Origin of the sequence: Oscillatoria sp. CS-180, from assembly GCF_028330965.1 — a bacterium.
In the GTDB taxonomy this organism is placed as follows: Bacteria; Cyanobacteriota; Cyanobacteriia; order Phormidesmidales; family Phormidesmidaceae; genus Halomicronema.
Map to the genome: position 1 here is coordinate 1 of NZ_JAQMUB010000086.1, position 51,843 is coordinate 51,843.

The 51,843-nt window shown below is 50.3% G+C and carries 47 protein-coding genes and 1 pseudogene; 22 read left to right on the forward strand and 26 right to left on the reverse strand.

Annotation, left to right across the window (positions count from 1 at the left end):
- From PN498_RS21120 to PN498_RS21150, 7 genes are all read right to left on the reverse strand, one after another.
- Window positions 1-2,639, reverse strand: a 2,639-nt coding sequence (locus PN498_RS21120; protein ID WP_272065391.1) for an NACHT domain-containing protein, incomplete at its 3' end; no start/stop codon positions are given.
- A gap of 141 nt (window positions 2,640-2,780) precedes the next feature.
- A complete protein-coding gene (locus tag PN498_RS21125; protein ID WP_272065392.1) occupies window positions 2,781-3,401 on the reverse strand; it encodes a cytochrome c oxidase subunit 3 in 621 nt (206 codons plus the stop codon).
- A gap of 185 nt (window positions 3,402-3,586) precedes the next feature.
- On the reverse strand, window positions 3,587-5,227 hold the full coding sequence (ctaD, locus tag PN498_RS21130; protein ID WP_442951437.1) for a cytochrome c oxidase subunit I: 1,641 nt from the start codon (window positions 5,225-5,227) through the stop codon (window positions 3,587-3,589).
- 53 nt (window positions 5,228-5,280) lie between these two features.
- Window positions 5,281-6,264: a cytochrome c oxidase subunit II gene (locus PN498_RS21135; protein WP_272065393.1), complete on the reverse strand. Its 984-nt coding sequence runs from the start codon at window positions 6,262-6,264 to the stop codon at window positions 5,281-5,283.
- A gap of 175 nt (window positions 6,265-6,439) precedes the next feature.
- Entirely contained in the window at window positions 6,440-7,327 is an 888-nt protein-coding gene (locus PN498_RS21140) for a DMT family transporter (protein ID WP_272065394.1), read from the reverse strand.
- 221 nt (window positions 7,328-7,548) lie between these two features.
- A complete protein-coding gene (locus PN498_RS21145; RefSeq protein WP_272065395.1) occupies window positions 7,549-8,097 on the reverse strand; it encodes a methylated-DNA--[protein]-cysteine S-methyltransferase in 549 nt (182 codons plus the stop codon).
- Window positions 8,094-9,539 (reverse strand): DNA-3-methyladenine glycosylase 2 family protein, encoded by a 1,446-nt coding sequence (locus PN498_RS21150; protein WP_272065396.1) that lies wholly within the window; start codon window positions 9,537-9,539, stop codon window positions 8,094-8,096. Before PN498_RS21150 ends, PN498_RS21145 begins: the two co-directional genes overlap by 4 nt.
- 948 nt (window positions 9,540-10,487) lie before the next feature.
- On the opposite strand from PN498_RS21150, the gene murC reads away from it, so the two are divergent.
- The 5 genes from murC (at window position 10,488) to PN498_RS21175 (ending at window position 16,129) form a co-directional block, all read left to right on the forward strand.
- A complete protein-coding gene (gene murC / locus PN498_RS21155; RefSeq protein WP_272065436.1) occupies window positions 10,488-11,990 on the forward strand; it encodes a UDP-N-acetylmuramate--L-alanine ligase in 1,503 nt (500 codons plus the stop codon).
- A gap of 11 nt (window positions 11,991-12,001) precedes the next feature.
- Complete coding sequence (murB, locus tag PN498_RS21160; protein WP_272065397.1) at window positions 12,002-12,946, forward strand: UDP-N-acetylmuramate dehydrogenase; 945 nt, start codon at window positions 12,002-12,004, stop codon at window positions 12,944-12,946.
- A 138-nt stretch (window positions 12,947-13,084) separates the two neighbouring features.
- Entirely contained in the window at window positions 13,085-13,432 is a 348-nt protein-coding gene (locus PN498_RS21165) for a YbaB/EbfC family nucleoid-associated protein (RefSeq protein ID WP_272065398.1), read from the forward strand.
- A gap of 192 nt (window positions 13,433-13,624) precedes the next feature.
- Window positions 13,625-14,113: a low molecular weight protein-tyrosine-phosphatase gene (locus PN498_RS21170; RefSeq protein WP_272065399.1), complete on the forward strand. Its 489-nt coding sequence runs from the start codon at window positions 13,625-13,627 to the stop codon at window positions 14,111-14,113.
- Between the two features lie 300 nt (window positions 14,114-14,413).
- On the forward strand, window positions 14,414-16,129 hold the full coding sequence (locus tag PN498_RS21175; protein WP_272065400.1) for an alpha/beta hydrolase: 1,716 nt from the start codon (window positions 14,414-14,416) through the stop codon (window positions 16,127-16,129).
- Between the two features lie 28 nt (window positions 16,130-16,157).
- Here the strand turns inward: PN498_RS21175 and PN498_RS21180 are convergent, their stop codons facing one another.
- A complete protein-coding gene (locus PN498_RS21180) occupies window positions 16,158-17,015 on the reverse strand; it encodes a universal stress protein (protein ID WP_272065401.1) in 858 nt (285 codons plus the stop codon).
- Between the two features lie 400 nt (window positions 17,016-17,415).
- Between PN498_RS21180 and PN498_RS21185 the strand changes: the two genes are divergently transcribed.
- Window positions 17,416-17,859, forward strand: coding sequence for an acyl-CoA thioesterase (locus tag PN498_RS21185; protein WP_272065402.1), 444 nt, complete (start codon window positions 17,416-17,418; stop codon window positions 17,857-17,859).
- Window positions 17,860-18,056: 197 nt separating this feature from the next.
- Here the strand turns inward: PN498_RS21185 and PN498_RS21190 are convergent, their stop codons facing one another.
- Window positions 18,057-18,419 (reverse strand): DUF4864 domain-containing protein, encoded by a 363-nt coding sequence (locus PN498_RS21190; protein WP_272065403.1) that lies wholly within the window; start codon window positions 18,417-18,419, stop codon window positions 18,057-18,059.
- A 121-nt stretch (window positions 18,420-18,540) separates the two neighbouring features.
- On the opposite strand from PN498_RS21190, the gene PN498_RS21195 reads away from it, so the two are divergent.
- Complete coding sequence (locus PN498_RS21195) at window positions 18,541-19,524, forward strand: ABC transporter ATP-binding protein (protein ID WP_272065404.1); 984 nt, start codon at window positions 18,541-18,543, stop codon at window positions 19,522-19,524.
- A gap of 78 nt (window positions 19,525-19,602) precedes the next feature.
- Entirely contained in the window at window positions 19,603-20,163 is a 561-nt protein-coding gene (locus PN498_RS21200; protein WP_272065405.1) for a Uma2 family endonuclease, read from the forward strand.
- Between the two features lie 320 nt (window positions 20,164-20,483).
- Here the strand turns inward: PN498_RS21200 and pstB are convergent, their stop codons facing one another.
- From pstB to PN498_RS21225, 5 genes are read right to left on the reverse strand one after another with little or no spacing between them, the layout of a single operon-like run.
- Window positions 20,484-21,299 carry a phosphate ABC transporter ATP-binding protein PstB gene (gene pstB / locus PN498_RS21205; RefSeq protein WP_272065406.1) on the reverse strand — a complete coding sequence of 272 codons (816 nt, stop codon included), beginning with the start codon at window positions 21,297-21,299 and terminating at the stop codon, window positions 20,484-20,486.
- A 39-nt stretch (window positions 21,300-21,338) separates the two neighbouring features.
- A complete protein-coding gene (gene pstA / locus PN498_RS21210) occupies window positions 21,339-22,262 on the reverse strand; it encodes a phosphate ABC transporter permease PstA (protein WP_272065407.1) in 924 nt (307 codons plus the stop codon).
- On the reverse strand, window positions 22,259-23,212 hold the full coding sequence (gene pstC, locus PN498_RS21215; protein WP_272065408.1) for a phosphate ABC transporter permease subunit PstC: 954 nt from the start codon (window positions 23,210-23,212) through the stop codon (window positions 22,259-22,261). Before pstC ends, pstA begins: the two co-directional genes overlap by 4 nt.
- 33 nt (window positions 23,213-23,245) lie before the next feature.
- On the reverse strand, window positions 23,246-23,434 hold the full coding sequence (locus PN498_RS21220; protein ID WP_272065409.1) for a hypothetical protein: 189 nt from the start codon (window positions 23,432-23,434) through the stop codon (window positions 23,246-23,248).
- Between the two features lie 35 nt (window positions 23,435-23,469).
- Window positions 23,470-24,486 (reverse strand): PstS family phosphate ABC transporter substrate-binding protein, encoded by a 1,017-nt coding sequence (locus PN498_RS21225; protein WP_272065410.1) that lies wholly within the window; start codon window positions 24,484-24,486, stop codon window positions 23,470-23,472.
- Between the two features lie 660 nt (window positions 24,487-25,146).
- Between PN498_RS21225 and PN498_RS21230 the strand changes: the two genes are divergently transcribed.
- Complete coding sequence (locus tag PN498_RS21230) at window positions 25,147-25,281, forward strand: hypothetical protein (protein ID WP_272065411.1); 135 nt, start codon at window positions 25,147-25,149, stop codon at window positions 25,279-25,281.
- Here PN498_RS21230 and PN498_RS21235 read toward each other — a convergent pair.
- From PN498_RS21235 to PN498_RS21260, 6 genes are all read right to left on the reverse strand, one after another.
- On the reverse strand, window positions 25,270-25,746 hold the full coding sequence (locus PN498_RS21235; RefSeq protein WP_272065412.1) for a nuclear transport factor 2 family protein: 477 nt from the start codon (window positions 25,744-25,746) through the stop codon (window positions 25,270-25,272). The two genes, PN498_RS21230 and PN498_RS21235, sit on opposite strands and share 12 nt — an antisense overlap.
- Before the next feature lie 108 nt (window positions 25,747-25,854).
- Window positions 25,855-26,298, reverse strand: coding sequence for a cyanase (gene cynS / locus PN498_RS21240; RefSeq protein ID WP_272065413.1), 444 nt, complete (start codon window positions 26,296-26,298; stop codon window positions 25,855-25,857).
- A 61-nt stretch (window positions 26,299-26,359) separates the two neighbouring features.
- Window positions 26,360-27,247, reverse strand: coding sequence for an ABC transporter ATP-binding protein (locus tag PN498_RS21245; RefSeq protein ID WP_272065414.1), 888 nt, complete (start codon window positions 27,245-27,247; stop codon window positions 26,360-26,362).
- Window positions 27,244-28,083, reverse strand: a complete 840-nt coding sequence (gene ntrB / locus PN498_RS21250) for a nitrate ABC transporter permease (RefSeq protein ID WP_272065415.1) — start codon at window positions 28,081-28,083, stop codon at window positions 27,244-27,246. The genes PN498_RS21245 and ntrB overlap by 4 nt, the downstream gene beginning before the upstream one ends.
- A gap of 23 nt (window positions 28,084-28,106) precedes the next feature.
- Window positions 28,107-29,636 (reverse strand): ABC transporter substrate-binding protein, encoded by a 1,530-nt coding sequence (locus PN498_RS21255; RefSeq protein WP_272065416.1) that lies wholly within the window; start codon window positions 29,634-29,636, stop codon window positions 28,107-28,109.
- A gap of 362 nt (window positions 29,637-29,998) precedes the next feature.
- Complete coding sequence (locus PN498_RS21260; RefSeq protein WP_272065417.1) at window positions 29,999-30,787, reverse strand: response regulator transcription factor; 789 nt, start codon at window positions 30,785-30,787, stop codon at window positions 29,999-30,001.
- 347 nt (window positions 30,788-31,134) lie between these two features.
- Between PN498_RS21260 and PN498_RS21265 the strand changes: the two genes are divergently transcribed.
- The 6 genes from PN498_RS21265 to PN498_RS21290 all read left to right on the forward strand — a co-directional run bounded on the left by PN498_RS21265 (window position 31,135) and on the right by PN498_RS21290 (window position 36,565).
- Window positions 31,135-32,382, forward strand: coding sequence for a PAS domain-containing sensor histidine kinase (locus PN498_RS21265; protein WP_272065418.1), 1,248 nt, complete (start codon window positions 31,135-31,137; stop codon window positions 32,380-32,382).
- Window positions 32,383-33,031: 649 nt separating this feature from the next.
- The gene (locus PN498_RS21270; protein WP_272065419.1) at window positions 33,032-34,462 is read left to right on the forward strand and encodes a form I ribulose bisphosphate carboxylase large subunit; all 1,431 of its coding nucleotides are present in this window, start codon (window positions 33,032-33,034) and stop codon (window positions 34,460-34,462) included.
- Window positions 34,463-34,628: 166 nt separating this feature from the next.
- Complete coding sequence (gene rcbX, locus PN498_RS21275; RefSeq protein WP_272065420.1) at window positions 34,629-35,036, forward strand: RuBisCO chaperone RbcX; 408 nt, start codon at window positions 34,629-34,631, stop codon at window positions 35,034-35,036.
- 83 nt (window positions 35,037-35,119) lie between these two features.
- Window positions 35,120-35,461, forward strand: coding sequence for a ribulose bisphosphate carboxylase small subunit (locus PN498_RS21280; protein WP_272065421.1), 342 nt, complete (start codon window positions 35,120-35,122; stop codon window positions 35,459-35,461).
- Between the two features lie 154 nt (window positions 35,462-35,615).
- Window positions 35,616-36,017, forward strand: coding sequence for a tetratricopeptide repeat protein (locus PN498_RS21285; RefSeq protein ID WP_272065422.1), 402 nt, complete (start codon window positions 35,616-35,618; stop codon window positions 36,015-36,017).
- An 86-nt stretch (window positions 36,018-36,103) separates the two neighbouring features.
- Window positions 36,104-36,565: a VOC family protein gene (locus PN498_RS21290; RefSeq protein ID WP_272065423.1), complete on the forward strand. Its 462-nt coding sequence runs from the start codon at window positions 36,104-36,106 to the stop codon at window positions 36,563-36,565.
- 735 nt (window positions 36,566-37,300) lie between these two features.
- On the opposite strand, the gene PN498_RS21295 is transcribed toward PN498_RS21290, so the two are convergent.
- Window positions 37,301-37,648, reverse strand: coding sequence for a hypothetical protein (locus PN498_RS21295; RefSeq protein ID WP_272065424.1), 348 nt, complete (start codon window positions 37,646-37,648; stop codon window positions 37,301-37,303).
- Between the two features lie 380 nt (window positions 37,649-38,028).
- On the opposite strand from PN498_RS21295, the gene PN498_RS21300 reads away from it, so the two are divergent.
- Window positions 38,029-38,331 (forward strand): hypothetical protein, encoded by a 303-nt coding sequence (locus PN498_RS21300; RefSeq protein ID WP_272065425.1) that lies wholly within the window; start codon window positions 38,029-38,031, stop codon window positions 38,329-38,331.
- Between the two features lie 633 nt (window positions 38,332-38,964).
- Window positions 38,965-39,144 (forward strand): DUF4278 domain-containing protein, encoded by a 180-nt coding sequence (locus tag PN498_RS21305; protein ID WP_272065426.1) that lies wholly within the window; start codon window positions 38,965-38,967, stop codon window positions 39,142-39,144.
- An 80-nt stretch (window positions 39,145-39,224) separates the two neighbouring features.
- Here the strand turns inward: PN498_RS21305 and polA are convergent, their stop codons facing one another.
- Window positions 39,225-42,101, reverse strand: coding sequence for a DNA polymerase I (polA, locus tag PN498_RS21310; protein WP_272065437.1), 2,877 nt, complete (start codon window positions 42,099-42,101; stop codon window positions 39,225-39,227).
- A 362-nt stretch (window positions 42,102-42,463) separates the two neighbouring features.
- Here polA and PN498_RS21315 point away from each other — a divergent pair, with 362 nt between their 5' ends.
- Entirely contained in the window at window positions 42,464-43,030 is a 567-nt protein-coding gene (locus PN498_RS21315) for a Uma2 family endonuclease (protein WP_272065427.1), read from the forward strand.
- A 58-nt stretch (window positions 43,031-43,088) separates the two neighbouring features.
- Here the strand turns inward: PN498_RS21315 and PN498_RS21320 are convergent, their stop codons facing one another.
- The 3 genes from PN498_RS21320 to PN498_RS21330 form a co-directional block, all read right to left on the reverse strand.
- Window positions 43,089-43,868 carry a Uma2 family endonuclease gene (locus tag PN498_RS21320; RefSeq protein ID WP_272065428.1) on the reverse strand — a complete coding sequence of 260 codons (780 nt, stop codon included), beginning with the start codon at window positions 43,866-43,868 and terminating at the stop codon, window positions 43,089-43,091.
- 66 nt (window positions 43,869-43,934) lie between these two features.
- Window positions 43,935-45,338, reverse strand: a complete 1,404-nt coding sequence (locus PN498_RS21325; RefSeq protein WP_272065429.1) for a GTP-binding protein — start codon at window positions 45,336-45,338, stop codon at window positions 43,935-43,937.
- Between the two features lie 41 nt (window positions 45,339-45,379).
- Window positions 45,380-46,951 carry a DUF697 domain-containing protein gene (locus PN498_RS21330; RefSeq protein WP_272065430.1) on the reverse strand — a complete coding sequence of 524 codons (1,572 nt, stop codon included), beginning with the start codon at window positions 46,949-46,951 and terminating at the stop codon, window positions 45,380-45,382.
- 305 nt (window positions 46,952-47,256) lie between these two features.
- Here PN498_RS21330 and PN498_RS21335 point away from each other — a divergent pair, with 305 nt between their 5' ends.
- The 4 genes from PN498_RS21335 (at window position 47,257) to PN498_RS21350 (ending at window position 51,479) form a co-directional block, all read left to right on the forward strand.
- Window positions 47,257-49,221, forward strand: coding sequence for a serine/threonine-protein kinase (locus PN498_RS21335; protein WP_272065431.1), 1,965 nt, complete (start codon window positions 47,257-47,259; stop codon window positions 49,219-49,221).
- Window positions 49,222-49,223: 2 nt separating this feature from the next.
- Entirely contained in the window at window positions 49,224-49,910 is a 687-nt protein-coding gene (gene bioD / locus PN498_RS21340; RefSeq protein WP_272065432.1) for a dethiobiotin synthase, read from the forward strand.
- Between the two features lie 67 nt (window positions 49,911-49,977).
- Entirely contained in the window at window positions 49,978-50,112 is a 135-nt protein-coding gene (locus tag PN498_RS21345; protein WP_272065433.1) for a hypothetical protein, read from the forward strand.
- Between the two features lie 176 nt (window positions 50,113-50,288).
- Window positions 50,289-51,479: a sensor histidine kinase gene (locus tag PN498_RS21350; protein WP_272065434.1), complete on the forward strand. Its 1,191-nt coding sequence runs from the start codon at window positions 50,289-50,291 to the stop codon at window positions 51,477-51,479.
- A 94-nt stretch (window positions 51,480-51,573) separates the two neighbouring features.
- Here PN498_RS21350 and PN498_RS21355 read toward each other — a convergent pair.
- Window positions 51,574-51,843 (reverse strand): annotated as a pseudogene (locus PN498_RS21355) (photosystem II q(b) protein); the annotation flags it as partial.

Below are 51,843 nucleotides of genomic sequence, written 5' to 3' on the forward strand. Positions count from 1 at the left end.
GCGCTGGAGAGGTTGGCGCGGTAGAGGTAGGCGCTGGAGAGGTAGGCGCTGGAGAGGTTGGCGCGGTCGAGGTAGGCGCTGTAGAGGTTGGCGCGGTAGAGGTTGGCGCTGTCGAGGTTGGCGCGGTCGAGGTGGGGTCCGACCGTTTGGGCAAAGGTTGCTGTACCAAGCGCATCGGCGTAGTGAATGATTTTGAGCAGTTGGTCTGCGTCAAAAGTCTCTGTCTCCGGTTCACCACAGGGATGAAACTCGATGTCAGGGCGGGGCGCATCTGCAGGTAGGTTGGGGTAGCCTTCGGGTTGAGCCGCAGCGTGGAGTTTGAACAGAATAATCATTACGTTGAGTCCCGCAAAGACATCTACCTTCTTTAGCCCTGACGGAATATCCTGATCGAGTAGCTGCAACAGTTTTTTCTGGGGCAAATTCTCATTGGGGGGCGCGTCCAAAAAGTCGCTCTGGCACCAGCACCGATAAAACCCGTGGAGCCGCTTGAATAGCCGCGCCCGATCAATCTCACTTTCGTCCAGTAGCTCCCACAGATAGGCGACAATCTCTTGGGTTAGGCCGCCATAGCCAAACACATCGTAAATCTGTTCATTGAGCGCCCGTTCATCCAGCCGAGGTTTTTCCCTCCCTCTTTCTTTATCAACCTTGGTCCAAATTTCAAAGGCCGCAATCAGTCGCTCGGCAAATAAATATTCGCCAAAGCTCTTGTGGGCAAATTCCACCGACCCGCGCTTATCCCCTTCTCCTGGTTTCAGGTAAAAGGTGGTGAGCAAATTATTCAGCGCCTTGTCTTCCGACTGTCCGGTGGCTCTCTGAGCCTGCTTCATCAGCTCAGCAATGGGGTTACTGCTGGTCGTAAACCGCTGCTTCACCATGTCCAGCCGCGCCGTTTCATTGCCCGACTGCACCACACAGAGCGCCGCTTCTTGCAACACTTCCCGCAGATCTTCCAAGTCGTTTAATCCGGATAGCCGCAGGTTTTCATCCTGCCGCTGTTTCTCCAGCACCCAGTTCACCGATGCTTGATAAATCCGCAGCTTGGCCTGCGTTTCTTGATTGGCCCCCGTTGGGGTATCCGCAAACATATCCTCGGTGAGATGACCTTCCCGATTCAGCCGCGCCAGCAAATACAGCAGCAGCGGCTCCCGGGCCAAGCTGTCGGTAATATCGTTAGGACAAGCCTTGAGAAACTGACGAAATGCGGTAACCGTCTCCTCCCCAAAAAGCGTTTGCCAGTTGGACAGCCATCGCTCCCGCAGTTCATCCTTCATGGGTTCCAGCCGCACCCGCTCCAGGTCTTTGTTCTGGGTAATCAGCCGATCAATACCCTGTAAAGCCAACGGCCTGCCTGTCACCAACAGCTGATGATGGCTGCGCCGCTGAAAATCTGTCACCTGCTGCAAAAACTCCTTTAATCCCCCCGTGGCCCGCCCCTCTAGTAGCAATTCGTCAAAGCCATCCAAAACAATCAAAAAGCGCGTGTTTTTATCAGTTAGCCAGTCCGCTTCTCCCCGCACAAATCGGACCTGCTCTAAATCCGGGCAATCTTCCAAGGTCTCGGTTAGGTTATTCGCCAGTTTTCGCACATTCCGCAGTGGAATCCGTAGGGGGATGAAGGCATCACCAAACTCTTCCATCGTGCAGTTGGCAATCATGCGGCAAAACACCGATTTTCCCCGTCCCGCTTCTCCTTCAATGAACATCACCTTGCGGATTGAGTCCATTGGCTGCTCTAAAATCTGCCGCGTCCAGTCGTGGCTACAAACGGGTTCGGCATACTCTCTGACCTCACCATCCTGGGTTAAGGACTGCACCTCTAGCCGCACATAGATATCTTTGAAGCACACCTTGGGATTTTCTTCATCGAACACCTGCTCCAGCGGTAGCGGCGCAATCTGCGTTTTCAAATAGTCATCAATACTAGCGTAGCGTTCTTGCTCCTGCTGGCCTCCCGTACGGTAAAACTCCGCTAGCGGGACCACGCTTTCCCCAGCGTCCGCGATCGCCTGATGAAAATAGCGATGGCTGCCCCATATCACCTGCTCCACCAGCCGTTGCGTTTGACGCTTTGCCAAACCAACCTGCTGCAGCTGCTTCTTCAGAGCGGCACCAAACTCCTGGGCCAACACCGATTCTCGAAACTGGGTCGTGACGTTCTTGGCCTGAGCCGTGGTCAGTTCTGTCGTGTCCAGTTGGGTCAGCTGTCGCTCCACCACGTCCCTGAGCGATAGCCGCTTCAGTTTTGCTTTAATAGCTTCATCTTGGAGCCGCTCCAGCACTGTTTCTAAACTCTGGAGATAGGCCAGCTGAGCAACAATCGCGACTGAACTTTCAAAGGTGGGGTCTACTTTGGCCAGTGTCAGCCCCAGTTTGAGCACGCTGATGCCAATGGAGACGAAGGGCAATCCGGCGAAGGCTAGCTCGGCCACTGGCTGATCCAGCGTTTTGATCAGCGGTTCTGCCTTTTGCACGTAGGGAGCCAGCTGTTGGATTTGGTCGGCGTTGTCCTGCCACGCTTTCGAGGCGTCTGGGAGAGTGGTGATGGCTGAGATACCCTGATCAGCCACCTCTCCCCAGGGGATATCTTTTACATCAGTGTTAAGCAGCTGCCAAAATCCCTTGAGCGCTTTCATGGCTGATCCAGATGGTCAAAAGTCTACACAATCATAGCCGCCGGAACTGGCGACGGCTATACGATCCCCAAAACGCAAAATTGCGTAGGGACATGACGTGTTGAGTCCCTACGCAATTAATTGTTGTTATGGGAGCGATCGCTACAGCAGCGTCAGCAAGTAGATCAGCGCAAACAGAACGATCCACACGATATCGACGAAGTGCCAGTAGATTTCAGCCATCTCGACACCCGTGTGCTTCTCAGCGCCATAGTGACCTTCACGGCGCGATCGCCACAACACGCCCAAGATCAACAGCAAGCCGATAAATACGTGAAGACCGTGAAAGCCCGTCATCAAGTAGAAACAGTTGCTGAACAGGTTGGTGGTGAGACCATATCCCAAGTTCAAATACTCATAGATCTGACCGACCAGGAATACGGCTCCCATCGCAGCGGTAATGGCATACCACTTACGGAGACCCTTAACGTCTCCTTGTTTAATTGCGGTATCGCCATAGTGAATGACAAAACTGCTAGAAACCAGAATGACCGTGTTGATCGCAGGCAACAGCAGCTCAATTTCAGTTTCCTCTGGGGGCCACTCCGCCGCCGCCGAGCGATAAACCAAAAAGAGGACGAAAAAGCCCGCAAACATCAAAAATTCTGAGGCCAGAAAAGTCATCAAACCAATGACTCGCAAATCTTGATGTTCGCCATGACCCGCTTCTACAGCATGGCCGTCAGCCGTGGTTGTCTGAGTAGATTCGATTGCGCCTTGCATAACTTTAGGGATAAGGATGAGGGACAGTTGAAGGGACTAGTACCGCTACGCGGAATTCAAAATTCGAAATTCAAAACTAAGGCAAACAAGCTTTTCCAGGATTTTGAAGGGTGAGCCTATGTCTGCCGTAGCGTAGAGGTATTGCCTAGTCCCCATGAGCCGTGGGACTGCGATCGCGATCGCACTTAAGAAGACACCTCAGCAGGTTCAGGTTCCTCGCCATAGGCATAAGGCCCTTCAGTCATCACGGGCAGAACCTCCCAGTTTTCAATAATGGGCGGGGAATCCGTAGTCCATTCCAGAGTCTTGGCATCCCAAGGATTACCAGACGCCTTAGGTCCGTTGCTCCAGCTCCAAATGGCGTTAACCAAAAACGGCAGAATGGAAATTCCCAGCAAAAATGCACCAATCGTACAAATCACATTGATGTACTGAAACTGAGGATCATACATGGCAACCCGTCTTGGCATCCCTTTCAGACCCAGTTCATGCATGGGCAGGAAGGTCAGGTTAGTGCCAATGAAGGTCAGGATAAAGTGCACTTTACCCAATGGCTCATTCAGCATCCGACCTGTGATTTTGGGGAACCAGTGATACAGACCGGCATAGATACCAAAGACAGACCCCCCAAATAGGACGTAGTGGAAGTGAGCCACAACGTAATAGGTATCATGGACATGAATATCTACAGGCGCTGTTCCCAAAGTTACGCCACTGAGACCCCCCAATACAAACATCGCCAGCAGTCCGATGGCAAACAACATGGCGCTGGTGTAGCGAATCTTTCCGCCCCATAGCGTGGCAACCCAGCTGAAAATTTTCACGCCTGTAGGCACCGCCACAATCAGCGTAGACACCGTGAAAAACATCCGCATCCACGGTGGTGTGCCACTGGTGAACATGTGGTGGACCCAGACAAACAGACCGACAAGGCAGATCGTGAGGGAGGAATAGGCGATCGCCTTATAGCCGAAAATGGGCTTCCGAGCGTGAACCGGAATCACTTCCGACATGATGCCGAAAATGGGCAGGATCATCAGATATACAGCCGGGTGGGAATAGAACCAGAACAAATGCTGGTACATCACCACATCGCCCCCCGCTTCTGGACGGAAGAACGATGTCCCAAAATTGATATCAAAGAGCAGCAAAATCAGACCGGCAGCCAATACCGGAGTGGAAAACAGCGCTAGGACAGACGTGGCCATGATGGCCCAGCAAAACAAGGGCATATCGTTCCAGCCCATGCTGGGGACTCGCATCTTCCAGATGGTGATGATGAAGTTCACCGCGCCCAAAATGGAAGACGTTCCTGCGAGCACAATCGCTAAAATCCACATCGACTGAGCCGTGTTCGCAGTAATCAAGCTCAAGGGCGGATAGGATGTCCAACCGGCCTGAGCCCCCCCAAAGAAAAAGCTACCCACGATGAGGAATCCCGCAGGAACCGTCACCCAGAAAGCTAATGCATTGAGTTTTGGAAAGGCCATATCTCTTGCCCCAATCATGAGGGGAACAAGATAATTGCCAAATCCCCCAATGGCCCCCGGCACGATCCACAAAAAGATCATGATGGTGCCGTGGTTAGTCAAAAGAGCGTTGTAAAAATTGGGGTCTAGAAGATCAGCATCAGGAGTCGCCAATTCTGCTCGCATAGTCAGTGCCATGGCACCGCCGATGAGATAGAAGATGAACGAAGTCACCAAATACTGAATTCCAATGACTTTGTGGTCAACGTTGAACGTGAAGTAGTGATACCACTTCCATTTGTCAGGATGGGGAAAAGTGCTCCCCACCATATCACCTGTGATATTTGCTTGTGCCATACGAAATTTAAGAGAGCTTATTCGATGAGGAAAATCAGCTTGAAGTGAAAAGGCTATTCAGAAAGATGAGCTATCAGATTGGGCTCAATACCGATGTCATTGCTGTAAGGGGCCAAATACTCTTCATCCGAGAGATCGGCAGGGTTTGCAGCGATCGCCTCGTGAGCGCCAGTGTCAGCTTGAGCCGTTCGCTGCTCTAGCCAATTATTGAAATCTGATGGATTGTGCACAATCACTTGCGTTCTCATAGCACCGTGATAGCCCCCACACAATTCAGCGCAGACCACTGGATAAGTTCCGACTTTGGTAGCAACAAATCGAAGTTCAGTGTTTTTGCCAGGAATGGCGTCTTGCTTCAGGCGAAACTGCGGTACCCAGAAAGAATGGATCACATCGTTAGCTGAAATATTGAGCTTAACGTCAGCATTGACAGGAACATGCAGCTCACCATCCACGATTCCCGTTTCAGGATAGGTAAAAATCCAGGCGTACTGCATACCCGCTACGTTCACTTCAAAGTCAGCCGATTGACCTTCCTTTTCTAAGGGTGCTCCAATGCCATAGACCGCTTTCGCCAAAAGCGTTTCATCCCCTTCTTCGGCCTGTGTAAAATCTCCCACAGTGACCTCGGATGAGTGAGCCAGCCTGGTGCCGTGATCATAAACAGCATCACCAGGCGTAAAGCCTCCCATATCCTGAAATATCTGAACACTGTAGATGCCCAGGCCAATGACGATAACCGCAGGAATTGCTGTCCAAAAAGCCTCCAAGGGCAAATTACCCTCAATCGGCAGTCCATCAGTATCATCCCCTTTACGACGGCGAAACTGAATCATGCAGTACACAATCGTTCCTTCTACGACTAGAAAGAGCGCAGTACCAATGACCACCATCACGTTGAAGAAGTTATCTACCAGAACGGATTGGGCAGACGCCTGTTCGGGCAGCCAATCGTTGTTGAAGCCAAGCCAGAGGCTAATTAGGGTGACTACAACCCCAATCGTCAACGTCCATAAAGGTGCGGGAATTTGTTTCATAGCGATCGCTCCCATCGGGAGTCAGATTCATAAGTACCAACTATTGCCTTGACACAATGTTGTCGATAACCATCCTAAGCAGCTCAGCCCCAAGCGTGGGGTAAACTTTTGATTTGCTTCAACTGAGGGAAAAGCAAGCGGCGAAAGCGTTACATAACTCAATATGAAGCGGATGTCAGGACTTAGGGTGGGGCTGGAAGGGAAGTTTGAGAACTTGATTGGCGATCGCCGTTCCCAACAAGACTAGCGCTCCACCAATAATCATCGGTAACGTAATGGCTTCCTTCAAAATCAAAGTTCCCCACAGCATGGCAAACAGCGGGATTAGATAGGTCACGGTTAGAGCACGAGTTGAACCAACCGCATGGATCAGTCGAAAGTAAAGAATATAGGCCAGGGACGTACACAGGATTGCCAGCCCCACAACGGCCAATACAGCCTTGAAGGAGGGTGGGTGTTCGGGTTGGGTGAACGGCATCAGCGGTAGGAGTACTAAGGCAGCACTGAGCTGACTGCCTGTGGCGATGACCAGAGAAGGCGCTTCCTGCAAGTTCAAGCGAATAAAGGGAGCACAAATGGCATACATGAGGGCCGCACAAAGTCCGGCGGCGATCGCTAGCAGGATAGCCGGCGTCAGGGCTGTTTCGCGCAAGCCCACCAACACAACAACGCCTGCAAATCCCAACAGCAAACCGATAATACGACTGAGGAACAGTCTTTCATGAAGCCAAACATAGGCCACTAGAACGCCAAAAAAGGGCACCGTACCGTTCAAAATGGACGTTGTGCCAGCGGGTAGTGACAAGGTGGTAAATGCCAGCAGTGAAAAAGGAATGGCTGAGTTGAGAATACCGACAACCATGACGGGCATACGATAGGTCCAGAGCTGTTGTCTCAGACCTCGCATCAGCAGCAGTGGCAGTAGCGTTAGACCAGCCAGCAAAACCCTGAACTCAATGAGCCAAATCGGACCTAATTCAGGAGCTGCTATTCGCATGAAGAGAAACGAAGCTCCCCAGACAGCTGCAAGGGTGAGCAATTCGACAATTTGCAAAGGTTGCATAGAAGCTCCATGTGGGTTTCAAAAAGCAGAATTAACGGTCACGCGATCGTTGTGAACACAGTAGACTCTTGCAAATACGCTATTTTGCCCGCCCAATGCAATTGGCCTACATCCAATTTGTTTGGGTTGCAGTTAACAGCACAAAAATTAGTACTTTTCGGTCTCTGGATTTGGCCTGGAGCTTATAGTGCTTTACCTAAAATCGCAATTCTACGCCAGCTCTAGAGAGGAAGCACTGTCTGTTGAAAACGCTCAGCCTCTTTAACATTGGGCCCTTCAACATTAAAATTACTGCGACCTTGCTCATGTTTCAGTAACCAGCGCTTTCGATCCAGTCCCCCGGCATAGCCCGTCAAGCTCTGGTTGGCTGCAATGACCCGATGACATGGCACGACGATCGAAATAGGGTTACGACCATTAGCGGCTCCGACCGCACGGGAAGCGGAAGGCATGCCAATCACCTGAGCCAGCGTACCGTAACTGATGGTGGTGCCAAATGTAATGTCAGACAGGGCCTGCCAAACACGCTGTTGAAAATCTGTGCCCGTGGGTGCCAGCGGCAAATCGAAGGTTTGACGCTGATGGGCAAAATACTCCTCAAGCTGCGTTTGAGCGTGGGACAGCACATCTAAGTGACGATCTGCGAGCCAAGTCTGAGTCATCTGAGGGTAATACTTTTGCCCTTCCAGATAAAGACCCGTCAGCGATCGCCCATCCGACGTGAGTAACAGTTGCCCCAATGGACTTTCGAGATGGTGGTAGTAGATCATGGTGTTGACTCCAACGAAGACCAAAGACACATCGCGGCGTAAGCTCGCCACGGTCGCCAGCGTTCAGCCGCCTGCAGCACATCCGTAGGTTTATCAATCTGTAGCGCCCTACGAAGAGCTAAATCGCCATGGGGGAAAGCATCAGGATAGGCTAGGACGCGCAGCGCAATATAGTGTGCGGTCCAGTCGCCAATGCCGGGCAGTGCTGTGAGCTGAGCGATTGTGACCGCAGTGTTGGAGTAGGGAACAAGCTGGAGTTCTCTATTTTCTACGGCTTGAGCGAGCGCGATAATCGAGCGAGCACGCCGCTTGATAATGCCCAACGACGCTAGCTGCTCCGGTGAGGCTTGGGCAATTTGAGCGGACGTCGGCGTTAGATAATTGAGTCCTGTGCTTGGCCCTGTGCTCGGCGACATCGGCGTACCAAACGCTTCTACGACTCGGCCCATTAGCGTCGTAGCTGCCTTAACGCTGACCTGCTGACCTAAAATGGCCCGCATTGAGACCTCAAATCCGTCAAACGCTCCGGGTACTCTAATCCCTGCAAATGGCATCATCAATTCGCCTAAGCAATCAGCAATCAGGGTTGGATCGGCTCCTAAATCAAACAGAGACTTCACTCGCGTCAAAATAGGCAAAATAACAGCAATCAGGGAAGTCGAAATTTGAACCCGCAATTTGTTGTGGGATCGGGCAGGAGAGACAGCTATCCAACCCCGATGAGGGCCTATTTGCACCGTCCGTTGGTAGCGATCGTCGTCAATCACTTCAACACCCGTAACCGCTCGCTGGCGTAAGAAGCTCAGAAGTCTCTGCCAATCAAACGGGGGACGATAGGCTAGCTCACAATACAAACTATCTTGGGTCATCCCTTGAGGTGTTTTAGCAGCTTTGCGTCGTAAAGCTGTTGGGCTGAGGTGATAGCGGTCTTTGAACAAGGTATTCAGCCGTCGCACGCTGGAAAAGCCGCTCGCAAAAGCAATATCGGCGATAGATAAATGACTATCGGTGAGTAGACGCTTCGCCAGCAGCAAGCGTTGCGTTTGCGCCAGCTGAATTGGCGACACACCAAATTCTTGCTGGAGCACTCGGCGCAAATGGCGATCGCTAATTCCCAAACGATTCGCCAGCTCACTGACGGAATACTGGGTCAGTACTCCGCTCTCAATTTGATTTGCTGCTGCTGCTGCCAGCCGACCAATAGCATCCGTTTTGGCTCGTCCAGGAGCTAGCTCAGGACGACAGAGTAAACACGGACGATAGCCAGCTCGTTCCGCCGCCGCTGCACTTGGGTAGAATGTACAGTTCTTTCGATGAGGAGATTTAGCCTTGCATATCGTGCGACAGTAGATGCCTGTGCTCGAAACGCCAACAAAAAAGATACCGTCAAAGCGCGGATCTTTGCTGAGGAGGGCTTGATAGCGCTGATCATCTGTCAACATGATTCCGTTCTGATTGGTTTCAGCGAGACAGCCTCAGCATAAAAGATCCCCCTGTGCCTGTCTCGCCATTTTCGGACGTCAGATTTCAGGCACTAGGTTCATAGATAATTTAATTCCACAGGATGCGGGCAGCAGCACCTTTCAAATCTATGAGTTGCCCATCCTAAGAAAAAGTCATAAAGTTTTGGTTCGTTTTTTGCCGTTCAAGTTCAAACACTCTTGAGCAAGCTTGATAGGGAGCGGCAACAGTTTCAACCGCAAAATCTCTTATTACCCATCCATAGCTCTCTAAAAAACAGGCCTTGTTTTTAAACAGCGAAGGACGTTCCTTTAAGGTCTTAATGAAATCGCATTGGCAAAATCTGAAGCCATTACTGTTGCCACAATCTAGAGCTTTTCTTAGATAAAGTATGAGCTTCTAAGAAGCGGCAATCAATATTAGCGATCGCCTCCCAGAGAAAAGCTGATCGTGCAATTTGTGATTCAACAACCAATTTTGAGCTCACTAATATATCGCCAACTTATTTGAAGCAGAATAAGCTGATGAAAAACTTAACCTCTAAAAAATCCTGTAAATTTCATGCATGAGAGACGTTCTAAAACACAAACTGGCTGTTATATTCGGAAACCATAAATACAGCGCTGTATGCATAAACATAATTAACCTTCAAGGTTTAAAGAGCGCTAGGGAAAAATTATCAAGAGTGTTAAAAGCTTTCGATAACTGGTCAGCAGTTGCGGTCTCAAAATCAACTTACTTATCCGAGGGACGACGAATTACTGACAAGTTTTCTTTGATACCAAGAGGGTGACCCGAACTATGGAATGGTCACTGAATCAGCAGAAGGCCTATCTAAAAAGCACCGTAGTCGGTTTTTAGGCCATTTTAAGGATACCTGGTATGATACGCCTGATATTGGTGTGGTGTGGCACGTTGAGGAGTATAAGATGCTGAATTCTGTCGATTTCAGCGGTAGGCCCTTCCATTTCATTGGAATTGGAGGGATAGGCATGTCTGCGTTGGCCTATGTTCTGACGCAGCAAAGACTACCGGTTTCAGGGTCAGATTTAAGATTGAGTCATATAACTCAGCGATTGCAAGAGGCTGGAGCGCATATCTTCTGGCGACAGGAGGCTGACAATCTAAGTTTCTTTGAACAAGGATTTGAACAAGGCTTAACTGCCAACTACAGTGACCATTCTCCCGTCAAGCTTGCAGCACGACAAACCGTCAATCTTCCTCAAGTTGTTTGTTCGACTGCTATCAACGAGAGCAATGATGAATACCGAGCAGCTTTAAAGATGGGTTGTCCCATCTTTCATCGCTCAGATCTTTTAGCCGCGCTGATGAAGCAGTACAAAAGCATTGCCGTAGCAGGGACCCATGGCAAAACAACCACCAGCAGCATGATGGGCTATGCCCTGCTAGAAGGTGGCATTGATCCAACTATGGTGGTTGGAGGCGAGGTTTCCGCTTGGGAAGGCAATGCCCGTCTTGGCATGAGCAATTGGTTTGTGGCCGAAGCAGACGAATCGGATGGATCGCTCGTCAAGCTGACGCCTGAAATAGGCATCATTACCAACATTGAGTTAGATCACCCTGATCACTACAACTCTCTTGAAGATGTGGTTGACATCTTCCGACAGTTTTCTCAGCAAACGAAAACGGTAATTGCGTCCATCGATTGTGCAACTGTACGGTCTTTTTTGAACCCTGATATTACCTACAGTGTAGAGGTGGGCAACCCAGCCGACTATACCGTGACTGATGTTGTCTACAGTGCTACGGGTACACGTGCAGCCGTTTGGGAACGGGGTAATCATTTAGGCGTTTTGAGATTAGCAGTTCCTGGCAAACACAATCTTAGCAACGCACTGGCCGTGATTGCGGCTGGTCGATGTGTGGGCGTTGATTTTGATGCCTTGGCAGCTGGATTGGCTCAGTTTGAGGGAGCACGTCGAAGATTTGAGCGTCGTGGGTTCTACAGTGGCATTCAGTTCGTTGATGACTATGCTCATCATCCCAGTGAGATCAAGGCAACGCTATCAACAGCCCGGTTGCTGAAAGAAGCAGACGTGCGATTGGGTCACGGTGTGAAGCGCATCTTTGCGATCTTTCAACCCCACCGCTACAGCAGAACGGCAGCCTTTTTAGATGATTTTGCTCAGGCTTTCAATGATGCCGACGAGGTCATCATCACAGATGTCTATGGAGCAGGAGAGGAAAAACCAAAAGGCTTTTCTGCTCAGGTGGTGGCACGGGCGATCGCCGAATATCATCCCCACGTCCAATATTGTTCGACTTTGGAAGCCGTAAGCGCTGTTTTGACCGAGCGCTTGCAACCCGGTGACATGGCCCTCTTTTTGGGAGCTGGCAATCTCAATCGCATTATCCCAGAGGTGATGGAACCGTTTGTAAATGCAGAAATCCAGGCTGTTCAGCAGGCATAGCCAGTGGTTCTATGACTCAGTCGAGATCGAATAGCGCTTTCTCTCTCAAAGCTGATGGCGATGCTGAAGCTGGGGCGTTCCCATTGCAGCAGCAGGTGTCTCTATCAGCGTTTACCTCCTATCGAGTTGGTGGTGTAGCCGACTGGTTTAGCTTGCCAAAAACACCCATTGACATTCTGGCTAGTTTGCAGTGGGCACAGCAAAAGGGGCTTCCTATTACGCTGTTGGGAGCGGGGTCAAATCTGTTGATCAGCGATCGCGGTGTTCGGGGTTTGGTTATCTGCACTCGTCATTTGCGGGGCGCTCACTTTGATGATGCAACTGGACGCTTAACTGTGGCGGCTGGAGAACCCTTACCCAACTTAGCCTCGAAGGCAGCTCGTCGGGGCTGGCGAGGAATGGAATGGGCGATCGGGATTCCGGGCACAGTGGGCGGTGCAATCTTTATGAACGCGGGTGCTCACGGCTCTTGTACTGCGGAAACACTCTTAGAGGCCCAAGGCGTAACGCTTTCAGGAGAGCATATTACCCTCTCTCCTGAAGCGCTCCAGTTCGCCTATCGCACATCCAGCTTGCAGTCAGATCTTCGTTTAATCACTGAAGCCACCTTTCAGCTTGAGCCAGACCACGATCCCAAACAAGTTACGACCGACACCCAAAACGCCTTAGAAAAAAGGCGTTCTACTCAGCCGTATCATCTTCCCAGTTGCGGTAGCGTTTTTCGCAATCCCCCGCCTTACACAGCAGGGTGGCTGATCGAACAAACGGGTCTCAAGGCATACAAAATTGGCCAGGCCCAAGTCTCCCCTATGCATGCCAACTTTATCGTCAACGTTGGTGGAGCCACGGCCCAGGATGTTTTACGTCTGATTCGCTCTGTACAAGACCAAGTCCACGAGCAATGGGATGTTCATCTGCATCCAGAGGTTCGTTTGCTAGGGACCTTCAATCCCTAAGCCCATGCTGGTATAGACCTGTCGACTTTGTTCGATGTCTTTTAGCGGCATCGGATTTCCCTATTCCATGAAACCCTGCAAAGCACTGTAAGATCAGGTAGCTTTACCGTTTACTCACCGTAGGAGAGAAATACCCAAATGTCACAAGGGCAAGGATTTGGATTTGGTCTCGGCAAGATGAGAGAGCTAGCCGATGCCGTTAAGAAGGCTCAGCAAATTCAAGAAGGGGCCAAGCAACTTCAGGAAGACCTGGAGAGTATGGAAATTGAAGGACAAGCCGGAGGCGGTCTGGTCAAAGTGATTTTGACTGGCAATCAGGAGCCTCGACGAGTTGAAATTTCTCCTGAAGCGCTGAATGAAGGTGCGGAAGTTTTATCAGACTTAGTTAGCACTGCAATGAAAGATGCTTACCAAAAATCGACTGAGACTATGCGCGAGCGCATGGAAGACTTGACGGGTGGCTTGAACTTACCTAATCTGGGATAATTTTTTGGGGTTGGAAAATAAACCGCTTCAGCCCCTTGATAAGTGGGTAGACCAGGCGCAATAATGCTGATGCTTAAAGCATCTGTACTGACCCCATGATGTGCCCTAGCAATAGGGCAGTATTTTTGTTGGGAACTCGGCTTCTATCCCTTAACCTGTTAAGCCCTTCTTTGCTGATGCTGATGGAGTACTATGACGATTCAACTGCTGTTTGTCTGCTTAGGTAACATTTGTCGATCGCCCTCCGCAGAAAACATCATGAACCACTTACTCCAGTCGCGTCAGTTAGCTGACCAAATCACCTGCGACTCAGCAGGTACTTCCAGCTATCACATCGGTAGTGCTCCTGATCGACGCATGGCGCAGGCAGCGCGGGCAGAAGGAATTACGCTTGCGGGTCAAGCACGTCAGCTTCAGGCAGCCGATCTGGAAAACTTTGACTGGATTTTGGCCATGGATGACGACAATTATCGAGACATTCTGCGCTTAGATCCTGACGGACGTTTTCATCATAAAGTTCGCAAAATTTGTGATTTTTGTCGTCACCATACCGACAAAGAGGTTCCGGATCCGTATTATGGGGGTGAGGCTGGCTTTAAATACGTCATTGACCTGTTATTGGATGCTTGTGAAGGGTTTTTGGAGTTTTTGCTGCAAGAATCTGCTTCTAGCAGTGTGTAGTTACAAATCACTCTATTTTTCGAGAGATGCCAGGAAACGTTTTCTGGATCTTGGCTACATTCAAAAATGAATAGGCTTGCTCTTAATTGGTGACATAACAAGGTTTCTAAAGGTGCGTCAGGGTTGAGCATACTTCTTTGGGACAAATTATTGGCATGAAAGTGCAGTTCAGAACAAGTAGGGCTTACGTAATATTTCACTAGTTATGGCCAACCGGTTGAACAAAACTTAAGCGGACTTAAGCTGGTCGCGAAACAGCAGTTCTAAGACTGAAAGACCGACCGGTCTATCAAAACCTCTATGATTAACCTAAGAGTTGTGTCGCAGATGTTGAGGCGTTGGCGGTTCGGTCAGGTAGGCACTGCGATCGCGCTCGCACTGTTGGGTCTATCAGCAACAGCGCCATCCTCTCGCAGTGCCGAGCAAATTATCATTACCTACGGCTTCTTCGAACGCACAGTCGACATTGCAGACCTCGAAGCTTTTGCCCAAGGGGAAGAGTTGAGTGAACAGCTCTCTAAGTACGCGAATAGCTTTGGCCTCAGTGACACAGACTTAGAATCCATTCGAGAAATTTTGGTCCAGAAAGCTGATTTTGATGAAGTTGATGTGGCCCGATTTCTCTACACGACTCAAGGGACACGGCTGCTGCGATCTATCAAAGACATCGTGCAGACCCCCTCGCGTCAACCCGGAATTGTTGCCATTCGCAGTGGACTGATCTTGGCAGCGGCGGATGACGAAGGCCTGACCCTGCTCAACTTTTTGAAGCAATATCCGACTCCCGCCATTCGGATTGACGTCGGCGCTGGACTAGACATTGCTGCTACCGTGGCCGAAACCTTAAGAGCATCAGAACGAGCGATCGCCTTTATAGAAACCCTGTCCGCCGAGGCTGCACAGCAACCGCAAGGGAGGCTGCAAGCCGTACGTCAACTGGTCTACGAGATTCCCGCCTATGAGGCCTCCAGGATTACTTTAAGGCTTCCATTTCGCGATGTGGATGCAGCCCTTTACCTGCCTGAACCGAAATCAAGAGCCTTGCAGTTGCCCAACGAAATCCCGGTCATCGTTATTTCTCACGGTTTAGGCGATGAAGGACGGAGTTATCTCTACTTGGCAGAATTCTTAGCTGAACGGGGATTTGCGGTGGCCACCCTGGATCATCCTGGCAGCGATGGCGAGCAAGTTTCTCGTCTCTTTGCAGGGCTTTCAGACAACATTGTTGATGAGCGTGAATTTCTCAATCGTCCAGAAGATGTTTCTGCACTGCTGGATGAAATAGAGGACTACATCCTAAATGACCGGGAGCTGCGATGGCGTGTCGACACACGCAACGTTGGCCTAATTGGGCAATCGTTTGGCGGCTATACCGCACTGGCACTGGCAGGCGCGACTTACAATACTGAAACACTTCAAGCAGCCTGCGGACCCCGGGAGATTTACTTTAATCTATCGCTGCTGCTCCAATGTGAAGCAGACTTTGAAGCTGCCGATCCCTCAGCGCTCAAGGACGATCGCGTTCAGGCAATCTTGACGGTTAATCCTATTGGCAGTCAGATTTTTGGACCATCAGGTTTTGGCGATGTTGATGTTCCGGTCATGATTGTCGCAGCTACGGCAGACACGGTTGCGCCCGCGCTACCCGAACAAATCGAACCCTTTACCTGGTTACAAACCGAATATCGCTATCTGGCGGTAGCTCAGGGCACAACTCACTTCTCCGTCATCAAGCTTGGCAATGGCACCATGCCGTCAATTCCAGTACCCGTATCGATGTGGGGAGATAGCCCCGAAATTGCCCAAGACTATCTAGAAATTTTGAGCCTGATGTTTTTTCAGCGGCATCTGCGTCAGGATACACGCTATGACAGTGGTCTGACAGCTTGGTTTATTGAGGAACAGGTGGAACGCGCCCCTCTAGAGCCTCTGAGTCTAATTCAAACACTTAATCCAGAGGCCCTAGAACAGGCGATCGCAGGGGAAGGGGTTACCGAGCAGGAATCGCAGCAGTAAAGCGATTTCACCGATCAATCGCGAGTGCCTAATTCACCGCCATGCGCGTCAGCAGGACGGGACAGGGCGTGTAGACACGCACATAATCCGATAGGGATTCTCCCAGGAGTCGATCTAAGTCGGGCATCCCTTTGGCGATCGACGGACGGCGATCAGGAGAGCCCAAAATCATCAAATCGACGTTTTTGTCTTCCGCTAGCTGACAAATGCGTCGGCCAGGTTTGCCTTCAGGAGCCGAGAGAATAGTCTTGATGCCGTACTGTTTAGCCTTTGCTGCTGCCTCAGTCAAGATAGGGTCTTGATTGGGATCAGGTGCCGTTTCATCGAAAGGACTCTTTTTCAAATTGGCGATAGTGTGAACTAACAGGAGTTCACTATCTTTGATGTCCCGCAGCAGATTGATGGCAACCTTCAATCCCTCTTGAGCTGAGTCTGATTTATCCATAGCAACCATGACTCGCTTGATAGGCCGGATGCTGTACAGATCATCTTTTACCAGCAGCATCGGTCGCGAAGACAGCTGAAAGACATATTGACTCACAGAATTTTCCAAGATGGCTTTCAGTCCCTGTAGCCCTCTTGAACCCATAATGACAAGATCAGCATCAATTTCATTGGCAACGTTGATGACAACGTCTTTAGGATCTCCCTCTCTCAGCATCGCCGTAACATTCGCGGGATCCAGCGAGAGGGAGCTGATAGCTTCTGCTAAAGTTCGCCCCCCTTCTTCCCACTTGGCTGTCATCTCTTCTGCAGAAATCTGAGAAGGCACAACATGTAGCACGGTAATCGAAGCGCGTTGAATTAAAGGAATATCCATCAAAACCTTCATCATGGCTCTGGTATTACCTGTACCAGAATCCGCAAGAAGAATTTTTTCGATCATAGTGACCTCGTTAATTAAAAGTTGCAGCTGCCTGGCTCAAAAGACGCAGTAAATCTGAATGATCTGGGTCTGGAGACAACACGGCTCACTTTTGCACCGTATTCAGTCAACTGGCTTAAAGATGAGTTGAATAAGTCCATAGGACCAATGCAAACGAGCTGTTTAGACGCTGAGGATTGAGACAAGGTATGCCTATCGGCAAGCATCCAACACAGGTCGTCCCTGTCAATAAAGCTTTAAAGGAAAGCCTTATATGACGAGGTTTTACGCTTTATTTCAATAATAGACACCGGATTTCACACAGGTTTTCACGGTTTCATAATTCGTAGTAAGTCAACTGCTGCTGAGGGAGGCAGAGAGCCTGTTAATGTAGTCGAGATCTGTCGATGTGTGTCTATCCATGAGTGAACCTGCGATCGCTCCCGAATCTGCTTTTGAATATCCGATTCATGTCTACCCCCATCACACGGACTATGCCGGAATCGTATGGCACGGCACATATATTAACTGGATGGAGGAAGCGCGGGTCGCCTGTCTGCAATCTCAGGGCGTCAACTTTGCCGATTGGATCGAGGCAGGTGTCGATTTGCCTGTGGTGGATCTGTCTGTGCGCTATCGGCGTTCATTGGTGATGGGTGTAGATGCGATCGTGAAGGCTTGGGCTGTTCCACAAAAGAGCGTGCGCATCGTTTGGCAATACGACATTCAAGAGCAGACCACTCGTGAGTCTTGTGTGATCGGCACAGTAACGCTAGCGCCCATTGATCGCGCGTCGCGCAGGGTTCTGCGACGGTTACCTGAACCTATGAAGTCTGATTTGGCGCGGCTGTATGGTGGAGGTTGAAAGGCGAGTCTGTATTGGTTGGTGCCTTGTTTGGTGCCCCAACGAAAAGTAAAAACGTAGTTTAATTATTCCTTGAAAAAATCTAATAACGGTTATCGCATGAATGTTGGATGCTAAAAATAGCCTGCGATTTTGAAGCAGTAACTCAGTCTTTCGATCAGACAAAAAATTTGCCTTTCCCTCATCGATTTAATACCCTAAATTTCCTCGACGGGCACTAAAAAGCATCCGGCAATACGCCAGTCCTTGGAGGGTTGTTGCTGCATTAAGTAGATAGCCTTGACGATCTCGCCCTCTTGCGCCATCAGAAAAACGGATTGAGCCGGAAATCCCTGCATCTCAGTTAGCTCACCAAATATCACCCCTCTGGGACGATAAACTGCGGGGTATGAACTGCGGACCATCCGCATAAAATTGCCAACGCTTTTAAATTGCTGTCGAATAGCCGGTGCTGCATAAAGAAAGGCCTGAATACCGTCATCACACTGAAAGGCTTCAATTTGAGCAGTAATTACTTGACGAATCGCATCTCTTTCCGTATCTGCAAGTTCCTGAGACATTACATTATGGCTCCCTGACCGCACCATCCAACATCATAGAAAAGGGTATACGGTCTATGCTGTTGCATAGATACCACCTTGAACAGATTTATTTTTGGAGTAAGAGGCTTTCTTCTTCAACATGCCCATTATTGACGTTCACGCACTCAAAAAAATTTATCCCGTGGCAATTAAAGAACCGGGACTAAAAGGCACACTGCGCCACTTCTTTAAACGCACTTATCGCAATGTTGAAGCCGTGCGTGATATCTCCTTTCAGATTGAACCGGGAGAAGTGGTCGGCTTTTTAGGGCCGAATGGAGCAGGCAAGACCACGACTTTGAAAATGCTCACGGGTCTTATTCATCCATCGAGTGGGCAAGTGGGCGTCGCTGGGCAAACCCCTTTCAAGCGATCGCCCACCTTCTTGAGGCAAATTACGCTAGTGATGGGGCAAAAGCAGCAGCTGCTGTGGGATCTGCCCGCGCTAGATTCCTTACGAATTAACGGAGCCATTTATGGGTTAGACGATCGCACCTTTCGCGATCGCGTTTCTGAGCTAGCTTCGATGCTCGATATCACCGATAAGTTGACCCAACCCGTCCGCAAACTGTCATTGGGTGAACGCATGAAAGCAGAAATGCTGGCCGCCCTAATTCACCGTCCCAAGGTCCTTTTTTTAGACGAGCCCACTCTGGGACTAGACGTTAATGCCCAAGTCGCGGTGCGGGAATTTTTGCGCGAATACAACCATCGCTATCAGGCCACAATTTTGCTCACCAGCCACTACATGGCGGACATCACAGCGCTTTGCGATCGCGTGCTGCTGATTTACCAAGGATCGCTGATCTATGACGGCAGCTTGGACGGACTGCTAAATCGGTTCGCGCCCTATCGAGAGGTCAAAGTGGAACTGTCAAGCCACGCTGATGCCAGTAAGCTATCCCTCTACGGAGATATCGAAAGCCTAGACGGCTGTTCTGCCAGCCTCATCGTGCAGCGATCGGAGCTAACGACAACGGTGTCCCGCATCCTGGCAGACCTGAAAGTCCAAGACTTAACCGTCACCGATCCCCCTATCGAGGAAGTCATCGGGCGCGTGTTTCAAACGGGAACCGTTGCTTGATTTTAGAGTGTAGATTTGCGATTTTGGATTGGAAACCCGCCACAGCGATCGCAAACGTTCTTTCTGAGGGCCTTGAAGATGGTTCAAACCCCTGCCACCCCCCTCACGCTGGAAGCCTTTTTGCAATTGCCCGAAACAGAGCCTGCTAGCGAATATATTGATGGGCGCATTTTTCAAAAACCGATGCCACAAGGAGAGCACAGCGCCATCCAAACCGAACTGGCCCCTGCGATCAATCAAGTCGTACGGCCCAGTCAAACGGCACGGGCGTTTACTGAACTTCGCTGTACATTTGGCGAACGCTCAACAGTCCCAGATATTGCAGTCTTTCTCTGGCATCGAATTCCACGCAAAGAGAACGGCAGTATTGCTAATGTGTTTAATCTTGCTCCTGACTGGACCCTTGAAATCCTCTCACCCGATCAGAGTCAAACTAGGGTTACCAAAAATATCTTGCACTGCCTTAAATACGGCACTCAAATGGGATGGCTCATTGACCCTGCTGAACGAACAGTGTTGATCTATCTGCCGGATCAGCCCATTGCCATCTACGACGAACCAGAAACGCGGTTGCCAGTCCCCGAATTTGCGAAAGATTTCAATTTGACTGTTGCAGAGTTGTTTAGCTGGCTTCTATAGGTTCTCGCATCACTCAAAAGATCTCGAATGGGCTCTATATATAGCCCTTTCAGGGCTCTTAAGGCCCAACCCAGAGCTTCCTGGAGATGATCGACGCTCAAACGGAGTTCAGCACCAAGCTTCAATAAAGCCCCCTCAACGTGAGTAACATCGAGGGGGCAGTGAGTGGAATATATCTGGGACGTCGTTGGCCGAACGTTTAGGCAGTGGTGGCAGGAGCGATCTCGTCTTTATCTAGTTTTCACGATATCCAAGCTCTCACGACGCAGTTGGTGATAAGTGGAATTAGATTGTACAGACGGAGCGATGCCACGCTCAAACTAACCGAAGCGTCCCGATACATAATCCCGAGTAGCGTGACTTTGAGGATGATTGAAGATGTTTTCGGTTGTGTCGTATTCTACCAAGTAGCCAACTTTGCCAGCAGAATCCGTCTGTTCAGCGTTAAAAAAGGCGGTTTTATCCGATACTCGCGTCGCCTGCTGCATGTTGTGGGTCACGATGATGATGGTGTAGTTCTCTTTCAGCTGATGCATTAGCTCCTCAATCTTCAGGGTAGAGATCGGGTCTAGGGCTGAGCAGGGTTCATCCATCAAAATCACCTCAGGCGCGATCGCGATCGCACGGGCAATGCAAAGACGCTGCTGTTGTCCCCCCGAGAGGGAAAGCCCACTGTCTTTCAGCTTATCCTTGACCTCTTCCCAAAGGGCCGCTCGTCGCAGTGACTTTTCGACTAGCTCATCCATATCGCCTTGATAGCCGTTAATGCGGGCCCCATAGGCAACGTTGTCATAAATCGGCTTAGGAAAAGGATTGGGCTTTTGGAACACCATGCCAATGCGGCGGCGGAGTTCTGTCGGGTCTACCCCCTTGCCGTAAATGTCTACCCCTCGGTAAGCAATGCGACCTTCGATGTGCGCCCCTGGAATTAAATCATTGAGACGATTAAAGCAGCGTAAAACGGTGCTCTTTCCGCAACCCGACGGCCCAATCAAGGCCGTAATCTCGTGACTAGCAATATCTAGAGTGACACCGCGCACCGCCTTAAACGAGCCATAGTAGTAGCTCGTATCCTCGACCGTAAAGACAGAGTCAGTTTTAGTATTTGCTGTTGAAGCAGATGTTTCAGGTTGCATAGACCGATGCTGTAGGGTTGAGCTGAGACTGAAGAAAAACTAGCGAGAATTCTGAAAACGGTTGCGCACGAAAATCGCCGTCGCGTTCATCGCTAGCAGCACCATCATCAGAATGATAATGGCCGAGGCCGCGATCGTGTGGAATTCTTCTTGGGGGCGACTCACCCAGTTAAAGATTTGAATCGGCATTGCTGTAAACGCGGGTTCCTGCAGCCCCTCAATCGAGAACTCAGGGGCAAAGGGGACAAACGCCGCCGCACCAACCGCAATAATCGGTGCGGTCTCACCAATCGCCCGAGACAGCGCCAAAATCGTACCGGTCATAATGCCAGGAATGGCCTGGGGTAACACATGATTCCGCACGGTCTGCCACTCAGTGGCCCCGAGTGCCATACCCGCTTGTCGGATGCTGTCAGGCACAGCCTTTAGAGACTCACGGGTGGCAACAATAATCACTGGCAAAATGAGTAGCGCCAAAGTGAGTCCGCCAGACAAAACGCTGCGTCCACCCGTGATAGCACTCAGCAAGCGGGCAAATACAAACAGCCCTAACAAACCATAGATAATGGAGGGTACTGCCGCCAGGTTGCTGATGTTGACCTCGATGACTTTAGCCAATTTGTTTTCGCGGGCAAACTCTTGCAAAAAGATGCCTGAGCCAACCCCGATGGGAAAAGAGACTGCCCCAGTAATGAGGACCAGAAAAATCGAGCCTAGAAATGCTGGCCAAACTCCGGCTCGCTCAGGTTGCCGAGACGGCGGAGATGTCAAAAAATCAAAGCTGAGCGTGGGCAGCCCCTGAGAGAGTATCCCAATAATCAAAATGGCTAGAACAAGAATTCCAGAGAAAGTTGCGACCCAACTAATCGCCTGGAAAATTCTGTCGATGTTGTAGCGCTTACCCAGCTGAGTTTTGAACTGTTCGTCACTTGATGGCGGCAAGGTTTGAACTTCAGACTTCATTCGTACTTCTCCTGATACTTGCGCACAAACCAAAAACTAAAGATATTCAAAATCAAAGTGATTACAAACAGCGTCATGCCCACGGCAAAGAGCGTTTTGAACTCGATAGTGCCATAGGGGGCGTCCCCTTTCGTCACTTGCACAATGAAAGACGTCATGGTCTGAACAGAGACCCGCGGGTCTAGGGTCAGAGTGGGACTTTGTCCGGCTGCCAGCGTGACAATCATCGTCTCGCCCACGGCCCGCGCCACCCCCAAAATGATGGAGGCCACAATGCCTGACAGGGCAGCGGGTAAAACGACGCCCGTAATCGTCTCGCGCTTAGTCGACCCCAATGCGTAGGAACCCTGTCGCAGACTACTCGGCACTGCAAAAATGGCGTCTTCGCTCAAAGAGGCGATCGTCGGCAGAATGGCAAACCCCAACACAATGCCGGCACTGAGCGCATTAAAAATAGACATATCTGGGATGAATGACCGCAGAAATGGCGTTACCAACAGCAACGCAAAATAGCCAAACACCACTGTTGGGACACCCGCTAGCAGTTCTAGCGCTGGTTTCAGGATCTTTCTGAGCGATCTGGGCGCATACTCGCTTAAGCAAATGGCTGAGAGTAGCCCGAGTGGAATAGCAATTAACAACCCAATGACAGAGGTCAAAAAGGTGCCGCACATTAACACCATGACGCCAAACTCAGGGTTGGCAAATAGAGCCGTCCAGCGAGTTGCGGTAAAAAACTCAATGGGAGAAACTTCGCGAAAAAACTCGATAGTCTCGAACAGCAGCGTGAAAATGATACCAAAGGTGGTGAACACCGATACCATCGCAAACGCCCCAAACAGAATGACGATCGCTTTTTGCGAAAGTTTACTCGCCGAGCGATTGGGTTGCCAAAGGCTACTTCGGTTAGCGCCCTCAGACGCTGAATCTTTATAGACGCTTTCAGTCATAGCAACAGTTTTTGCAATGGGCTCATAGAAAAGTCAGGCAGTATCGTGCAATGGGGCTGAAGGCTCAATTACCCAGACAGATACGCGCTTGGTAGATACTCTCAGACAGGCGAGTCTCAAAGCAACTCGCGATCGCTTAGCCGTACGCCGCATCAGAAATTCGAGTCTGCTCAGCGTTTCTAAAAGGCTCATATCGTGAAGCGGGGCTTTGCTTGAAAGCATCACCCCACCTGCACACTAAGCCTCAGTCAACAAGCCTATTCGGCAGACTTGATTTCGCCACCCTTGACCGCAGCCAGAGACTCATCGTACTTTTCGTCAGACAGAGGCACATAGCCGGTGGCCGCTACGAAATCCTCATTAGCCGGGTCTAAGTAGAAGTCAACGAAGGCCTGCACAGCAGGATCTTCTTCGTACGCCGCCGCATTGACATAGATGAAGAGCGGTCGTGAGAAGGGCGTATATTCTCCGGCTAACACCGCTTCTTGGGTAGGAGCAACACAGTTGCCTGAGCCGTCATCGATCTCGACTGACTTCATCCGGTCTTGGTTCTCGAAGTAGTAGGCATAGCCGAAGTAGCCCGTAGAATTGGCGTCGCCCTCAACCCCTTGCACCAGCACGTTGTCGTCTTCACTGGCGGTGTAATCGCCTCGGCTGGCCCCCTCTTCACCATTGACCACCTCGGTGAAGTAGTCGAACGTACCGGAGTCAGTACCCGGACCATAGAGCACCAATTCTGCATCAGGAAAACTGGGATCAACCTGATTCCAGTTCGATACAGTCCCTTCAGACTCTGGGCTCCAGATGGTACTGAGCTGGTCAATGGTCATACAGGCTGCCCAGTCGTTGTCGTTGTTTACCACGACTGTCAGGGCATCCGTGGCAACGGGCACTTCAATCATTTCGATGCCTGCTTCGGCACAGGCGGCGAGTTCCTCTTCGGAAACGCCACGGGAAGCATTGGAAATCTGAGATTCCCCATTGCAAAACTTCTCAAAGCCACCGCCTGTACCGGAAGCGCCCACAGTGATGCGGACACCGGGGTTGGCGATTTGGAATTCCTCAGCCATTGCTTCGGAAATTGGGAACACAGTACTGGAGCCATCGACGGTGATGGTCCCTTCCAGTTCAGAGCCAGATTCGGTGTCAGTTGCCACTTCCTCACCTTCAGTGGGGGTCGTATCAGCGGTGTCAGTAGCCGAGCCGCAGGCCACCAGACCACCCAGCAAGACCACCAGTGAAAAAGAATGGGCAAATCGTTTGGCCGACATCATCTAAAAACCTCCCTCTCAGCGGATATTCAATGTTCCGCAGTTCTCCCCTGGAATATACCGAGTAGACATGAAGATGAGGTTAAAAAACAAATGTATTTAAGGGCGAACTTTGCGAAGTTGAGTGCGCAGAGTGTGTTCATCCTTTTTGATCCTTCCGTATCAGGAGTGGGCAAGGAATGCAACACATTATCCAAACCCAAATGCCACCGCATCTATTGGTCGGTGGGTGCTACAGCAAGCTTGTCAGCAGCCAGCCGAATGGCATATCGATTTACTGAGGCCGTTAACCTTAAATCAGCATCAATCTTTGTGCTCAAGATTTGCAACGGGCTGACCTGATTGAGCAGAACGATCAGGTCTTAGCGCAGACCGGGGTGCCGGATCGGCCATCGCGCTAGAAATTACCGAAAGTTATGTTGATCAAAGAGATTGATCAAACTATTGGTTTACGCTTTAATGCGTGCCCAGTCTGGGTACTCGTAGTGGCGTTCTTTGCCCATGCGATCGCACCATTCACGATCACATAGTCAATTCCACTGGCTGGCTGAGTCGGTTGTTTGATACGACTTGGCAAACTTTGATTAGAGAAAAAGTTAGGTCATTTACTCAACTGAGTCTCCAGAGCGATGATGAATGCTAAGGGTAGCGGAGGCTAAAGACATGATGTTTCCCATGATCGGCATTGCCAGCAGGATTCACCAAGGCCTATCGGCGTATCGCAATTTGTTTTCGCGTCAATCGGCCTTCGAGCATGTGGACCGCTCCTTGCCAATGCGCGGCATCCTACTCGGGTGAATCGATCAGTCCTGGGTGGTCTTGGGGGCGGGGGGCATCGTGGGGCCAAAAGAAGCGACGATCGCTTTCAGTAATGGGGCGATCGTTGATGCTGGCTTCCCGTCGCTGCATCAGACCGTTGCCGTCGAATTCCCAATTCTCGTTGCCATAAGCTCGATACCACTGCCCCGCATCGTCGCGCCATTCGTATTGGAATCGAACAGAGATGCGATTTTCGCCAAAGGCCCACATTTCTTTAATGAGGCGGTAGTCCAATTCTTTATCCCACTTGCGGCGAAGAAACGCGCGAATGGCGTCCCGGCCCTGAAAAATCTCAGATCGGTTGCGCCAGAAGCTATTTTCGGTATAAGCCATTGACACCCGATCCGGGTCGCGGCTGTTCCAGGCGTCTTCTGCCATACGCACTTTTGCGATCGCATTCTCTCGCGTAAAAGGAGGCACTAATTTCTTTACCGATGCAGTCATAAGTCCTACTCCAGAAAAAAGGCTACCGGCCCGACCGCCAGCAGCCATACTTGATTCACTTACTTAACCGAACAGTTGTGATGAGTAAGGTGTTTTAGGCGTTTTGGGCTACCACTTTTTGTAGGGCAGGAACTTGCCACACATGATCACCTTGACGCGATCGCCTTTGGGGTCCTCCTCCTTTTCAACGTCGATAGTGAAATCGATAGCGCTCATGATGCCGTCGCCAAATTTTTCGTGAACCACCGTTTTCACAGGCAGACCGTAAACCTGCATGATCTCGTAGAAACGGTAGATTAAGGGATCGGTTGGGACAACCGGGTCCAGGGATCCCTTCATGGGGCATTCTGTCAACGGTTCAATGAGTGAAGGATCGCCACCAATCGCCTCGATCATTTTGGTCGCCTCTTCTTTGGAAGCACTGGCCTGACGGTAGAACACGGACGCAATCCAAACTTCATCACATCCCACTTTGGCCTCCAAGTCAGCAAACGTAAGACCTGCCGCTTTCTTGGCCGCCAAAAGCTTTTCGGTAATTGCTAGAAGTGACATATTATGATCCTCTTGAAACTTCAAAAACGTGCAGAAAATCTGAAATTCAAACAACGGCTGCCTAGCGACCGCTAATTCTGGCGGCTTCCACGGCTCGGGTCTCCCTAAAGAGATGACTTTCCATCTCAGCCTTGAGGTCGTGATAGGCCGGATGCTGATCCAAGGTCTCGCGGTTGCGGGGACGAGAGAAGGGCACCTCCAGAATTTCGTCAATGTGGGCGGCAGGGCCACGGGTCATCATGACGATGCGATCAGACAGCAGCAGGGCCTCTTCAATGCTGTGAGTAATCATGATGACGGTCTTGCGCTGCTGCTCCCAAATGCGCTCAATTTCGTCCTGTAGAAAGCCACGAGTCAGGGCATCCAGGGCACCAAACGGCTCATCCATAAGCAGAATTTGGGGATCAATGGCCAAGGCTCTGGCAATGCCCACCCGCTGCCGCATCCCGCCTGATAACTCATGGGGATGCTTCTTTTCGGCTCCCGTTAGCCCAACCAGCTGAATGTGCTCCTTAATGGTGCGCTGAATATGCTTAGCAGTCAGCCTGGGATGCACCGTTTGCACCGCGAACTGCAAATTCTCTTCAACCGTCATCCACGGCATCAGCGCATAGTTCTGAAACACCATGCCGCGATCGGGTCCAGGCCCTTTGATGGGCACATCATTGAGCAAGATCTCTCCAGCGGTGGTGGGAGCAAGCCCAGCAATCATGTTCAGCAGCGTCGATTTGCCACAGCCAGAAGGACCAATGATGCTGACAAAGGTGTTCGGCTCGATATCCAAACTAATGTCCTCGATCGCAATAAAGTCGGTAGACGCTTTACCCGAGAGGCGGCTAAAGACATCCTTCTTGCCGTGGAAAACCTTAGTGACGTTGCGGACCGATAGCTGAGCCGAGGGAGAAAACGTATCCTTCGGAATACCTTGATTCACAGGAGCAACACTCACGACTTGCGACCAAACGCGACAAATTTTTCTAACGCAGCAAACAAGCTGTCTAGAATCAGCCCAACGAGACCGATGATGAAGATAGCAACCAAAATATTCGGGATATAAAGGTTGTTCCACTCATTCCAGATGAAATAGCCCAACCCAGTTCCCAGCAGCATTTCTGCCGCCACAATCACCAGCCACGCAATCCCCATACTGATTCGCAATCCCGAGACAATATTGGGCAGTGCCGCCGGAATGATCACCTTAAAAATGGTCCTCAAGCGAGACGCTCCCAGCGTTTTAGCAACGTCAAGATAGTCTCGATTTACATTTGCCACTCCAAAAGCAGTGTTAATCAAGGTGGGCCAAATGCTGGAAATAAAGATGATAAAAACGCCCGTTTTTTCTGAATCCCTGAACACATAGAGACCGAGAGGCAACCAAGCCAAGGGAGAAATGGGCTTAAGAAGCTGGATATAAGGATTGAAACCCCGTTTGGCAATGGGAGAAATGCCAATCAAGATGCCCAGTGGCACAGCTATCAGGGACGCCAAGGTATAGCCGATCGCCACCCGCCGCAAACTAATCAACAGATTCCAGCCGATGCCCAAATCATTGGGGCCATTGTTGAAAAACGGATGGGTTAGCCACCACCACAGTTCCTCAATGGTTTTAGAGGCTGTGGGAAACCCTTTGGCAAAGATGCCAGCTTTTGCCCCCAACTCCCATAGCAGGAGAAAAGCAACCAAAGAGCCCACAAATAACAAAAAGGCCCGAACGTTTTCGTTGAAATAAAGGGATTCGCGCTCTCCACCATAGAACCGAGTCCCTGTCGATTTACTCACTGCCATGTAGAAACCTCCTCGCGATATGACTAGACGCCATATTCATCGATTTGCTGTTGGACATACGCCTGCGGATCTGCCGGGTCAAACGTATCGAACATCAGTTCTTCAACGCGGTAAATTTCTTCAGGCGGATCTTGACCGAGTTCTTCGGCCAACTCACGAGCCAAGTCAGTTAGGAACACGTCTTTGCCAACCGTGTCATACCCCTCCTCAGGAATGGCTTTAGGCGCTAAGCCATCTCCCTGCAAGTCCCATCGCACGAGCTGAGAGGAAATCCAGTTGGCGAAACTCTGCCAGGGATACGGATCGAAATCGATGCGATCGGGAATGCTCAGGGTATTGCCGTTGCCATCCTCAAAGTTGCCTGTCAGCACGGCCTCAACCACCTCCACAGGCTGATTCAAAAACGCCCGCTCAGAGATAGCTTCGGCAATTTCAACTCGGTTAGCTGGATCGCTGGCGTAACCTGCGGCCTCAATAATGGACTTGTTGAGGGCTCGGAAGGTATTGGGGTTCTCGTTGATCCACTGGTCGCTAGCCGCAAAAGCACAGCAGGGATGCCCCGGCCAAAGATCCTTCGTCAGCATGTGAATAAAGCCAGCGCCTTCATAAACCGCTCGTTGATTGAACGGATCAGGCATGAGATAGGCGTCAATATCGCCAGCCACAAGCTGAGCAATGCTGTCGGGCGGGGGAACAGGACGAATCTGCACATCGACATCGGGGTCAATGCCCCCCGTTGCGAGGTAGTAGCGCAGCAGCAGATTATGCATCGAATAGGGGAACGGCACGCCCATTGTGAAGCCTTTGAAATCGGCAGGACCGTTGATCTGGCCTTTGTACCGCTCGGCCACGGTAATCGCCTGACCGTTGATGTTTTCAATGCTGGCAAGCTTAACGCCGAAGGGCGCTGACCCTAATCCAAGCGTCATCGCAATCGGCATGGGGGCCAACATGTGATAAGCGTCGAGTTCGCCCGCGATCGCCGAATCTCTGACCGCACCCCAACTCGGCATCTTCACCACTTTGGCCGTAAAGCCGTATTTCTCATAAAACCCGAGTGGCTCCGACATAATGATGGGCGTCGCGCAGGTAATCGGAATAAACCCAATTTGGAGTTCTGTCTTCTCCAGACCCTCTGCCGAAACAGGTTCATCGGATATGTCTTCCGTGGCAGCAGGTTCATTACCACCACTAGCACAACCCGCCAGGGTCACCAGAGCGGCACCAACCGCCATATTGCGGAGAAATTCTCGACGCCCTGTCTGACTGCTCCGTACAGCATCCCCAAAGAAGCGCCCCGCTTGGGGACCAAAAGCAGCCGCAAACGCATTATCCAAACCACCGGCCTGCTCACACAGGGCCAAGATCAGCTTTTCCCGTTTTGGATTGTTACGGCCTACACGCTTCAGAAACAGTGCTTTTCGCAATTCATAGGCATTCACAGAGTCAGCTGCCTTGAGCTGATTCTCTTGGTAAAGCCCCATCTTGACCATGTCATCAACCAGTTCTACTGGATCTTGCGGCATCGTCTGCATGAATTCCCAGTGAACCATACTGGAATGCTGCTGCCCGCAAACATTGCATAGGGGCTGGAAGTTAGACAGTTTTCTAGACTCGTAACCAGAACTTTTTAGGTTCTGGAACATCTCTGCTGCCGAAGTCAAAACCATAGCTCTCATCCACCTGAAACAAACTGATAAAACTCCAACACAGCCTCAAAACCATTGAGTCAACCGTCGTGTTGATGAGAACTTTATCAATCCTCTTTGTTCAGGTCATTGGATCATTTTTGGGAAAAAGTAGGATTTTTTTTAGGAATTAACCATTCAAAAAATCCCAGCCAAAAACTGGTCAATCTTGATACAGAACCTTAGAGACCAACCGATTACTCACGCTCAAATCATGTTGCGAAAGCTTAATTCCCATATCGGGATTTGGACTGCTGCCGCCAAATTTGAGGTGATGCACCGTGGAGTTGGCGAAATTGTCGGGTGAAGTAACCAGCATCGACGTAACCCGACAACTCAGCAATTTGTTTGATCGGTTTAAGGGTAGATTTCAGTAACTTTCTGGCCTCAACCATGCGCCGCTCAATAATCCAACGCTTAATACTTTGTCCGGTTTGTTCTTGAACTAAATTAGTCAAATAGGCAGGAGAATAGCCTGCTGCTTGAGCAACATCTTTTAGATTGATTGCTTCGTCAAAATGGGCTTCGATAAACTCAAAAACAGCTGAAAGTTTTGAATGTTCGGGAAATATTGTTCCGGTGTTGACAATTTCTGAAGGGTTCCCTGAAGTTGACTGTAACCTTTGGCTTGAGCGCCCCAACAGTTCATCATGACGCTTGAGACGGGCCGCGATCGCAGTCAAAAACTGTTCCACCGTACAGGGCTTAGTCAAATAGTCATCAGCCCCCAACTCCATCCCTCGTCGAAGGTCGTCCATGGTGATTTTTGCTGTCAAAAAGATGAGTGGAATAGACATCGTTTCCTGACAACGGCGCAAAATTGAAAGTACCGAATATCCATCCATATCTGGCATCATGATGTCGCAGACAACTAAGTCAGGTCGACATGTCTTAGCAAGTTCTATGCCTTCTAAACCATTGCTAGCTCCTCTTGCATAGAATCCTTCAAACTCCAAACATTTCAAAAAAACGTTGCGAGTTTGGGTCTCATCCTCAATGACAAGCACTGTCCTCATGATGAATTTTCAAACCCCTCTTCCAGAGCAGGCTAATTTGACTTTCGAAAAAAGCAAAGCAACCTTTATTCCTCTGGCTTAAGACTATTCAACAAAACGCTGTATTATCAAAACAATTTGCATTGCAACAAGCTGCTACTGGCTTACTTTGAGTCGTTCGCTGCGCGATGAAAACACGAACTGATGAATAACTGCTGCCAATATTTATTTTTAGTAAGCCTTAAGAGACAGTTATGGAGTGTCGTAAATTACATTTTTCAGAAGAATACTGGCGTGAATCCGGTTCTTCTTGTTGGCATTTTGCTGATAGCTTTCTTTAAATTCGACCTATTAGTTACGGTTTTGCCATGACCCATTTTTACTGGGTGTCAAGTTCTGACGACGCGCTAGTTCCGTCTTCTCAGCAGCCTGTAGCCCAAGCTCTGGAACAGCTACGCCGACAGCAGCAACTCATTCTGAACGCTGTGGGAGAAGGCGTTTATGGGCTGGATTTAGAAGGCAAGGTCACATTTGTGAATCCAGCCGCCGCCGCCATGATTGACTGGCCGATTGAAGAACTAATTGGCAAATCGATGCACGTAGTGCTGCACCATTCCCATGCTGACGGCAGTCTCTACCGTCGAGAAGATTGTCCAATCTATGCAGCATTTCAGGATGGCAGTACCCGACGGGTCACCAATGAAGTCTTCTGGCGCAAAGACGGCAGCAGCTTTCCAGTTGAATACATCAGCACCCCAATGCGAGATGAAGACGGCAATCTCATCGGCGCAGTGGTTACGTTTCAGGACATCACGAAGCGACGATGGGCAGAGGAGGTCTTGCAGCGAACGAATGAAGAACTAGAGCAAAAAGTTCAAGAGCGCACCGCAAAACTTCGCGAGGCCAACCAACAGTTGCAGAAGTTGAATGACATGCGATCGCGCTTTGTTTCGATGGTCTGCCACGAATTCCGCAATCCCCTCAACAACATTGCTCTATCAGTCACCTCGCTGAATCGCTACGATACTAAGCTCAGTCTCGAAGAGAAAGTCGATTATCTGATTGCCATTAAAGAGAATGTCGAACGCATGGCTCAGATGATTGACGACATTTTAGTCATCGGCAAAATCGAGGCTAAAGTTTTGGAAATCAACCCGAGATCGCTCGACCTCCTTCATTTTTGCCAAGTACTGCTGACGGAACGAGAGTATCAAAGGGCCTCTGCCCCGATTCAACTCCTCTGTCGTAGTCGCCAGATGATCGTAAGCTGCGACGAACGACTACTGCGCTCCATCATCAGCAATTTATTGTCTAACGCAATTCGATATACGCCCACCCACAATGCCATTCGGCTGAAGCTAGCAAAACGCCAGCAGCAGATCATCATTCAAGTTCAAGACGAAGGGATGGGCATTCCTAGGGAAGACAAGCGTTATCTCTTTGAACCGTTTCATCGAGGGCGAAATGTCAGCAACATTCCGGGGACAGGGCTGGGTCTGAGTATTGTCAAGCAGTTCGTAGAGCTTCAGCGTGGCACCATTGACGTGAGCAGCAAGGTGGGCAAGGGAACCACATTTACTATCCGACTGCCAATCAACTCCCGACAACAAGACTAGTGCCGCTACGCGGAATTCAAAATGCAAAATTTTAGAATTCAAAATTAAGGTCGGTTTGCCTTCTGGCAGAGTAGTCCAACTTTAGCAAGGGAAAAGTAGTGACGGCTATAACGTCTAGCGATCGAGCAACGCAGACAATCGCCTCCCCTATCTATAAGACTTAGGCGCATCGAACTCACTGCTTTGAAGATGGATGCTGCCTTCTGCCAGCTCACTTATGCTTAAGACTTTGTGTGAAAAGCAAGAACCCGCCAAAACCCTTGCCATTATTATCTCGGAGACAAAAATAGGTTCTCTACCGCTTTTACCGCCTCATCAATCAGTGGATTTACATAGTGAGACATCACGCAAAGCTGTGTGATGTCTTTACATAATTTTTATTTATGTTTCTAAACAGAACTTCCAAAACTAAACTTATTGGATCGCTGATAGTATTCTTAAGGCATAGGGTAATGCAGGATACCCACAATCCAGTTCTGGAACCCGTTTGAGGCACACGATGTCTGTGGGTCGCTGGAATGCTTAATTGAAGTGCCACCTGCTTCGGGGCTAGATAACAGTCTTCGACACAAGCAGCCGATGGATTATCCGCGTTGCAGCGCAACGGGGATAATGTGGTGTCGTTACGAAACCTCACAGGAAGGGAGATATGTCTTACTCGCAGACGACGACTCAGTCAAAATCTGGATATCAGGCCGGGGTCAAAGATTACAAACTGACCTATTACACTCCGGACTACACTCCAAAGGATACCGATATCTTGGCAGCGTTCCGGATGACACCGCAGCCCGGTGTGCCTCCTGAGGAATGTGCCGCCGCAGTTGCCGCAGAATCCTCTACTGGTACTTGGACAACGGTATGGACGGACTTGTTGACCGATCTGGATCGCTACAAGGGCCGCTGCTACGACCTTGAGCCTGTTCCTGGTGAGGATAACCAGTACATTGCTTACGTCGCTTATCCTCTGGATTTGTTTGAGGAAGGCTCCGTCACCAATATGCTGACGTCTATCGTCGGTAACGTATTTGGCTTTAAGGCACTACGCGCACTGCGTTTGGAAGACTTACGGATTCCCGTTGCTTATCTAAAGACCTTCCAAGGACCACCTCACGGCATTACCGTTGAGCGCGATCGCCTCAACAAATACGGTCGTCCACTACTGGGCTGTACGATTAAGCCTAAGCTTGGCCTATCTGCGAAGAACTATGGTCGTGCAGTCTATGAGTGTCTGCGCGGTGGTTTGGACTTCACGAAGGATGACGAGAACATTAACTCTCAGCCTTTCCAGCGCTGGCGCGATCGCTTCTTGTTCGTCGCTGACGCGATTCACAAGTCTCAGGCAGAGACAGGTGAAATCAAAGGTCACTACTTGAATGTGACAGCTGCTACCTGCGAAGAAATGCTGAAGCGGGCCGAGTACGCTAAAGAGCTCGACATGCCTATTGTCATGCATGACTTCCTCACCGGTGGCTTTACTGCTAATACGACGTTGGCTCACTGGTGCCGCGACAATGGCGTATTGCTGCACATTCACCGAGCAATGCACGCAGTTATCGACCGTCAACGCAACCACGGTATGCACTTCCGCGTATTGGCGAAGTGTTTGCGGCTGTCGGGTGGTGACCACATTCACACCGGCACCGTTGTAGGTAAGCTAGAAGGCGATCGCGAAAGTACCCTCGGCTTTATCGACTTGCTGCGTGAAAATTACATCGAGCAAGACAAGTCTCGCGGTGTTTACTTCACTCAAGACTGGGCTTCCATGGGCGGCGTTATGGCTGTGGCTTCCGGCGGTATCCACGTTTGGCACATGCCCGCTCTGGTGGAAATCTTTGGTGATGACTCCGTACTCCAGTTTGGTGGTGGTACATTGGGTCACCCCTGGGGTAACGCACCTGGCGCCACCGCGAACCGGGTTGCTTTGGAAGCGTGCGTTCAAGCTCGTAACGAAGGTCGCAACTTGGCTCGCGAAGGCGGAGACATCATTCGTGAAGCCGCGAAATGGTCTCCTGAATTGGCCGCAGCTTGCGAACTTTGGAAGGAAATCAAGTTCGAATTCGAGACGATGGACAAGCTCTAAGGCTATTTTTCGGGAGGGGTTACGGCTTCTCCCGATGCCTGGGTGCTTTAGTTGCCTGAAGAATCTGCAACCAAGAACACCAATTGGTTTTAGGGTATCGGGTTCAATGGAGCAAATTTAGGTATTTCCGTCAGGGAAGTACTCAACTCGCGGCACATTGTACGTAATGGACATCAAGCAGATAGCCAAAGATACGGGCAAAACGCTGACTAGCTATTTGACGTATCAGGCTGTGCGGGTAGTTATGCACCAACTCCGAGAACTTGACCCTCCGTGTGGCTACTGGTTCAACGCATTTGCCACGAGCCATGACTTGCAGAATGGAGAAGCCTTCATTGCTGCGCTTCTGGAGGAGAGATCTGATCTAGCGATTCGAGTCATGACAGTGCGACAGCATTTGGCGGATGAAATTGCTGAATATCTCCCTGAAATGCTGACTACGGGTATGCAACAGGCGAACATGGAGCACCGACGGACCCATCTCGAACGAATCACCCAAATTTCGAGTACCGATCTTGTTGGTGAATCGGAATCTTCTCAAGACCTTGAGTCAAAAGGCGATCAGTCGAGTTGAGCAGTGTCAAACCGCACTGACTTAATTGTGACCTTCCAGCTCAAAGTTCTCTAATAATCACTAGAAATTCTGTTGAGGAAATCATGAAGACTTTACCTAAAGAGCGTCGTTATGAAACGATGTCTTATCTGCCCCCTCTCACGGACGCGCAGATTGAAAAGCAGATCGCATACATCTTGAAAATGGGCTTCATTCCTGCGATTGAGTTCAACGAGGACTCTAATCCTGAAGCTTATTACTGGACTATGTGGAAGTTGCCTCTGTTTAATGCGAACTCCACTCAGGAAGTGCTGAGCGAAATCCAAGCTTGTCGCTCTGAATATCCCAACTGCTTTATTCGAGTTGTTGGTTTTGACAACGTTAAGCAGTGTCAGATTCTGAGCTTCATCGTTCACAAACCCGGTGCTAACACTTATCGCTACTAGAGTAATCGAACAGTCAATTCAATGATTTGGGAGGGGGCGATCGCCCCCTCTTTTTTGTGCCATCCCTACTGTCTATGACGGATTTCCATTCCTGGCAATTGACCAACAATCGCTCACAATTAAAATATCACCTCTGATAACTGAGATTTTGCGAATGCCCGTAACAGATTTTCCTCAAACTGCTGAATCCTTTAACGGCAAAGGCTGTGCGCTCTGTGAGCAAAGCCAGTTTAACGCCGCACTCTCTGCCTTCGAACAAGCTCTGAACCTAGCTCCTGATTACTGCACGGCCTGGAACAATAAAGGAAATGCTTTGTGTGGTTTAGGCCGCTCTGCCGAAGCACTTTCTGCCTACGACAAAGCCATCGCACTTAATCCTCACTATCATCAAGCTCATTTCAACCGTGGCAAACTCCTTGCTGAAATGGGTGCCTATGGCAATGCGCTGGCAGCCTATGAGCAGGCGATCGCCCTTAAACCAGAACCCCACTATCTTCATGCTCGCGAAGATATTTGGCTGAAGAACAAGCTCTTCGCAGACAGTAGAATGATTTGAGCGATAGCCCCAAACCATCTTCCCTGCCCTTTTATGTTCCTTTGGCAAATGTCGTAAGCTGTTAGACAAAATACGGCCAAACCGCCATGACAAAAACACCGCTCCATCAATGCATCACTATTCCTAGTGGCGTCCTGCGGGGAATTCATCACATTGCCTTGAACGTAAAAGATATGGCAGCGTCTCGCCATTTCTATGGCAACGTTCTTGGACTGCATGAACTGCGTGGTGAAGAGGTTCCTGAAACACTCAAACAATTAGTCGCTGACGGCAAAGTTGCAAATTTTCGGACCCCTGACGGCACGATTCTAGATCTGTTTGGAGAACCGGACTTATATCCCCCCAGCGATGACCCGACCCAGCAATTTACTCGCGCCAATCATTTTGCCTTTGATATTGCTGCAGATCTCTTCGATCAGGCTGTTACCACACTTAAGCAATCAGGCATCCAGATTGATCACGGTCCTGTCAGTCGTCCGACAGGCCGAGGAATCTACTTCTATGACCCTGACGGATTTTTATTAGAAATTCGCTGTGATCCGGCCTAGCGCAACAGCAACAGATGAATTGCTATTGGGATTTTATCGATAGGACTGCCTCAAAATTCAATCGCCATCAGAGAAATACCTGAAATTTCCTGATTTTTTCCCTATGGCAGGTAAAGAGTGCCGTTGGCTTTAATCAAGCTAGCCTCATTGCAAAGCTCTACCTCAGGTTTAACTATGGATTTCCTGATTGCCCCGCTATTCATGCTGGTTCTTCTGATGATCGCAGGCTCCTCATCCGATTCAAAGAGCAGTACCCAGCAGAACTCTTCCTCCTCGAAAGAAGAGAATGAGTCTACCATCAGCTTTCAGATCTCCACAAAAGATGCAGAAGCGATCGTAGAACAGTTCGTTAAATCTGATAAGAACAAGTAATTTAAGAGACATGATGTCTCTTAACGCTTACCGCTCTGAATGCTGCTAACGCTTTGTCGAAGCTAGAAATATAGTTTTTATCATCCAACTTACAAAACCAAGCCTGGCAGACCACTAACACCGCTACGCAGAATTCAAAATTCAAAATTCAGAATACTCTGCGAGAAGAGCAAAGCTCTACAAAACTAAGGCAGATAGGCTTTCCCAATGTTTTGAATGACGAGCCATTTCTGCCGTAGTGGACTAGGGGGTGTATGGTCTGATTCCAGGCGGCAGATTCCCCATTGCCCCTTGAAAGGGGGTCTACCCATAGGCTGGCTTAGACTTGGGGAGTCGACCGTCTGGATATTCATCTACGAGCTACTAAAACTGTTCCGCCGTTTCGATAGCATCTTTGTCCAGGTTTTCGCGGCGGAGACGGTCAAAGTCAATCTTGCCATCTTCCTTCTCCAGATTCTCGTTGCGAAGCTGGTCACGGTTTACGGCATCCTTGTCCAAGTTTTCGCGGCGGAGACGGTCAAAGTCAATCTTGCCGTCTTCCTTCTCTAGATTCTCGTTGCGAAGCTGGTCACGGTTCACAGCATCCTTGTCCAAGTTTTCGCGGCGGAGACGGTCAAAGTCAATCTTGCCGTCTTCAGCTGCTTGGGAGGGCAGGGTTGTACTTACCATTAAGGTCGCTGTAGTGAGTAATGAAATTACCAAACCTTTCATAAGAGTCTCCTTTTATCTGTCAGAGGTCATTGGATAACGCCAGAAGCAAATACGCCTGACGTCCATGAGCATTACCCTAAGCAGCAAAAGAGAAAAAGCCGTGCAGCAATGGGGAAGCGATCGGGAAAACTGGTGAAAGGAGGAGGTCGACAGATCAAAGGACACAAGAGCCGTGATTCGTAACATTAAAGCTTTAGTCACCCAGTCTTATGCACCAAAAGCATCCGGGTGCTTGGCCCATAGCCAGATGGCTCGCCGTCTTGTTCTAACCGAATTGGCGACGACTATAATCGCATTTTCTTGAGTAACGGCTTAATGAACGAGCGGATGCAATCGACTTAGGGCTAGCCTAAGAATGGGTGGCTAGCAGGTGAATAGAAATGACTGGTCTTGGAGATATTTTTTTTCGGGCAAACGATCGCTGCCGTCAAAAGGCTTACCAACGTTGGCATCGAGGTCAACGCAAACAACAGATTTTGCGATCGCAAATTGGATTTACAGCCTTGTCTAGCTCGCGCCCAGCAGCGTGCATCGGCTGCGCGAACTATCATGGCCACGCCTATGGCTTACAGCGAGAGCAGCGCGTCACGCTAGTTTGCGGAATTCATCCTTACGGCTGGCACACAAACTTATCCTGTCCAGACTGGCGAGCCGAGCCTGCAGAAAACGCAACCTCATCGTAACGTAGCGCCAGTTCGGGTCAACCCGTTACTTTCTCCTCCAGGGCTATCGTTCCACACAAATTGCTCTACGGATGACATATCAAAGGTTTCACAAACCGGGTGTAGAAGAGTAAAGGAGTTGAACCGACAGACAAGCCCAAAGCTTGAGAAGACTCAACGGAATTGGCAACGGCTATACATCCTCGTACACAAAAACGAATAAGCCCCCCGTACCTAAGGTACGGGGGGCGGTTTTTCATAGGGAGTAAGGCATAACCGAACAAGTGAAAGCGTCCTATGTGGACATTACTAAGATGCCTGAGATATCCGAGAAAGGAAAGCGAAAAGCTACTAGATTTATCGAACACTAGAAAACTCCTCAACTTCAGTAAACTCCCTGTAAAGTGTGCTGATCTTGCTTTCAGATCGTCCTACCCTATGCGGTTATCACTGTAAATGTTGTTGAATTACTGCAAAACCGCAAAGTGTGAGCGCGCTCACGCTTTGTTTTCTCCGGTTCTTCCCGTTTGCTTTCTATTCTCCAATCATCAGTTGAATTCGATGGCTCACGTTTTCTTGGCGGCTTAGAAAGTCCAATCAAGTCACTTGAGATCATCGCACCCGACACCTAATCACTTACACAGGAGTCCCATCATGCAACTCTCTTTTCTCGGCCAACCTTATGAAGCTTCTTTGCCCACTGTTGAAGCGACTGAAACCAGCGAAACCGCGACCTTTCTGGGTCAGCGCTATGCCCGCAAGCAGTTCAACATAAGCCAACGGCAGCAGTCAGCGATAGAACTAACCTATCGCGGTATTCACTACAACCGATAAAGTTCGGCATCCTTTCCTCTTAGATTTCAGGTAAAACAGCAATCTCCGTTCCCCTTGCCGCATGGTGAGGGGTTTTTTGTTTATTTCGCTTCCATCCAGTTGGGGCCTGCACTGGCTTCGACCACTAAGGGCACTTTCAGCTGAACAGCTGACTCCATCGTGTCAGTAATTTTTGTGTTTAACTCGTCCCATTCGTCCGGCGGCACTTCAAAGACAAGTTCATCGTGGACCTGCAACAGTAATCGAGTCTGATAGTCCTGCAGCAGTTCATGCAGGTGAATCATGGCGACCTTAATAATATCGGCGCTGGAGCCTTGAATGGGGGCGTTGGCTGCCGCCCGAAGCAGTCCCGCATCGTAGCCATTAATGCGCTTCAGCTTATCGAGTTCGATCGCTTCGGGGTCGCTATCCTGAAGTCCCCGTAGCTGACTGCTGGTAAAGTTGAAATAACGGCGGCGGCCCATCAAGGTCTTTACATAGCCGTGGGCGATCGCCTCTCGCTGCATTTGTTGCAGGTATTCAAAGACATTAGGGTAGCGATCGTAGTAGCGATCAATAAAAGTCTTGGCCTCACTACGGCTGACGTTGGCCTCCCGCGCAAATCGAGTCGCACCCATCCCATAAATGACGCCGAAGTTGATAACCTTACCTAACTGCCGTTCTTCCGATGAAATCTCATCCTTTTCAAAGAGCAGGCGAGCCGTCAGGGCATGAACGTCTTCGCGGTTATTGTAGGCCTCAACGAGAACAGGTTCCCCACTTAAGTGCGCTAAAATTCTTAGCTCAATCTGAGAATAGTCGGCAGAAACCAGCTTCCAACCCAATTCCGGCACAAAGGCAGCGCGAATCTGGCGGCTGAATGCGGTGCGAATAGGAATATTTTGCAAATTGGGGTTGGATGAAGAAAGACGCCCCGTCGCAGTGATGGCCTGGTTGAAATCCGTGTGAACCCGATGGCTGTCCTGCCGCACCAATTCTGGTAGGGCATCCACGTAAGTGGACTTGAGTTTGGACAGAGTGCGGTTTTCGACAATGAGGTCCACTACCGGATGATCGCCTTGTAGCTTCTCCAGCGTAGCCGCATCGGTAGAATAGCCCCCGGACTTGTTCTTACGCGATTTTCGTTTGTCCAAGCCCAGCTTTTCAAACAGCAGCGTGCTTAACTGCTTGGGTGATCCGAGATTAAAGGTTTCACCTGCCAACTCATAGGCCTGCTCCTCAATTTTTTTAAGGTCAGTTTCCAGTTGCCGCGAAAAGTTGGCAAGGTAGTCAGAGTCAATGCGGACCCCTTCATACTCCATTTCGGCAAGCACCGGTTCCAGAGGCAGCTCAACATCCGTGAAAAGCCTTTCTAGATCGGGATAGTCGGCCAATTCTGATTTCAGAAGAGGTGTGAGGCGATAAGTGGTATGGACATCACCACCGCAGTAGTCTGCCACATCAGCAATCGGCAGGTCAGCAATACTCTTACCCTTAGGCACCAAGTCGGTGTAGCTCTGGGCAGTGACATTGAGGTAGCGCAACGCCAAGTCGCTAAGATTATGGTTAGTTTCAGGATTGAGGACATAGCTTGCCAACATCGTGTCAAAAACGACGCCAGCGAGGGTGATGCCCTGAGATCGCAACACGAGGCGATCGTATTTAGCATTTTGCAGCACCTTAGGATAGTCAGCGCTCTCCAAAATTGGCCGCAGGGCATCTAGCACCATCTGAGTCCCCAGCTGATCCCCTGCCTTGTGCCCCATAGGAATATAAGCCAGATCAGACAGTCCCTCTCCCCAACAGCAGCCAATGCCAACCAATTCTGCATCCCGAGGCGTGAGAGAGGTCGTCTCGGTATCCCAGGCAACAGGATTGGCCGGGTCGGTCTTTTCCCCCAGCAGATCCAACAGTTCGTACAAATCAGCTTCTTGGGTGATGATCCGAGGAACAATTTCGACAGGCTTCATCCGCTGCGCCTGATCCGTTTCCTCGGCTGAGAAAAAGGCCAGGTCTGGATCTTCGAAAAACGCCTCTTTGGACGCTTTGGCCTCTTTCGCAACGGGTGCTTCTCCCCCCAATGATCCTTTGATGTAGGGCAAGCGGTTAATGAACTGCTGAAACTCCAATCGCTTCAGCTTCTCAGTCACAGCCTCATCATCAAAGCCTTTAAGCTGACAAGTTCCCAGATGAGCCTCTAATTCCACATCGGTAACAATTTGAGCCATGAAACGAGAATGATAGGCGTTCTCTTTGCCTTCCGTCAGCTTTTTCTGAGTGGCTCCCTTAATGTTGGCCAAGTCGGCGTAAATAGCATCCAAGTTGCCATACTGGTTCAATAATTTCGCTGCCGTTTTGGCACCAATGCCTTTCACACCAGGGATGTTGTCCGAGGTGTCGCCACACAATGCTTTGTAATCCACGACTTGGGACGGCAAAATATCGAGCTTGTCTTTGACCTGCTCTGCCTGAAATTCTCGTGCTCCAGACTTACCTGGTCCTTTAGCAAAAATACTGCTGAGATAAAGGACTGACACCAACTCCTTATCTTCATCAATCAGCTGAAAGAGATCTTGGTCACCACTCAGGATTTTGACCCGATAGCCCTCCGCCTTACCCAAAGTTGCCAGCGTGCCGATGACGTCATCAGCCTCGTATCCTGGCGCCGTCACCACGCAAAGCCCCATGGCGCAGAGTAGGTCTTTCAAATTCTCTACGTCTTCTCGAAAATCTTCAGGGGCCTCGGGACGACCCGCTTTGTAATCATCTGCTTCCTCATGGCGAAAGGTCGGCTGATCAAGATCAAAGGCAACGGCGGCATACTGCGGCTTCTCGGCCTCCATGGTATCTAGCAGTGATTTCAAAAAGCCGTAGCAAACGCTGGTGGGAATCCCCGTCGAGGTTCGCAGACCACCTTCAGCTCCTTTGGTATGAGCATAGTAGGAACGGAAGGCCAGAGAGTGCCCATCAACGAGCATCAGTAGGGGAATTTGGTCAGCCACAGGTGGTTCTCAATTCTTAGAAGGTGGAGCGCGATCGCGCAGTCTATTTAGCCTATTGTATAGCCGTCACAAATTCCGTTAGGACAAGACGGCGAGCTATCTGGCTATGCGCTCAGCACCCGGATGCTACTGGATACACTAACCTAAGCAATTTTAGATTTGTGGATCAGAAAGCCTTTAGCATCGTCCTATATGGCTTCAGAAAAACTCAACGGTTGCCGACCCCGATACAATAGGAGCACAATTCGGTAAAGACTATACCGCTTTGATTGTTAGCTCTACTAATAGGGACACTGCAACTCGCAGTTTCAATCCAAAATTGTCAATCGAAATACATCATGACCCAACGTGCTGATCTACGTGTGCGATGGACAACAGCTGACCTCGCTCTGCTCCCTGAGAGCAGTAATCGCTATGAAATTATTGACGGAGACCTGCTCGTGACCAGAGCGCCGCACTGGGGTCATCAAAAAGCCTGTGGCAATACCTATGCAGAACTAAGAAACTGGTCAATCACAACAGATTTGGGTGAGGCGGTCGCGACTCCTGGCATCATTTTTAGTGACGCAGATAATGTCATTCCTGATGTCGTGTGGATTAGCAAAAAGCGTCTTATAGCCTCTTTGGATGACGCTGGACATTTGACAGCTGCCCCAGAACTGGTGGTGGAAGTCCTGTCTCCGGGAAACGACAATGAGCAGCGCGATCGCACAACTAAACCAAAGCTCTATGCCAATCGAGGCGTCCAGGAATATTGGATTCTGGATTGGCGTTTGCAGCAGCTTGAAGTTTATCGACGTCAGGCAGGACTGCTTCAACTTGTGAGTACTCTGTTCCCCGGCGATACATTGACTTCGCCGTTGCTACCCAATTTTGCCTGTGACATAGAGCGCTTGTTTTTATAACCCATGCAAAAGCCATTCCGAAAGCCACAAGAGGATTGTTGAGAAACACTTTTGAAGCTTATTCAGGAAGTTGGTCGGGGTCAATACCTTGCGATCGCAGATATTCTGCCAAACGATCAGCGCGTGCTCGTTCTTGCTCCGCTCGTTCCTGCTCCCGCTCTGCCCGTTCTTGCTCCCGCTCCGCTCGTTCTTGCTCCCGCTCCGCTCGTTCTTGTGCTTGAGAAGCGTGTTCGTCTCCTGTTAGCAAAATGTTGCCTTCGGCATCTCGCCAACGTAACCAAGTTGTTTGGCGCCCCTCAAAGTCGCCTTCCCAGATAACAAGCCCTAGATTCACCTGCTCTAGCCAAGCGTCCGACAGTTCGCTGTATTGCCTACCGCGTAGTTCAAACAGGCGCAAAGGGCGATCGCTCAGCTGCAAACTGGGATCATAGACGACGTAATAGCTAACCCGAATTTGTTCATAGATAGCACGTTTATCGGTTAGTTCGTTACCAGCTTTATTGGAAACAATTTCAATCGCGATTTCCGGTGCCTTGCCAAAGTTCCAGACCATATAGCAGCGATTCTGCTTATCCCACCAGTTCTCAGGCACTTGAACATCGAAACTGACAAACACATCCGGCACGATTGGGGGCAGGTTGGGCGAATGGTAAATACCAACATTGGCCTCCCCAAGAAATATTGAGCCTGACAATCCGCTGTAAAGAGAACTGACTAAGAGGCGTTGCTGTTTAGCAGATGCAAAATTATCCACTGGGGTGTCGTCCTCAGTGACTAGCTGACTCACGTCTGGAGCCGTAACTTCAACTTCTTCTTGAACGGCAACCCGGTCAACCATGACAGCCCTCCGATGGGACAGAAGTGGTTCTATTGTACTTGAGAGTGCTTCGACTGAGGAAACCTTTTAACGAGAGCTGCTCGCCATGAGTTGACTCTCAAGTTCCTGACGGAGACGGGAAACAGTAGATTCGGAGTCGATTTGCTTCAAAATGTCCTTCATGACGGCTTTAACGCCATTAGGTCCCCAGGTGCAGCCCTGTTCTAAGTAGACTTGCGCGGCTTTACCCACAGCATAGGTACCATAACCAGATGCACCTGCCTGAGCCGCCATGACGCTGATCAAAGCAGAAAAGCCTCCCGCACTATCGAAGGCGCTCCAAATTGCGGCAGCGCCTTTACCGGTGCCCAGAAGCAGACCGGTACCCACTTCACTAAGGAGGAGGGTACCAGAACTTTTAGCGATCGCCTGCCACAGTTTCCGGGCTTCATGCTGGGTAATCGGTAAGCCATAAAGCTTCGCTAGGGAACGAATCATCACCAGGTCTGTCAAGAAGCCCCCCGCTAAATCGAGCACCGCAATGGGATTCAGCGCGACAGCGAGAGCCTTGTATTTAGCGAATTTCCAGATCAGCTCTTCGGCCTCTTCGCGATGGAGCGCGATCGCTCTTCGAGCAATGTCGGTCTCCAGCGTATCCGCTTCTCGCAGCGCATTCAAAGCAATGAGAGCCGTTCCATCCTGGCGGGCAATAGTCAATAAAGCGTGTTTCAAATCATCAATTTGCGGCGGCAGCTTCTCCCATTCATGGGTAATCCGGCCATCAGGCCATTCCACCCGCACCTGCATGGGCATCGGATCCGCCGCGATCATCACAATATCGTCCACAGCCAAAGCAGCATTGGGTTGACGGCTACCAGAAGCACGCCACAGCTGGGTTAGCACATCGTAAATTGCCTGCTGATCGGTGTCGGGATAGAGGTCAATTTTGTTGAACACCAGCAGCAAGGGTTTCCGGGCCTCCTGCAATGTGGTGAGCGCATCGTACTCCGTTCGAGTGATGTCTCCGGCCACGACAAACAGGATCAAGTCGGCTTGGTGAGCCACCTCCTGCGCCATTGAACTCCGAACTTCACCATCCACTTCGTCCAGACCAGGAGTATCAATTAGCTCAATTTGGGGCAGTTCGTCGAGGTCATGTACGGCATCAATAGAGGGTTGCCAGTACACTGATCGCGGCCAGCGAGTAACACCATGAAGCGGTCCCGTCGGCAGCACATTTTCCCCCAACAGCGCATTGATAACCGCCGACTTGCCCCGACTCACCAGGCCAAAGACAGCCATTCTTAAAACCGGTTTGGCCAAACGAGCATCAAGGGCACTTAACGCATTGACACCGTCCTGAACTGCAACCTTCTGACCGTGTTTATTCTCATTCTGCAAAGGCTTCTGGAGCGTGGGCGTATAGCGATGCACAGTCTGCTGCAAGACTTGACGCACACGCTGAAACCGAATTTTTGCGGGGGTTGGCACGGTAGGGAAATCTCAAAACAGCAAAGGACTATCGGCAAATCTCAAAGGGGTTCTCCAGAAGGCACCGTCTCAGATTGAACAGTCTCAGATTGAATCGTAATCGTCTTCGGGGGATCCTGAGGCAGTTTAACCGCTGGTGCTTCACTGGACGATAAGACCGGTGATGAGGTCGGCGTCAGTTTTTGAATACCCTGCACAACCAGCGTTTGCAAAAACTCCATACGCTGAGTGCGAGGCAAGAGTGCCTGAAGTTTTTGACTAATGGCATCGGCTGATAAAGCCATCTCGGCCTGACCCGATAAAGCCCGCTCTTCAAAATAGGCCATCAGGCTTTCGCCACAGAGTCGCGTTAGATAGGCAGCACTGAATGCCTGTACGCTTCCCCCCACCACAAAGGTTGCTGTGTGGCTCTTCAGAGCAGTCGTCAGCAATTGGCTAGACACTTCGACAATCCCAAGTTTGACCACGATCGCCGCCAACTCCGACGCGATTGTCTTGGCCTGGTCCAACGCTAAGGGTTGTTGATAAACCCGACCCAAATCCATCACGAGCTGTCCATTGATAGCGATCGCAGCCAATAAATCTAGCGAGGGAACTGGACTTGCAAACGCCGTTGCCGCTGCCGTCCACTGCAACTGCTCCACAACTGGCAGTGCCTTCTGATGACGCGCCTGGTTCAAATTGGCCTGAATATCCTGCCGCAGTTGCTGCACCTGCCGCATCACCGTTTGAGCCACTAAATGAGGCACCTCGGTTTCCAGCCAACGATCAACCGTTGAAACAATAGGCGCAACCTCAACTGTCCCCGCTTCAATCCGCTCGGACATCTGACCGTCAGCGTCATAGGTTCGCACCTTAATCGGTTTAGGAGCCGTAGCGATCACCACGCCTGTCACAGCTTGGGGCAGCGATCGCAGCCTCGACTGAATCTGTTCGAAAATAGCTTCCCGGTCTTCCGGCAGAAAGTTGTCCTGTTTATTAAGCGCTACTATCACCCGCTGCCCTGCCGCTGTTAGCAGTCGCAGATCAGCCAAGGCAGATTCCGTTAGGTCTTCTGTAATTAAATAAATGACGGCATCTTGATTGAGCAACAATTCCTGCATCAGCTCAGGATGAGCCGTCTCAGCCGTGAGGGCGATTTCCGTTAGCGTACTGTGTGAATCGTTCTCCGAAGTGGTGGAAGGCTTCAGGTGATGGGCTAAGGATGACTTACCCGAGCGAGGATATCCCGCGATCGCAATTTTCAACTGAGCGCGAGACAAGTCCTGTTGCAAAGCTTGCCGCTGACTGTCAAGAGCGGTAATTATTTCTTCTGCAGAATCAGAACCCAGCGCTTCTAGCTCCTGCTGAAGAACGTCTAAATCAGGCTGAAGTGCAGCGATCGCTGTCTCCACCGTTTCTCGCTCAACGGGCATGGCCGGCTTCAGATCTGGCAGCTTAGTGACTGGACTTTGACGCCGCCACCACCAAACACCGACTCCAGCAGCAATCAAACTCGCTAGGGTCGTACCATCGGTGGCGATGCTTTCCAGACCGCCAACCAGACCTAGACTTGCTGCTAACCCCAACCCACCCACTAGAATTGGGCGCTCAGATAGCAGTTTTCGAACCACGGCCAACCCCCGCAAATGCCACCACACTCACCCCAATACAAATCGAATCGAAACACTTATATTCTAAGGGCTTAACCCAGCTCACTCATTACGGAAAACCAGTCTCCCCTAGAGAAATTACGCAAGGTTACATAAAGTCATTAACCTCTATTGCTGATTCCCTACTTTCAGCTTTCGATAGCCCTATTCCTTTATCCCCCCTCTCCCAATCTTCCGTCCGGACACTCTACAATCATTAAAATCGAGGCGGCAGGCTATGGTTATTGAGTTATGCTTGCCCGTGGTTATATCCAGAAGAATTGGCTATGTATCCTCCGCTTCCTCCCGGCACAGTACTTCAGTCTCGCTACCGAATTCTTAAGTCCCTTGGACAAGGCGGCTTTGGGCGGACTTACCTGGCAGAAGACCAGGGCCGATATCAAGAGCACTGCGCGGTGAAGGAGTTTTCGCCGCCCCATGGGGAAGACGTTTTTTCAAGCAAAGCGACGGAGTTGTTTCAACGAGAAGCCGCCATTCTCTATCAAATTCAGCATCCTCAAATTCCGAAGTTCAGGGCCACCTTCGAGATTGAACGTCGGCTTTTTCTGGTGCAGGATTATGTTGAAGGACCGTCCTATCGAGATTTACTGAATCAGCGTCGATCGCAAAACACGACGTTTTCCGAAGCCGAAGTTCGCCAGTTTTTGCGGCAGATACTGCCTGTGCTAGCTCACATCCATGCGAAAGGCATTATCCACCGAGACATCAGTCCCGACAACATTCTGCTACGAAATCGCGATCGCCTGCCTGTTCTGATTGATTTCGGCGTTGTCAAAGAAGTTGTCACGCGCGTGCAGATGGCAGAGACCACCTATCACGCGACAACCGTCGGCAAACCAGGGTACGCTCCTAGCGAACAAATGCAGTCAGGACGGGCCTATCCCAGTAGTGATCTATATTCCTTGGCGGTGACCGCGATCGTGCTGCTAACAGGCCGAGAACCCCAGGACATTTTTGATGATGTGAACCTAACGTGGTCTTGGCAACAGTACACCAGCATTAGCCCCGGTTTGGCACAGGTATTAAGTAAAGCCACTAACTATCGACCCGGCGATCGCTATCAGTCTGTCAGCGAAATGGCACAGGCGTTAGGCGCAGCAGGCAACCTTGCTTCTCCCGTGATGCCCCCCATTGCCTATCCTCAGCAGCCCTCTCCACAACCTGCGCCACCGTCCTCGCAAATGCGCACAGTTGCCGTTGGGCGCCCCCCTCAGTCGACCACAATGGTCGGACCCGAGGCTCCCAGAACGTCCCGCTTGCCGACTCCCTCCGTATTAGACGACAATGACAGCTCCGTTTGGGAAAATCCGTTTGCTATAGGCGCATTGGCACTGATACTAGCCCTAGTTGCTGGACTAGGCGGATGGGGCATTGTGAATGCCCTGAATCGTGGTCCGGCTCGCGATCCAGCAGCTGAGACACCCACGATTGAGATTGAGCCAGAACGACCGGTCATCACACCCTCGCCTGAACCGGAAACAACGCCTGAACCTGTCGAGCCGGAACCCGTTGAATACAATCAGACACTGGGCATTCGGGCTGGAGAATCGACCACAGTTGAAGGCACCTTGCAGGACAACGAGACGGTCAATTATGTATTGGAGGGTCGCGAAGGCGAAACGCTCACGGCTCAGCTAGAGGGTGAAGGCGTTTTGATGACTGTTTTAGCCCCCAATGGCAATCCGCCTGATGCTCGCTCCAGACGAGTTTTAGGGTGGACTGGACCCCTAGAATTCACTGGGCAATACACGCTTCAACTCAGTCCTGTAGAAGGTGTTGAGCAGAGCAATTATTCCCTGGAAGTGGCTCTTGCCCCAGATGAAGCCTCAGATGAACCGGATGAATCCGCAATCCCAGACGAAGACGAACCGGAAACCCCAACCGAACCGGAACAGCCGGATGAAACTCCGGATGAACCTATAGAACCCTCGATTGTTTCTGAACAGAGAGTTCGCTTCCCAGAGGGGCAAGACAGCATTCTGGTTGCCAACAGTGCTGGCCCCGGACGGGTACGTCGGTACGTCGTCAATCTGCAAGCAGGGCAGGTTCTCTCGGTAGAAATCTCAAACTCAACTGGACCCACCACTTTCAGCGTTTTGCTCCCCACTGACGATCCGCTAGCGTCGTCCGTTCAGCTTTGGGAAGAAGCCGTCCCTGTTGGCGGAGACTATGCCATTGATGTGATCGCTTCTGAAGATTCTGAATTCACGTTGAGATTTGGAGTTCAGTAAGCATGGTCCACTGTGTCAAAAATGCTCTGTTCATTACGGGTAGCGATACAGAGATTGGCAAGACTGTGATAACAACAGCGCTGGTTGCTTATTGGCAGCGTCATTATGCTAAACAGGCTTTGGGGTTGATGAAACTCGTGCAGTCGGGAGTAGGGGATTTCGAGCAGTACACTCGGCTATTTGACCTCAATCAGGCCCCTGAAGCGATCGCCCCTCAACGTTTCACAGCTCCCCTAGCCCCGCCTTTGGCAGCCGCTCAAGAAGGCAAGACGGTCGATCTCACCATTGTCTGGAATGCCCTTAGTCAGCTTTTAGAAGAGCGGCAGTTCGTATTCATTGAAGCGTTGGGCGGTCTTGGCTCACCAGTGACCGATGAATGGACCGTGGCTGACGTGGCAGCAGCATGGCGACTGCCCATTGTTATCGTAGTACCCATAAAGCTAGGGGCGATCGCTCAATCAGTTGCCAACGCAGCGCTTGCCAGACAGCATCAGCTCACTATCCGAGGCATTATTCTCAATTGCACATCACCTCTGACGCCTGAGCAACAGCAAAACTGGGCACCTGTTGATTTGATTGAACGGCTGACTCAGCTCCCGGTTCTGGGCCATATGCCGTATATGGAAGACCCTGACGATATCGAGGCGATCGCAACTGCAGCCAGCAATTTCTCGTGGCAGCCCTCTTAAACGGTACTTTTTGAGGCGATCGCAGCTCAAAATTTTCGGACTCTAGTACCGCGACGCGGAATTCAAAATGCAAAATACTCTACTCTTCGAGAATGCCAAAGGCGAACGAGAAGAGCAAAGCTCTACAGAATTCAAAAAACTAGGGCAGATAAGCTTTCCCAGTGTTTTAGACGGTGAGCCTCTTCCCGTCTTAGTGTATTAGTACCGCTACGCGGAATTCAAAGTTTAAAATACTCTGCGAGAAGAGCAAAGCTCTACAAAACTAAGGCGGACAAGCTTTCCCAATGTTTTGAATGGTGAGCCTATTTCCACCGTAGTGAACTAGTGAGATGCGATCGCTCCCTTCAACAAGAACCAGCCTACTCTACATGGACAAAGATGGATTTCAGCACTATTTTGAATCAAAAGCGCGAGCTGATTATCGAAAAATGGATCAAGGAAGTCTTTAAGGATAACCAGATTGAGGCAACTCAAGAATTGACGTTTAAGGCAGTGCGCAATAGTTTACCTGAGGTGCTGGAGTCCCTTGCTGCGATGCTGGCGGACGATCAGCAAGAAACATTCCAAACGATTGACCAAGCTAGCTTAAAGCATGGCATTATTCGCGCTGAACAGGGCTTTGAGCCAACGGAAATTGCCCGAGAATATCGCTTATTACGATCAGTCATTTTTTCTGAACTGGAAACTGATTTAGTCCATGCACCTCCTAAAGACATTCTGCGAGCAACCCGGCTGATTGATACGGTAATTGATGAAGCGATCGCTCACTGCTTCGATAGCTATACCCAAAGCCGTATCGAAGAATTTAAAAGCCTAAAAACCCAACTTCAGCTGACCAATCAAGAACTGACTCGCTTGGTCAGAGCAAGCCAAAACGACATTGCGCAATTGACTCACGAGCTAAAGACCCCCCTCACTTCGATTATTGGTTATGCTGATTTCTTTCTAAAGCGACAAAAACAGCAAAGCTCTGAAACTTCCGATATCCACACCGAAAGCATTGAGCGGGTTTTACGAAGCGGACGCTTACTGCTACAGCTGATCAACAATACCCTGGAACTTCAGCAAGGAGACAGACGGGTTAGGCTGAATATCACCTCTGCTGATCCTAAGCAGACGATCCAGTCAGTCATTGAAATTATTGAACCCTTGGTTCGAAAAAAGGGCTTGGAGCTGAACGTGGAGTGCGATCGTGCTCCCCAGCAAATTCAAACTGACCCGCTGCGGCTACAGCAAATTTTGACGAATCTCCTCAGCAATGCTATCCGCTACACCGATAGCGGCTACATCACAATCATCGCTAACACCTCAGAACCTCAGCACTGGTCAATCGTCATTCGTGACAGTGGTATCGGCATCCACCCGGACGATCAAAAACACATCTTCGAACCCTACTTTCGGACACGAAATGCGACCCTCCCCAAAGATGAGCAAGGCACAGGGCTAGGGTTGGCCATCGTGGCTCAGCTCGTAGAGCTGATGCAGGGCAAGATTCTTGTCTCCTCTGAAGTCGGTCAAGGATCAACCTTCACAGTGACCTTTCCCATTGACTATCCTGCAGAGACCTAACATTCCTCACCATTTAATCCCTCACGTAGACAAAGAAAAGGCCCCCCGCGCTTAAGCACGGAGAGCACTCAGGTCAAAGCAAAGTCAGAGAGAACTAGCCGATGATTTCGGGAGCCTCAGTGGTTGCTAAGTCGAGCGGGAAGTTGTGAGCGTTGCGCTCGTGCATCACTTCCATACCCAAGTTCGCACGGTTGATGACGTCAGCCCAAGTTGCAATAACTCGGCCTTGGGAATCCAGTACAGACTGGTTGAAGTTGAAACCGTTCAGGTTGAACGCCATCGTGCTGATGCCGAGAGCGGTGAACCAGATGCCAATCACTGGCCATGCACCCAAGAAGAAGTGCAAGGAACGAGAGTTGTTGAA

What these genes read in the sequence shown, in the direction of transcription:
- PN498_RS21290 (WP_272065423.1), top strand. Translation starts at nt 36,104, where the DNA reads ATGACAAAAACACCGCTCCATCAATGCATCACTATTCCTAGTGGCGTC.
- PN498_RS21150 (WP_272065396.1), bottom strand. Translation starts at nt 9,539, where the DNA reads ATGTTGACAGATGATCAGCGCTATCAAGCCCTCCTCAGCAAAGATCCG.
- PN498_RS21125 (WP_272065392.1), bottom strand. Translation starts at nt 3,401, where the DNA reads ATGCAAGGCGCAATCGAATCTACTCAGACAACCACGGCTGACGGCCAT.
- PN498_RS21335 (WP_272065431.1), top strand. Translation starts at nt 47,257, where the DNA reads ATGTATCCTCCGCTTCCTCCCGGCACAGTACTTCAGTCTCGCTACCGA.
- PN498_RS21315 (WP_272065427.1), top strand. Translation starts at nt 42,464, where the DNA reads ATGACCCAACGTGCTGATCTACGTGTGCGATGGACAACAGCTGACCTC.
- ctaD (WP_442951437.1), bottom strand. Translation starts at nt 5,227, where the DNA reads ATGGCACAAGCAAATATCACAGGTGATATGGTGGGGAGCACTTTTCCC.
- pstA (WP_272065407.1), bottom strand. Translation starts at nt 22,262, where the DNA reads ATGAAGTCTGAAGTTCAAACCTTGCCGCCATCAAGTGACGAACAGTTC.
- PN498_RS21230 (WP_272065411.1), top strand. Translation starts at nt 25,147, where the DNA reads ATGATGTTTCCCATGATCGGCATTGCCAGCAGGATTCACCAAGGCCTA.
- PN498_RS21200 (WP_272065405.1), top strand. Translation starts at nt 19,603, where the DNA reads ATGGTTCAAACCCCTGCCACCCCCCTCACGCTGGAAGCCTTTTTGCAA.
- PN498_RS21345 (WP_272065433.1), top strand. Translation starts at nt 49,978, where the DNA reads ATGCAAAATACTCTACTCTTCGAGAATGCCAAAGGCGAACGAGAAGAG.
- PN498_RS21280 (WP_272065421.1), top strand. Translation starts at nt 35,120, where the DNA reads ATGAAGACTTTACCTAAAGAGCGTCGTTATGAAACGATGTCTTATCTG.
- PN498_RS21255 (WP_272065416.1), bottom strand. Translation starts at nt 29,636, where the DNA reads ATGGTTCACTGGGAATTCATGCAGACGATGCCGCAAGATCCAGTAGAA.
- PN498_RS21265 (WP_272065418.1), top strand. Translation starts at nt 31,135, where the DNA reads ATGACCCATTTTTACTGGGTGTCAAGTTCTGACGACGCGCTAGTTCCG.
- PN498_RS21295 (WP_272065424.1), bottom strand. Translation starts at nt 37,648, where the DNA reads ATGAAAGGTTTGGTAATTTCATTACTCACTACAGCGACCTTAATGGTA.
- ntrB (WP_272065415.1), bottom strand. Translation starts at nt 28,083, where the DNA reads ATGGCAGTGAGTAAATCGACAGGGACTCGGTTCTATGGTGGAGAGCGC.
- PN498_RS21140 (WP_272065394.1), bottom strand. Translation starts at nt 7,327, where the DNA reads ATGCAACCTTTGCAAATTGTCGAATTGCTCACCCTTGCAGCTGTCTGG.
- PN498_RS21350 (WP_272065434.1), top strand. Translation starts at nt 50,289, where the DNA reads ATGGATTTCAGCACTATTTTGAATCAAAAGCGCGAGCTGATTATCGAA.
- PN498_RS21165 (WP_272065398.1), top strand. Translation starts at nt 13,085, where the DNA reads ATGTCACAAGGGCAAGGATTTGGATTTGGTCTCGGCAAGATGAGAGAG.
- PN498_RS21285 (WP_272065422.1), top strand. Translation starts at nt 35,616, where the DNA reads ATGCCCGTAACAGATTTTCCTCAAACTGCTGAATCCTTTAACGGCAAA.
- bioD (WP_272065432.1), top strand. Translation starts at nt 49,224, where the DNA reads ATGGTCCACTGTGTCAAAAATGCTCTGTTCATTACGGGTAGCGATACA.
- PN498_RS21300 (WP_272065425.1), top strand. Translation starts at nt 38,029, where the DNA reads ATGACTGGTCTTGGAGATATTTTTTTTCGGGCAAACGATCGCTGCCGT.
- PN498_RS21225 (WP_272065410.1), bottom strand. Translation starts at nt 24,486, where the DNA reads ATGATGTCGGCCAAACGATTTGCCCATTCTTTTTCACTGGTGGTCTTG.
- murB (WP_272065397.1), top strand. Translation starts at nt 12,002, where the DNA reads ATGACTCAGTCGAGATCGAATAGCGCTTTCTCTCTCAAAGCTGATGGC.
- PN498_RS21175 (WP_272065400.1), top strand. Translation starts at nt 14,414, where the DNA reads ATGATTAACCTAAGAGTTGTGTCGCAGATGTTGAGGCGTTGGCGGTTC.
- PN498_RS21195 (WP_272065404.1), top strand. Translation starts at nt 18,541, where the DNA reads ATGCCCATTATTGACGTTCACGCACTCAAAAAAATTTATCCCGTGGCA.
- PN498_RS21145 (WP_272065395.1), bottom strand. Translation starts at nt 8,097, where the DNA reads ATGATCTACTACCACCATCTCGAAAGTCCATTGGGGCAACTGTTACTC.
- PN498_RS21320 (WP_272065428.1), bottom strand. Translation starts at nt 43,868, where the DNA reads ATGGTTGACCGGGTTGCCGTTCAAGAAGAAGTTGAAGTTACGGCTCCA.
- PN498_RS21305 (WP_272065426.1), top strand. Translation starts at nt 38,965, where the DNA reads ATGCAACTCTCTTTTCTCGGCCAACCTTATGAAGCTTCTTTGCCCACT.
- pstB (WP_272065406.1), bottom strand. Translation starts at nt 21,299, where the DNA reads ATGCAACCTGAAACATCTGCTTCAACAGCAAATACTAAAACTGACTCT.
- pstC (WP_272065408.1), bottom strand. Translation starts at nt 23,212, where the DNA reads ATGACTGAAAGCGTCTATAAAGATTCAGCGTCTGAGGGCGCTAACCGA.
- PN498_RS21260 (WP_272065417.1), bottom strand. Translation starts at nt 30,787, where the DNA reads ATGAGGACAGTGCTTGTCATTGAGGATGAGACCCAAACTCGCAACGTT.
- murC (WP_272065436.1), top strand. Translation starts at nt 10,488, where the DNA reads ATGCTGAATTCTGTCGATTTCAGCGGTAGGCCCTTCCATTTCATTGGA.
- PN498_RS21170 (WP_272065399.1), top strand. Translation starts at nt 13,625, where the DNA reads ATGACGATTCAACTGCTGTTTGTCTGCTTAGGTAACATTTGTCGATCG.
- PN498_RS21135 (WP_272065393.1), bottom strand. Translation starts at nt 6,264, where the DNA reads ATGAAACAAATTCCCGCACCTTTATGGACGTTGACGATTGGGGTTGTA.
- PN498_RS21220 (WP_272065409.1), bottom strand. Translation starts at nt 23,434, where the DNA reads ATGCTTTCAAGCAAAGCCCCGCTTCACGATATGAGCCTTTTAGAAACG.
- PN498_RS21185 (WP_272065402.1), top strand. Translation starts at nt 17,416, where the DNA reads ATGAGTGAACCTGCGATCGCTCCCGAATCTGCTTTTGAATATCCGATT.
- PN498_RS21190 (WP_272065403.1), bottom strand. Translation starts at nt 18,419, where the DNA reads ATGTCTCAGGAACTTGCAGATACGGAAAGAGATGCGATTCGTCAAGTA.
- PN498_RS21180 (WP_272065401.1), bottom strand. Translation starts at nt 17,015, where the DNA reads ATGATCGAAAAAATTCTTCTTGCGGATTCTGGTACAGGTAATACCAGA.
- PN498_RS21270 (WP_272065419.1), top strand. Translation starts at nt 33,032, where the DNA reads ATGTCTTACTCGCAGACGACGACTCAGTCAAAATCTGGATATCAGGCC.
- PN498_RS21235 (WP_272065412.1), bottom strand. Translation starts at nt 25,746, where the DNA reads ATGACTGCATCGGTAAAGAAATTAGTGCCTCCTTTTACGCGAGAGAAT.
- polA (WP_272065437.1), bottom strand. Translation starts at nt 42,101, where the DNA reads ATGCTCGTTGATGGGCACTCTCTGGCCTTCCGTTCCTACTATGCTCAT.
- rcbX (WP_272065420.1), top strand. Translation starts at nt 34,629, where the DNA reads ATGGACATCAAGCAGATAGCCAAAGATACGGGCAAAACGCTGACTAGC.
- cynS (WP_272065413.1), bottom strand. Translation starts at nt 26,298, where the DNA reads ATGTCACTTCTAGCAATTACCGAAAAGCTTTTGGCGGCCAAGAAAGCG.